Origin of the sequence: Vibrio sp. B172a (assembly GCF_030248355.1) — a bacterium.
In the GTDB taxonomy this organism is placed as follows: domain Bacteria; phylum Pseudomonadota; class Gammaproteobacteria; order Enterobacterales; family Vibrionaceae; genus Vibrio; species Vibrio owensii.
Genome location: NZ_JAHGAC010000017.1, coordinates 57672 through 115342, shown reverse-complemented (window position 1 = coordinate 115342; position 57671 = coordinate 57672). Strand labels below are relative to the sequence as shown.

Sequence of the window (57671 nt, the reverse complement as noted above, 5' to 3'; positions counted from 1 at the left end):
GGTCAGCCGTTAGCACCACCAGCTTTTCACCCGTCAACTTTGCTTCAGCAATAGCAGGCAATAAGTTCGCCACGGCAGTGCCAGAAGTCACAATCAATGCGACCGGCTGTTTACTTGCTTTAGCAAGTCCGAGCGCCATAAAGCCTAATCCACGCTCATCAAAGTGCGTGTGGATAGTAAAATTTGGGTTATCTGCCGCCTCTACCGTTAAAGGTGTAGAGCGGGAACCGGGTGCGATACAAACGTGGTTCACACCAAAGCGGTTCAATTCTGTCAGGATGGTTTCAGACCAGATGCGATTCAATACAGCTTGATCTGCCTTCATGATGCAACCCCAAGCGGTGGGTGGTCTGAAATAAGAGATAGTAACGTCGACATTTTTTTATCTAACTCGGCCCATTCATGTTCTGCAATAGAGCCTGGAACAATACCCGCGCCAGCAAACAGTTGGACTTGATCGCCCAAGATCAAAGCACTTCTGATTGCGACACAAAACTCTGCACGCTCATGGCTAATGTAACCCATAGAGCCTGCATACCAGCCGCGTGCAAACGGCTCATTATCCAAAATAAATTGCATCGACTCTTTACGCGGTAAACCGGCTACCGCGGCGGTTGGCTGTAAAGCTGAAAGCAATTGAACACCGTTGATGCCTGCTTTCAGATCCGCATGAATATTACGCTTAAGATGTTGGACTTTTCTCAGGCGAACAAGTCGAGGCTCTTTTTCTACTTCCACGCTCTCTGAATGTGGCGACAAGCGATCAACAATGTCATCCACCACATACTGGTTTTCGTTCAGGTTCTTTGAATCTTGAGATAACCAGTTCGCTAGTTCCATATCTTGCGTAGCATTGTCACCACGACCAATCGTGCCTGCTAATGCTTCAGTGTGGAGTTCATGCCCAACACGCGAATACAGACGCTCAGGGGTAGAGCCCATGAAGCTGTGCTTGCTGTCTAAGCTCAGTAGGAAATGGAAACTGTGGTGGTTATTTAGGTAACTCGCTTTCAGGAGTTGCGCAGCAGAAAGTGTCGAATCTAAGCGAACTGTTGATTTGCGAGCTAAAACGACTTTTTTAAAATCGTCGTTCTCAATACCTGTCAGTACTTTCTCTACCAAATCATTCCATTGAGGCTCTGTTGGCGCATGATCAATAGAACGAATATGAGAAGAAATTGGCGCAAGCATAGGCACATCACAAACCAGCTTTTTCAAGCCTGCTAATGTACGGGTTTTATCTTCTGAGATATTCACTGCAAGCGACCATTGCTGATCGAAGCGAATCAACTCGATTTGCGGTAGAAAGAAGAAAGACGGCATGCAGCGGCGATTTTTCTCGTGCTGACCATCAAATGAACGCCCACCCCATACGCGTTGGCCTTCGCCAAGGATCGTATAGGCAGGTCCTGGCTCAACAAATGAATGGAGCTGACCTAGGGCAACAACTTCTTCACGAGTATCACGGGACTGCCAGTAAAACTTGGGAAAAAGTGGTTGTGCTTCAAGCCAGTCAATAAACGCGAAATTGGGTTTCTCGCTGAGTGGCTCGACTAAACGTGTTTGATTGCCTTCCGTTTGCTGAACTCGCTCGATAATTCTCTTTACGGCTTGATGGAACTGTGACAAATCAACCTCGAAGTCTATGAGGATAAGGGATAACTGACGGCTACTCTAAGTTTAGACCCAAAGCAAATCAAGGTCGTATGCGATCTTTTGCAAAATCCTGTGATACCAACAGGACAAAAGTTAGCCACTAAACGGATAATTTACAGATTTTTATTCTAATAAAAAACAAATTATTGTACTTTAATAAAGAAATTAACGATTTTTTAGGAATTATACAATGCAAAATATCGGGATGTCGTCAAAACTCGACAATGTCTGCTACGACATTAGGGGTCCTGTACTCAAACATGCTAAGCGCATGGAGGAAGAAGGGCATAAAATCCTAAAGCTAAACATTGGTAACCCCGCCCCATTTGGTTTTGACGCCCCTGATGAGATTTTAGTAGATGTAATCCGCAATCTACCAACTTCTCAAGGCTACTGTGATTCCAAAGGCATCTACTCTGCGCGTAAAGCCGTTGTACAACATTACCAACGTAAAGGCATCCGCTCACTAGATGTTGAAGATGTATACGTAGGTAACGGCGTTTCAGAGCTAATCGTGATGGCAATGCAAGCGCTGCTAAACAACGGCGATGAAATGCTGATCCCGGCACCAGACTACCCACTGTGGACAGCATCTGTTGCTCTGTCTGGTGGTAAACCTGTGCATTACATCTGTGATGAAGGCGCAGACTGGTATCCTGATCTAGAAGACATAAAGAAGAAAATCACCCCGAAAACGCGTGGTATTGTTCTGATCAACCCGAACAACCCAACGGGTGCCGTATACAGTCGTGATTTTCTACTAGAAGTTATCGAGATTGCTCGTCAACACAACCTGATCATCTTCGCTGACGAAATCTACGACAAAGTACTTTACGACGGAGCAACACACACCTCAGTCGCGACACTAACAGAAGATGTGCTAGTGATGACCTTCAACGGTCTGTCAAAAGCATACCGTGTTTGTGGCTTCCGTGGCGGCTGGATGTTCCTAACCGGCCCTAAACATCTGGCGCAAGGTTACATAAACGGTCTTGAACTGCTTTCGTCAATGCGTTTATGTGCCAACGTACCGATGCAACACGCGATTCAAACCGCATTGGGTGGCTACCAAAGTATTAATGAGCTGATCTTGCCGGGTGGTCGTTTGCTTGAACAACGTAACCGAGCTTACGAGCTGATCAACCAGATCCCTGGGGTTTCTTGTGTGAAGCCGAAAGGCGCTATGTACTTGTTCCCGAAAATCGACACCAAGATGTACAACATTAAGAATGACCAGCAGATGGTGCTGGATTTCTTGAAACAAGAAAAAGTACTGCTGGTACAGGGCTCAGGCTTTAACTGGCCGAAACCGGATCACTTCCGTATCGTTACCCTGCCGCACGTAGAAGATCTTGAAACCGCGATTGGCCGCTTTGAGCGTTTCCTATCAACGTATAGCCAGTAGTAATTACTGCTGATCTCTCATATGCTTAGAGGAGCTCCTAGTGAGCTCCTTTTTTTGTATCAGAATCAAAATTGGAGACAGCAATGAAAGAAAGCCATTTTTTCGCCCACTTGGCACGAATGAAGCTAATCCAACGCTGGCCCTTAATGCGCTCAGTATCACCAGAAAACGTTTCTGAACACAGCTTGCAAGTCGCGTTTGTTGCTCATGCCCTTGCCCTAATCAAAAACAAAAAGTTTGGCGGTACACTGAATCCCGAACGCATTGCTATTCTTGCGATGTACCATGACTCCAGTGAAGTATTAACGGGTGACCTTCCAACCCCAGTTAAGTATTACAACCCAGAAATTTCTAAAGAATATAAAAAGATAGAAGCCGCAGCCGAGCAGAAACTACTATCCATGCTGCCAGATGAATTCCAAGATGATTTTGCACCGTATCTGCTTTCACACTCTGCACATGAAGAAGATGCCTTGATCGTCAAGCAAGCCGACTCCATCTGCGCGTACTTAAAATGTCTCGAAGAACTGAGCGCAGGTAACCACGAGTTTGCCTTGGCTAAAAAGCGCCTAGACATCACACTGCAAGAACGCAAAACACCAGAAATGGAATACTTCCTTCATACCTTTGCCCCAAGTTTTGAATTATCGCTGGATGAAATCAGTTAGTTGATGGAGAGAAAAGTGTCGTTTGAATTAGATGCCTTGTGGCAAGAACGCCATGATGATGAACATAAAATCCGCCGTGACGATCATCGTAGTCCTTACCAGCGAGATCGCGCTCGTATACTGCACTCTGCGGCATTTCGTCGCCTACAAGCGAAAACTCAAGTCCACGGCAACAGCTTAGAAGATTTCCACCGTACCCGTTTGACCCATTCCCTTGAAGCCGCACAACTGGGCACGGGCATTGTCGCTCAACTGAAAAAGAAGCAACCGGAATTCCGAGATTTGCTGCCTTCAGACAGTTTGATTGATTCGCTCTGTTTGGCACACGATATCGGTCATCCACCCTATGGTCATGGTGGCGAAGTCGCGCTGAACTACATGATGCGTGAACATGGCGGCTTTGAAGGCAATGCCCAAACATTTCGCATTGTCACCAAGCTTGAGCCTTACACTGAACACTTTGGCATGAACTTGTCACGCCGCGTCTTACTCGGTTTGATTAAATACCCTGCTCTGCTCAGTCAAACAAGAGCGCTGTGTATGCCCGATCCTGTGGAGCATCAACGCAAACTGAAAGCCAAAGACTGGAGCCCGGCAAAAGGCTTGTATGACTGTGATAAAGACTTGTTTGATTGGGTAATTGCACCACTGACGGACAATGACAAAGCCCTGTTGAGTCAAATGCGCTGTCGTCCGGAGTCAGACCTAGAACACTGTAAAACCCGCTTTAAATCACTCGACTGCTCTATCATGGAACTTGCGGACGATATTGCTTACGGCGTGCATGATTTGGAAGATGCGATAGTGCTTGGCATGGTCACTCGCCAGCAATGGCAAGAAGGCGCAGCCAGTCAATTAGCGGATTGTGGTGACCCGTGGTTCGAGGAGCATATTGGTTCTATCGGGCAAATGCTCTTTAGCGGCAAACATCACCAACGCAAAGATGCGATTGGTGGCATGGTGAATGCGCTGTTGACCAGTATTTCAATCAAAGTGGTGGATGAGCCGTTTAATAACCCGCTCTTAGCTTGGAATGCCTGTTTAGAGCCACACATGGCCAAAGCATTAGAAGTACTCAAACACTTCGTGAGCCAATATGTGATTCAAGTGCATCAAGTGCAGATCGTAGAGTACAAAGGCCAGCAGATCATCATGGATTTGTTTGAAGCCCTAAGTGCTGATCCTGAGCGTCTGCTGCCACCGCACACTCGCTCACTATGGCAAGAAGAAAGCTGCGAAAGCGCAAAGATGCGCGTGATTGCAGATTACATCTCAGCAATGACCGATGGCCACGCACAAAAGCTGCATCGACAGTTGTTCTCTTCAATTGTCCTATAGAGAAGTACTCTATCGATTCGTTACTCGTCTTTAAGATAGTTCTTTTCAAATACGCCCGGAGGCATCTGGGCGATTTGAAATTCAATCATCTTCTCAAACGCCGTTAGCAAAGGCGTGAAATCTTTCCCAGTCTCCATAAGGCTCAGTGCATGAAAGCCGGCTTCCACTGTTGATAGGCTGTTGTTCGAAGGAGCCTTACGAATGGTGTAATGCCCTTGCAGATCCTCTGGCAGTTTAACCGTTGGGATAGCATGCAAGTTGGTCGAAAGTTGCCACATCTTGTAGGCTTTCTTCCAAGTACCATCGAGTAAAATCAAACGTATTTTCTTATCTGCCGTCTCACCAACCGTCGCCAACTCTGAAAGGCACAACGATTGTTCTGATGGGTAAAGAATGAAATATTGGTAGGTGTCGTCCTCAAGCAACGTGTTCAACGCTGCGTTGTCAGAAAAGTCTTCTCCAATCAGGCAAGTACAATGATTTAGGCTCAAATTGAGAATCCGTGCCGTACCAAGAGGACGATGTTCTTCACTCGTATGCTGAAGGATGATAAGTTCAACCTCGTTTGCTAGCGGTACAATCCATTGGCAAATACAAGCTTTGCGCGACTTTCCACACTGAGAACAATAACGAGACATAGAGTGAACCTTTATACATTGCTGAGCATCATCAGCGTTATCTGTTTAATACTGCAATTCGAACCAATGGCAAGCCTAACCGAATGGCACGCTTACAATATACGCCATGGCGAATGGTGGCGAATCGTAACAGGAAATCTGACGCATACCAACTTTGCTCACCTAGGGATGAATTTAGCGGGCTTATGGGTAATTGGATTCATCTTTCGCCCTTCGGTGCGTAACTTCTCTATCGTCTTTCTTGTTCTATGTACCTTCGTTGGTGCAATGAACTTATTCACCAAAATGTCGGTTTACGTTGGATTGTCTGGAGTTCTACACGGATTGTTTGGTTTCTGGGCTCTGGCAGAGGTTTTCGACGGCAGAAGAAGCAGTTTAGTACTGGTAGGCGGTTTAATTGCAAAAGTCGCTTGGGAGCAGTTCTACGGCCCTTCAACAAGCACGGCCGCAATGATTGGTGCTCGTGTCGCTGTTGATGCTCACCTATTTGGTGCTATCGGGGGGATGGGCATGGCTTGGTTAGAAAAACTAACGCATCGTCGTATATTCGGTTAATACGCTTCAATCTGAGTGAGCACAAACCTCGATAAAACAAAAAATCCCGAACCAGAAAAACGCTTTGGTTCGGGAAAGCAGTAATAGGAAACAGAACTTCGCTTTTCAAATCAAAGCGTGAATCAAAGTAAGATACGATCTTGGTTCTTTTTCACCGTCGCTTCACCAATGCCTTTCACTTTGCTTAAGTCCGCTGCGGTTTTAAATGGGCCATGTTCATTTCGGTACTCAACAATGTCTTGCGCTTTTTTCGTTCCAATACCATTCAGTAGTGTCGCAATTTCTTCCGCGGTAGCCGTATTCACATTAACAGTAATTTCAATGCCGTCATACTTGGCCGCTTTTGTCGTTGCAGACTTGCCTTCTTCCGCCCAACTCGTTGGCGCCAATAGCAGCAAACACAGTGTTAACATCCATTTCATTTGAGTGTTCTCCCCTAAATCGAATTATCAAAAACGAGGATCACTCTAGGAAAAGTATTGCTGTCATAGAAGTTGGTTCAGACAAAAATAAAACGGGCCGCTAATGCGACCCGTTTTAGTTAACATGCAAATTACATCAGTAATGCTTAGTTGCTCACAACAAAGTACTCAATGTCAGTGTTTGCACGCAGTACAGCGATTACTGAAGAAAGGTCTAGCTGAGAAGACGCACGTTGCATTTGTGTCGCCACTTGCTCTTCTAGAGCGCTGTCTAGCTCTGCGTGAACCGCGTCTAGCTCAACAACCACGATGTTACCTTCTAGGTCTTTAGATTGACCGTAAACAGGCTTACCATCAACTGGTTTCGCCATCGCAAATACTGTTGATGCTAGCGGAGAACGACGGTCTACAGACTCTTGCTCACCAAACGCTAGGTTGTTTTCAGCAAGAATGTCTTTGTTGCCTTCTTTCAGAGCCGCAACGACTTTAGTACCTAGTTCGATTGCGCCTTGCTCACCTTTAACGCGAGATAGCTCAGCAACCACTTGGTCTTTCACTTCGTTTAGAGGAAGTACAGTCTCATCACGAGCATCTTCAACGCGAACAACGATGATGTGCTCTGGTGCAACTTCGATTGCTTCAGAGTTTAGGCCGTCTTCTTTCACTTCAGGGCTTAGAATTGCTTGCATTACCGCTTGGTTCTTCAGCACTTCTGGAGCATCAGCTTGAGAGATGAAGTCTGTTGTCTTCACTTTTTGACCAACAGCTTTAGATGCGTCATCTAGAGAATCAGGGAACTCAAACGCCACTTTTTCAAGTTCGTTTTGTAGTTCGTAGAATTGATCAACCGCTTTCTGGTCAATCATCTCTTGTTTGATTTCAGCCGCAACTTCTGAGTAAGGCTTAGCAACCGCACCTTTTAACTCTTCAAGCTTGATGATGTGGTAACCGAAGTCAGACTTCACTAGACCAGTCATATCGCCTGGATTCTTAAGAGCAAATGCCGCTTCTTCGAATGCTGGGTCCATTACATCGCGCTCAATCCAACCTAGGTCGCCGCCGTTTTCTGCGCTACCAAAGTCGTCTGATTTTTCTTTCGCTACTGTTGCGAAGTCAGCGCCTGCGTTTAGCTCGTCAAGAATCGCTTGTGCTTTCGCTTCGTCATCACCCTCAACAAGGATGTGCGCTACGCGACGTTGCTCTTCTGTAGAATACTTGTCTAGGTGCTCGTCGTAGTATTTCTTAACGTCTTCGTCAGAAACTTGAACTTGCTTCTTAAGCTCTTCAGCTGAAAGCTCAATGTATGCAACTTTAACTTGCTCAGGACGAGTGAACATGTCTGGGTTTGCTTTGTAGTAGTCTTGAATTTCTTCATCAGTCAAATCTACTTTCTTAGCAAACTCATTCAAATCGATAGTAATTGTGCGAACGTCACGAGTTTGAGTGAACAGTTTACCTTCTGCCTGAACTTCGCCAGGTAGTGTGAATTCACTTGTTTGAAGTGCGTTCAATAGTTGCTCACGAACCAATTCACGGCGCATGTACTCTGCAAATGAGTCTGGAGAGAAACCAGCACGACGCAGAGACGCTTGGTAAATGTCTTGATCAAATTGACCGTTAGATTGGAACTGAGGCATGTCTAGAATCATGCTACGTACTTGTGCATCGCTAATGCGTAGACCAAGCGCTTCTGCTTGTTGGTCAAGCAGCACGTCGTTGATCATGCGATCTAGAACAGATTTGCGGAAAGATTCAACGTATGCAGGGTCAGCCAGCATTTGAGAGAAGTAATCACCCAATTGAGCTTGCATGCGGTTGCGCTCATTTTGGTATGCCATCTCGAACTCACCACGAGCAATCTCGGTGTTACCTACTTTCGCTGCTGAGTTGTTGTTACCACCAACGATGTAGCTACCTACACCTGCAAATACGAAAGATAGGATGATAAGTCCAAGGATAATTTTGACCGCGATGCTGTTCACGCCTTCGCGTAGTCGATCCATCATAATTTAACTGCTCTCCACAATTGAAGCCGACTGCTTCTAATAGAAAATGTAATGTCGCGATAATATCAGAAAAAGAAATGCGCATCAGTAGGATGCGCATAATTTAAAAAAGTTCGGCTCTTAGTTTGTAAATTTTTGTTCAAATTTGACTATTTGAGCAAAAATTATGCAATGGCCGTCAGCAGAACTAGCTTTGTGTCAGTGACACAAAGAATTAGTTACAAGCGTCTTTTAGAGCTTTACCAGCTTTGAAAGAAGGTACTTTAGCTTCTGCGATTTGGATTTCTTCACCAGTTTTTGGGTTACGACCTGTGCGTGCTGCACGAGTACGTACGCTGAACGTACCGAAGCCAACAAGAGCAACTTGATCACCAGACTGAAGCGTACCACTTACTGCTTCGATGAATGCGTCTAGAGCGCGACCAGCTGATGCTTTAGAGATGTCTGCGTTTTCTGCGATTTGTTCTACTAGTTGAGTTTTATTCACTGTGATTTCCCCTTTGTGTCATCTGTGATTATTTTTGTGATGACGTTCGTTCCATAATTAAGAAAATATGCTCCACCCCTTATTCTTCAAGGGCTGGAAGCTATCGAACTTAACTTAGCGTCCAAAAAAAACGCTGACAAGCCTTTTTAGGCCTATCAGCGTAAAGTTTTACTTATTTTTGCTGCACATCACTATTTTTGAGACTCAAACTCAACGCCTGTCGGGTCTCGCTCTAGTGCAACTTTAAGAACTTCGTCGATCCACTGTACTGGGATAACCTGCAGATCCGCGATAACATTTTCTGGAATCTCTTCCAAATCGCGCTCATTGTCCTTCGGAATCAGTACAGTTTTGATGCCACCACGGTGTGCCGCAAGTAACTTCTCTTTTAGACCACCGATAGGTAGAACTTCACCACGTAGCGTAATCTCACCTGTCATACCCACTTCTGCTTTTACAGGGTTACCTGTCAAGCTAGAAACTAGTGCTGTACACATTGCGATACCCGCACTTGGGCCGTCTTTTGGTGTAGCACCTTCCGGTACGTGTACGTGGATATCACGTTTCTCGTAGAAGTCTGAGTTGATACCCAGTTTCTCGGCACGTGAACGAACAACCGTCATTGCTGCTTGGATCGACTCTTTCATAACATCGCCAAGAGAACCGGTTTGCGTTAGCTTACCTTTACCCGGCATAGCTTCCGTTTCGATCGTAAGAAGGTCACCGCCCACTTGTGTCCAAGCTAGACCAGTTACTTGACCGATACGGTTGCTGTCATCCGCTTTACCGAAATCATGACGTTGAACACCTAAGTATTCTTTTAGGTTTTCCATCGTAACTGTCACTGACTTCAAGCTCGTATCCAGTAGGATGTTTTTCACTGCTTTACGACAGATCTTAGAAATCTCACGCTCTAGGCTACGTACACCCGCTTCACGCGTGTAGTAACGAATGATACCGATGATTGCAGAATCTTCGATGGTAATTTCGTTTGGTTTCAGACCATTACGCTTAACTTGTTTATCAACAAGGTGACGTTTTGCGATGTTTAGTTTCTCATCTTCTGTGTAACCAGACAGACGAATCACTTCCATACGGTCTAGTAGAGGACCAGGAATATCCATCGAGTTAGACGTCGCAACGAACATAACGTCAGATAGATCGTAATCTACCTCTAGGTAATGGTCGTTAAACGCGTTGTTTTGTTCTGGGTCTAGAACCTCCAACAGCGCTGAAGATGGATCGCCACGCATGTCTGAAGACATCTTGTCGATTTCGTCCAGAAGGAACAGTGGGTTTTTAACGCCTACTTTCGACATCTTCTGAATAAGTTTGCCTGGTAGCGAACCAATGTATGTACGACGGTGACCGCGGATTTCAGCTTCATCACGTACACCACCCAGTGCCATACGCGTGTACTTACGACCCGTTGCCGCTGCAATAGAGCGACCTAGCGATGTTTTACCAACACCAGGAGGACCAACAAGACAAAGGATTGGACCTTTCAGTTTGTTGATACGGTTTTGTACCGCTAAGTACTCAAGAATACGTTCTTTTACGCGCTCTAGGCCGTAGTGGTCTTCGTTCAGAATTTCTTCTGCTTTCGCAAGGTTCTTCTTCACTTTAGAGCGCTTATTCCAAGGCACGCTTACCATCCAATCGATGTAGCTGCGTACCACTGTCGCTTCTGCAGACATTGGAGACATCATCTTAAGCTTTTGCAGCTCTTGTTCTGTCTTTTCACGCGCATCCTGAGGCATTTTAGATTCTTCAATCTTTTGCTTCAGTGTCTCGAATTCGTCAGGAGCATCTTCCATCTCGCCAAGTTCTTTCTGAATCGCTTTCATTTGCTCATTCAGGTAGTACTCGCGCTGAGATTTTTCCATCTGCTTCTTAACACGACCGCGGATGCGTTTCTCAACTTGAAGAAGGTCGATCTCTGATTCCATCTGGCCCATTAGGAACTCTAGACGCTCAGTTACATCGATGATTTCAAGTACTTGTTGTTTGTCTACAAGCTTAAGAGGCATGTGCGCTGCAATGGTATCTGCTAGGCGCGCCGCTTCGTCAATACCGCTTAGCGAAGTGAGCACTTCTGGCGGGATCTTTTTGTTTAGCTTGATGAAGCCTTCAAATTGGTTGATAGCGCTGCGAACAATCACTTCTTGCTCACGCTCTTCAAGTTCAGGCGTTACCACAAACTCTGCCTCAGCAAGGAAGAATTCGCTTTCTTTAAAGTGGTTGATCTTCGCGCGTTGCTGACCTTCAACCAGCACTTTAACCGTGCCGTCAGGTAGCTTAAGAAGTTGGAGGATGGTTGCAACCGTACCTACTTCAAATAGGTCGTCAACCGTCGGCTCATCAGTGTCCGCTTGCTTTTGTGCCACAAGCAGAACTTGTTTGTTTGTTTCCATCGCTGTTTCTAGACAGCTAATCGATTTTTCACGACCAACAAACAATGGAATAACCATGTGTGGGTAGACCACTACGTCACGTAGAGGTAATACCGGGATCTCGATACGCTCGGAACGTTCCAAGTTCATATAATTCTCTCTTCCGCTTTCACGTTTAACGTATTACTTAAGGCAGTATATGGGGTCTAATTATTTGGATTCAATAAGAGAAATAAAAAAAGGAGGTAATTACTTACCTCCTTTCTATTCATGGCTGAATTTATTCTGCTCCAGCGGCCTGATTGTCGGCGTTGCTGTAAATGAGCAATGGTTCTGATTCACCGTTAATCACTGATTCATCAATCACGACTTTACTTACGTCCGTCGCTGATGGCAGTTCATACATGGTTTCTAGCAGAACGCTTTCTAAGATTGAACGTAGACCACGAGCACCCGTTTTACGCTCCATTGCTTTCTTAGCGATAGCACGTAGCGCGTCTTCACGGAACTCAAGTTCAGCGTCTTCTAGTTCGAACAATGCTGCGTATTGCTTGGTCAGTGCGTTCTTCGGTTCACATAGGATCTGAATTAGCGCTTCTTCATCAAGCTCTGTCAGTGTTGTTGTTACTGGTAGACGACCGATAAACTCAGGGATCAGGCCGTATTTCACTAGGTCTTCAGGCTCTACCTGAGTAAATAGTTCACCGACTGTTTTGGTTTCGTTCTTAGAGCGCACTTCTGCGCCAAAACCAATACCTGTGCCTGTCGCTACACGCTGTTCAATCACTTTATCTAGGCCAGCAAATGCACCACCACAGATGAACAGGATCTTAGACGTGTCCACTTGTAGGAATTCTTGCTGTGGATGCTTACGACCACCTTGTGGTGGAACCGATGCAACCGTACCTTCGATAAGTTTTAGTAGCGCCTGCTGAACACCTTCACCAGATACGTCACGCGTAATAGATGGGTTTTCAGCTTTACGAGAAATCTTGTCAATTTCGTCAATGTATACAATGCCGCGTTCAGCCTTCGCTACATCGTAATCACATTTTTGCAGAAGCTTCTGGATGATGTTTTCAACGTCTTCACCTACGTAACCAGCTTCGGTTAGTGTGGTAGCGTCGGCCATTGTAAATGGCACATCCAAGAATCGAGCTAGCGTCTCAGCAAGCAGAGTTTTACCACTACCCGTTGGACCAATTAGAAGGATGTTACTCTTACCAAGCTCCACACCTTCGCTCGTTGTATCACCATTGCGTAAACGCTTGTAGTGGTTATATACCGCAACTGCGAGCACTTTTTTCGCGTAATCTTGTCCGATCACATAGTCATCAAGGTGTTCACGGATCTGTTTTGGCGTTGGTAACGCTTCAGATTCTTTCTTAGGGAGAACATCCTTGATTTCTTCGCGAATGATATCGTTACATAAGTCGACACACTCGTCGCAAATGTAAACTGACGGACCTGCGATTAGCTTGCGAACTTCGTGCTGACTTTTGCCACAGAAAGAGCAGTACAGCAATTTGCCGCTGCCGCTTTCTTTGCTTTTATCTGTCATTCGCTAACCTCTTAGCCTTTACTCTTTATGAATGAGTGTATATCAAATTTAGCCAAAATGCGCTGGCTAAATTACTCGCCGCGGTGGCTCAACACTGCATCCACAATACCGTATTCTACAGCCTGATCTGCCGACATGAAGTTATCACGATCAGTATCGCGTTCAATCACTTCAAGAGGCTGGCCTGTATGCTCTGCCAATAGGTTGTTTAGCTTCTGCTTGATAGTCAGGATTTCCTGAGCATGGATTTGGATATCAGAAGCCTGACCTTGGAAGCCACCTAGTGGTTGGTGGATCATCACACGTGAGTTAGGCAGAACGTAACGCTTACCCGGCGCACCACCTGCAAGCAGGAACGCACCCATTGAGCAAGCTTGACCCATACATACTGTGCTCACATTTGGCTTGATGAACTGCATGGTGTCGTAAATAGACATACCTGCTGTTACGCTGCCGCCTGGCGAGTTGATGTATAGGAAAATATCTTTATCTGGATTTTCAGATTCTAGGAAAAGTAGCTGAGCCACGACAAGGTTTGCCATGTGGTCTTCCACTTGACCGGTTAAAAAGATCACGCGCTCTTTAAGCAAGCGTGAGTAAATGTCGTAAGAGCGTTCGCCGCGGGAAGTTTGTTCAACCACCATTGGCACTAGCGCGTCAATAATTGGCGACATTGCATTTTTTTCTTGGTAGCTCATATTCTTATGTCCCTAAAATAAATGGCCCGGATGATGTGTATCATACGGACCATTGTTAGCAGAATAGTCGACGTTAAGTCAACCTTCTACGCAAGATATTGCTTATTAAGCAGCAGGTTGTTGGTTAAGTAGCTCGTTGAAGCTTACTTCTTTCTCAGTAACCTGTGCTTTAGCGATGATCGCGTCGATTGCTTGCTCTTCTAGAGCAACGTTACGCATGTTGTTCATCATTTGCTCGTTTTGCTCGTAGTAAGCAATAACTTCTGATGGATCTTCGTAAGCTGTTGCCATCTCTTCGATTAGCGCTTTCACTTTCTCGTCGTCAGCTTTTAGCTCTTCAGACTTGATTACTTCACCTAGAAGAAGACCAACTACAACGCGACGTTTAGCTTGCTCTTCGAACAGTTCACGTGGAAGCTGTGCAGCTGCTTCTGGGTTGCCACCGAAGCGTTGAGAAGCTTGTTGACGAAGAACTTGGATTTCTTGGTCAATAAGTGCAGCTGGTACGTCGATTTCGTTTTGCTCAACTAGACCGTCGATAGCTTGCTCTTTGATGCGGTTCTTAACAGCTTGCTTAAGTTCGCGCTCCATGTTCTTACGAACTTCAGCTTTAAGTGCTTCAACGCCACCTTCAGCAACACCGAACTTAGAAACGAACTCGTCGTTTAGTTCTGGTAGTTCACGAGCTTCAACTTTGTTCACTTTGATTGCGAACTTAGCTGCTTTACCTTTTAGGTTTTCAGCGTGGTAATCTTCTGGGAAGTTTACGTCGATTTCGAATTCCATACCTTTAGTTTTACCTTCGATACCGTCTTCGAAACCTGGGATCATGCGACCAGCGCCCATTTCTAGTGGGAAGTTCTCAGCTTTACCGCCTTCGAACTCTTCACCGTCGATAGAACCAACGAAGTCGATGCTTACGCGCTTACCAGCTTCTGCAGCTTCTTCAACTTCTGCCCAAGTAGCTTGTTGCTTACGTAGAGTTTCGATCATCTCTTCTACGTCTGCATCGTTAACTTCTGTTGTTGGTTTTTCAACAGTGATGCTTTCTAGGCCTTTTAGTTCAACTTCTGGGTAAACTTCGAAAGTTGCAGTGAATACTAGATCTGCGCCTTCGTTGTTTTCAACTGGAGCGAAAGTTGGTGCGCCAGCTGGGTTGATTTTCTCTTTTACGATCGCTTCGATGAAGTGACGTTGCATAACTTCACCAAGAACGTCTTGACGTACTGCTTTGCCGTACATCTTAGCAACCATTTTTAGAGGCACTTTACCCTTACGGAAACCATCGAAACGACGGTTTTTAGCGATGTTGCGTAGTTCAGCTGTTACAGCGTCTTCGATGTTTGCAGCTGGAACAGTAATGTTTAGACGGCGCTCTAGGCCTTCTAGCGTTTCAACAGTAACTTGCATTATATATAAACCTCTAAAGTGGCCCGGTCTTCCCGAGCGTATGAGCGAGACTCTTTGAGTTCACGCTTCATCCTTGTGTAGTGTCCTGTCCGAACACCTAATTTAAAATCGAGTATCGATGCTGAATCTCAACACCGGACTAATCAGTGATATCTTCGGCGTCATCACCAAAGGTATCTCCTATTAGCCTCAGGACAGAATTTTTAGACGCGACATTCTAGCGATCTGTCGCAACCCTGTCGAGCCAATAGCCACTATGTGGACATTGTCTGCGCTAAATTCTCGAATACCGACTCAAAAAATAGCGAAAAATGCGATTTGAATACCGCTTCAACGCTGCCAGCATATCTAGAATGGGGACAATAGCGACTTTTTCAAGAGAATCGACAGCTTTTTTTATTGAAAAGCCTAAAAAGAGATCTTGCTCTTGTTTTACTCCACAGAGTTGGAAACTAAATCCCTATTCATTCCTACAAACCATTAACATTTTCTTATGTGGTAAAAGGGAAGGTAGCAAGGAGCGTAAGGATGTCGCAAAGAAACCGTATTCTACTGATTTTTTTCGCCTTCTATTTCCTTTGCGCGTTCGCCGGCGGACATTGGGTTTGGAATGCCAGTTACCAGTCCTTGCTCGATAAACACCAATCCCAATTGGAACGTTTTTCTAGCCACATTCAAAACAAGTTAGACAAGTACGCCCACATCCCTCACCTACTTTCAAAAGACGAACCTTTGGTTGAAGCGCTGCTCAATCCGAACAACAGCGCGCAGCTAGAAATCACTAATCGGTACTTAGAGTCAGTCAATGATGTTATTGCTGCAGCGGACACTTATTTGATCGACAAATGGGGCACAACGATCGCAGCCAGTAACTGGCGTAAAGAGCGCTCGTTTATTGGCCGCAACTTCGCTTTTCGTCCTTACTTCAAACATGCGATTATTGGTCAGCGAGCGGAATACTATGCTCTGGGTTCTACCTCAGGAAAGCGAGGCTATTACTATTCCTATCCTCTCGTGTATGCAGGAGGCGTTTTAGGCGTCGTTGTGGTCAAAATGGATTTAAGCAAGATAGAAGACAATTGGCAGCAGCCGAAAAGCATCTTTGTTGCGAGTGACCCAAACGGCATTATTTTTATGAGCAGCCGTAGTGATTGGCTATTCAAGAGCTTACAACCACTCGACGAGCCAAAAGCTGCTGAAGTTTGGGCCAGTCGCCAGTATTTAGATACCACGATTGAATCTCTGGGTTTTGTCGGCGACATGGAATTAACCCACACAGAGGCGAAGCAAGGCTACCCATACAACAAAGGTACCTTGGTGATCTCTTCTCTTCCTTTGAAAGATCTCAAACTCACGATTCGAGTATTGTCTCCAAAGCAGTCCGTGGTTTGGATAACGATGGGCTATTTGCTCGTCTTGACGCTTGTCTTCACTGTGTTGTTTTTGGTTGGTCAGCTTATCTATCACCGCCAGCAGCGTCACCTTCAACTGGAACGGATTCAACAAGAAGCCAATCAAAAGCTGGAATATCAAGTGATGGCACGAACGGCCGAGTTACAAGCAGAGATTGCTCAACGGATTGAAACCGAACAAACCCTTCGTCTAACCCAAGATGAATTGGTGCAAGCAGCGAAGCTGGCGGTGTTGGGGCAAATGTCAGCCAGCATCAGCCATGAGCTCAACAACCCATTAGCAGCCATTCGCAGTTTTGCAGAGAACGGTAAATTGTTCCTAGAGAAGGAAAAGTTCAAACGTGTCGAGGACAACCTCACTCGCATCTCTGCCCTTACAGACCGGATGGCGAACATCAGTCAGCAGTTGCGCTCATTCGCGAAAAAAACCAGTGGCAATGAATTGGTACACACTCATCTTTTACCGGTTATCGCATCAGTAAAAGAGTTGATGAAGCCAGCACTGAAATCAGCTCGCGTAACCTTGGATACGAATTTGCTAGAGCAGGATGTAGAGGTGCAGATCAATACCATCCAGTTAGAACAAGTGTTAGTAAACTTGCTCACCAATGCGATAGAGGCGCTTAAGGAGCATGACGACAAACAAGTTGTGCTATCCGTAGAGCAAGACAGCGAGGCCAAACTCGTCTGGATTCATGTGGATGACAACGGCACAGGACTTGGCGATTTTACCCTTTCAGAACTGTGTGAACCTTTCCTCACCAACAAACAAAACGGCTTGGGGTTGGGGCTATCTATCTCACAACAAATCTTGGCCGGAATGAACGGCAAATTAAGCGCTCAGAATCGAGAACAAGGCGGTGCTCGATTCTCACTCTGCTTACCTATTGTTTCACCAATCGCCGCACAACCAGAAGGATGAGACCATGTGTCAGGTGTTTTTTATTGACGACGAAGCCGATCTCAGACTCGCCATCGAACAAACCTTTGAACTGGCGGATATTGATGCCAAGTTTTTCCCGGATGCTGAATCGGCTTTAATTGCCATGCAGCAAGGCGAAGAAGCGGGCGTCGTGATCACCGACATCTGCTTACCGGGAATTTCTGGCATGGACTTGCTGACCACACTCACTCAGCGCGATTCAAACCTCCCTGTCATCATGATCACCGGACACGGCGATATCTCCATGGCCGTACAAGCTCTCCATCAGGGCGCTTACGATTTTATCGAGAAACCTTTTGCGCCAGAGCACCTAGTGGAAACCGTTAAGCGGGCCATTGAGAAGCGAAAGCTCACCAATGAAAACGAAAAACTGCGCCAGTCACTCAAAGCCAGTAAAACCCTTGGTCCGCGTATCATTGGCGAAACCGCGAGTATCCAAATGCTGCGTGAAACTATCACTCACATTGCCGATACCGATGCGGATATCTTGCTGTTTGGAGAAACAGGCACAGGTAAAGAGCTGATTGCCCGTTCATTGCATGAGCAAAGCGCTCGTCGCAACCATAACTTTGTCGCCGTAAACTGCGGCGCAGTACCGGAAAACCTGATTGAGAGCGAGTTGTACGGGCACGAGAAAGGTGCGTTTACTGGAGCAGAAAGTCGCCGAATTGGTAAGTTTGAATTTGCTCAGGGCGGCACACTGTTTTTGGATGAAATTGAATCAATGCCGATTCAGGCACAAATCCGTTTGCTACGAGTGCTTCAAGAAAGAGTGATTGAGCGTGTCGGCTCCAACAAATTGCTGCCGTTGGATATTCGCGTCATTGCCGCAACTAAGGTCGACTTAAAACAAGCCGCAGAGGAAGGCGCATTTCGTCAGGATCTCTATTATCGCCTTAATGTGGTCACGCTCGATCTACCACCAATGCGCCAGCGCAAAGAGGACATTCCTGCGCTGTTTCATCACTTTTTATTGGTTGCCGCATCTCGTTACGGCAAAACCTCTCCTAGCCTCTCCTCACAAGATTTGGCTCAATTAATGGCGCATGATTGGCCGGGTAATGTGCGCGAACTACGAAATGCGGCTGAACGGTTTGTCCTACTTGGTAAACTAATCCAATTGGGAGATACCGCCTCGACCTCACCATCTTCATCTAGCCTTGCTGAACAAGTGGCAGAATTTGAAAAAGCCGCGATAGAAAGCGCATTACTTGAGAACAGCGGCAGTATCAAACAAACCATGGAACAATTGAACGTGCCTCGAAAAACCCTGTACGACAAAATGCAACGCTATCAGATAGATAAGGATCTATATAAATAAAACGCCGTTTACGGTTTGTCGTTATATCCAACTTGAATCATACTTTTTGTAACAACGGATTGATGGTTCATACGGATATGACAGAGAAAATTAGAATCCCCGTTATCACCGATACCGTGATGATCGATGGGCATTATCAAGAAGAGAGGCGTTCGGGAGAAGACCGGCGTAAGAACAAAAAGAAGTGGCATGGTTACGAGCGTCGGGTAAAGCCTGACCCGCGCAGACCTACCTACAAATCAATAGACGAAGAGGTGTGAATAGTCACACCTCTTTTGGTTTTCATCAACAGCGAATTAGGTTTACTTTCTATGTCGCTACTTGGTGATGATTTCCGGTCCCATCAACGTCGTTGGTAGCCAAGTGGATACCCAAGGCACGTACGTTACGATAATGAGGAAGAGGAACATCACCGCCACCCATGGCAGTGCCGCTTTCACCACATTCATCATCGACATCTTCGCTACCCCAGCAGTCACAAATAAGTTGAGCCCTACCGGTGGCGTTATCATGCCTATCTCCATGTTCACCACCATCATGATGCCAAGGTGGATCGGGTCAATACCCAGTGCAATCGCGATTGGGAACACCAATGGCGCGACGATGATGAGCAAGCCAGACGGTTCCATGAACTGGCCGCCAATCAGCAGCAACACGTTAACCACAATTAAGAAGGTAATCGGCCCAAGCCCCGCTGATAGCATAGATTCGGTGATCATTTGCGGGATGCGTTCTTCGGTAAGCACGTGCTTAAGAATCAGGGCATTAGCAATGATGAACAACAACATGATGGTCAATTTGCCGGCTTCATAAAGCGTATGCTTGGTATCTTTATGAACAAACGTTTGGAAGATCTTAACCAATGCAGGTTTGGTATTCTGCTTGTCGGCAAATGGCCCCATGTCTTTGTAGACAAAGTTGGCGATGAAGAAAGAGTACACCGCCGCCACCGCAGCAGCTTCTGTTGGCGTAAAGATACCGCCGTAGATACCACCAAGGATGATAACCACCAGCAATAAACCCCAGCTTGCGTCTTTAGCGGCATCGAAGGTTTCTTTCCAACCGACAAAAGGTTGTTTTGGCAGGTTCTTGATTCTCGCGGCAATATAAATCGCGATCATCAACATCACACCCGCGAGCAAGCCTGGAATAACACCACCGAGGAACATACGCCCAACCGACACATCCGTTGCGGCAGCATACACCACCATCACGATCGAAGGTGGGATCAAAATGCCTAGCGTACCCGCATTACAGATAACACCCGCCGCAAACTCTTTCGAGTAACCATTCTTGATCATACCAGCGATAACGATGCTACCAATCGCCACTACCGTTGCAGGAGACGAGCCCGATAGCGCAGCAAACATCATACATGCCACGACCGATGCCATGGCTAAGCCGCCGCGAAACCAGCCGACAATAGCAATTGCAAAGCGGATAATGCGCTTAGCAACGCCGCCGGTAGACATAAAGCTTGAGGCCAAAATAAAGAAAGGAATCGCTAACAAAGTGTAGTGGCCAGCAAACGCGTTAAACAGTGTTTGGGCAACGGAAGCCAAAGACGCATCCGAGTGCATTAGTAAGAAAAGAATACTGGAAAGACCCAGCGAGACAGCAATTGGCACACCGATCAGCATGAAGCCAATCACCATCAAGAATAAAAACAAAATATCCATGATTTATTGCTCCTTGCGATCTGATGATGAAGAACCATTCGGAATCGCATCTGCGACTTCACTGAGTTCTTCTTTTAGCGCTTCTAACTCTTCCTCTGCTTCATGGCCTGCAATCAAGCGATCCAGTTTGCCTGTTGCGATCTGCCAAGTGATTTGCACAAAACGGAAAGTGAGTAGCGCCATACCAAGGGGCAAAGCAAAATAAGGAATAAAGCGAGGCAGCTTCTCGTACCGCTCACCTTCATTGAGCCAATCGGCGAGAAACTGAAACATCTCAGGCATCGGAATATCATCGGTCTCATACCACGCTCGCTCGGTGACAAACGGATACCAATAGTTCCAAGAACCAACTAAAAGCAGAATAGAAAACGCTAGGCAACCAGCGGCTGCGAGCAGTGCGAGGATTTTTCGTTTCGGCTCAGACACCATATTGATAATGACATCGACACCGATGTGAAAATGCTTCTTCACACCGTAAGATGCGCCGACCAACACCATCCATGCGAACATGAACACCGTCAGTTCCAGCGCCCAAAGAATATTGTCGTTGAAGACATAGCGAAAAATCACATTGGCAAACGTCAGCAATGTCATTGCGCCAAGAAAGAACGCAATTAACGTCTCTTCAATGGCGTCGGTGATTCGCCCTGCCTTGGCAAAAAAAGTCTGTTCCATAATTACATCACGTCATTATTGGGAGAAAAGGGCCCTCTTCCCCATGAATGAGTACACGAGGGCCAATCGTAGTGCTTTGTGTTTTTACTTGTTCACCCAAAGAGCTTGGGCGAGCGGATTATTGATTGGATGCGAGTGCTGCATCGATAAGGTCTGAACCAATGTCTTTCTCGAACTTCTTCCACACAGGTTGCAGTGCAGTTACCCACTCTTGGCGCTGTTCTGGCGTTAGGGTACGTACCACACCACCTGCTTCGATGATGTTGTTCTTGTTTGCTAGGTTAACTTTGGTTGATTCAGCGTTACGTTGAGCCGTCACTTCTTGAATGATGGTATTTAGCTGTTCACGCTGATCGTCTGGCAGGTTTTTCCAGAAATCGTTCGATGTCACCACTAGGTAGTCCAGAATGCCGTGGTTGGTTTCGGTAATGCCATCTTGTACCTCGAAGAATTTCTTACCGTAAATGTTCGACCACGTATTTTCTTGGCCATCGATAACCTTAGTTTGAAGGCCACCGTATACTTCTTTGAAAGACATCTTTTGTGGGTTTGCACCAAGCTGTTCGAACTGAGCCACCAGTACGTCTGAAGCTTGTACACGGAACTTCAAGCCTTCTGCATCGCTTGGCACCATCAGTGGCTTGTTGGCAGACATTTGCTTCATACCGTTATGCCAGAAAGCCAAACCTTGTAGACCACGTCGTTTCATTGCGTTTTTCAGCTTTTCACCCGATTCCGAGTTTTGGAAACGGTCAACAGCCGCCACATCCTCGAATAGGAAAGGAAGGTCAAAGATGCGGTACTTCTTGGTGAATTTCTCAAACTTTGAAAGAGAAGGGGCAGCGAGTTGAACATCACCATTAAGTAGCGCTTCAAGCACCTTGTTATCATCGTACAGTGTCGAGTTAGGGAAAACCTGCATACAGACTTTGCCATTCATCTCTTCGTTCACGCGCTTTTCCAGTAACGAAGCTGCAATGCCTTTTGGATGCTTATCTGTGTTGGTTACGTGACTGAACTTGATCACGGTTTCACCAGGGTCACAGTTTGCGGCAGCGTTAAAGCTAGTGATAGCCAGAGCAGAAACAGACAATAGGGTTAGAGGCTTAAACATTATTATTCTCCTTGTTGAATCACATCCCATCCTTTCCATGAGCACCTAAATCGGTAGAGGGTAATGGGTACGGATGTTCAACAAAGAGCAAGTTGCAGACCAAGTCAATTATTCTTTATTAGTCAGACACTTAAATAACAATGAGAAATCATGGGGGAAGATAAGGGGTCAATTCCACCCACACGAACCAACGAGATGGGTGGAAAATGACACATTAAGAAGAGCAGCTGATTTCCATCTTCTTGCCCCACTCAGGAGGCAACTTGGCATAATCATCAAATTCAGGCTGTTCATCATATGGGCGCTTTAATAACTCAGCCAGTCGGTTTACTTCACTGAAGTCCCCTTCTTCTGCCTTATCAATGGCAAGTTGAGCTAGGTAGTTACGTAGAATGTATTTCGGATTCGTTCGACGCATCTTTTCACAACGAGTTTGTGCAGATACGCGCTCACCGTGAGCGTCCACTTCTAATTCACAGCGAGCGAGATATAAGTCTACCCATGCACTTGCCGCTTCTCGATCAATAAACAAATCAATCACAGCTTGAGGCGACTTCACGTCGAGGTTAGACAACTCACGGAAGAAGCGAGTGTAGTCAGCTTTATTTTGGTTCAACAATTCAAACATGGCTTCGAACAAGCGGCCGTCTTCGTCCACTTTGGTATGAAGACCAAGTTTGGCACGCATTAGTTCACTGAATTTTTGACTCAGACGCACTTCAAATTTCCCGAGTGCAGCCTCAAGATCTTCTCTCTGTACAAGAGGCGACAAGGAGTGCGCCAAAGCAGAGAGATTCCACAGTGCAATACGCGGTTGCTGTTCAAAGGCGTAACGACCTTGGTAATCCGAATGGTTGCAGATGTAATTAGGATCGTAGTCATCGAGGAAGCCAAACGGCCCGTAATCAAAGGTTTGTCCTAGAATCGACATGTTATCGGTATTCATTACGCCATGGGCAAAACCATATGCTTGCCAGTACGCAATCATCTCTGCGGTTTTCTCCACAACAGACTCGAACATGGCTGCGTATGGCTTTTCCGCTTGGGAGCACTCAGGGAAATGCCATTCAATCACTTTGTCTGCCAGCAGCTTTTGCTCAGCAAGTTGATTGGTATAGAAAAAGTGCTCGAAGTGACCAAAACGGATGTGGGTTTCTGCAACACGAATCAGTAGTGCGCCGTATTCCATCTTCTCGCGGTAAACGGGTGTATCACTATCCATCATACCCAAAGCTCTGGTAGTGGGAATGCCAAGCGCCGCCATGGCTTCACTGCACAGATATTCGCGTATCGTAGAACGCAATACCGCTCGACCATCACCCATTCGAGAATAAGGTGTAAGACCGGCCCCTTTGAGGTGAATGTCGAACCAAGTGCCATCTTGGTGCTGCATTTCAGCGAGCAGCAAGCCACGGCCGTCACCCAAATCCGGGTTGTACACACCAAATTGATGGCCCGCGTACTTCATTGCCAGAGGAGCAAATGGCGCAAATTCTTTTTGTCCTGCAAACACATTCAGCAACTCTTCGTTTTCGGTTGCTGGTAAACCAAATTGCTGCGCAAACTCACCATTCCACACCACCCAGCGAGTGTTATCTAAAAGCTGCGGCGTAACATAGGTAAAAAATGCCGACGGTAGTTCACTGAATCGATGGGTAAAATTCACACCTTCCCAAACGGACATAGCGGTTCCTTAATAAACGACTTCCTAACCAACAGTATAAGCTGTGTGTACGGTCACCTTCAGCCACGAATTATTCATGGGTATTTACGATTCACGAAGAGGTTTGGGTTATTAGGAGAGAAAAAGAAGTTGGAAGCATGCCCCAAGAACCATCGGTAATCATGGGGCAAGTATGAGATTCAATTAACCACGAAACTCATAAGCGTCGCTTTGAGAGTCAGGCACACCTTTAAATTTAGCACGCTCAATGTTCAGAATTGTTCGGTAGCTTAAAGACAAAAGTGCTATTTGGTAAGCACCAAAAATACCGAAGATCACACCAGACACAACAAATGCCAATGTGTGATTAAACTCGGCAAAAATGAACTGGTTAACAGCGCCAACTATCAGAGGAATAAGCCCCATCAAGACAAATATCTGCTTGTTATAAGGCTTACTCTGTCTCCATGCGTCGCCAAGGCTTCTAGGTTCACGATCTAGCGCCGTCGCTGGCAAAACTAACGACCAACGCGAAAGGATCCAATGACCTGGGATACTGGCAAGTAAGGTAATGATAGTGAAAGTTAACTCACTCGCTTCTCCACCTTCTGCCGCATACAAAAAGGTGACGATGAATATAGGAAGCGCCAATGTAAACATCATCGACAAACCAAACAAAATCCACCAACCAATAAAGCGCAGCTCGCGCATCGATAATCGCATCACATCTAGAGCAGAATGCATGTACTCATGTGCAAGGTAGATACGATGGATACGTACGACCGCCATTGCCGCGACCAGTGGATACAGCAGAAAAGTCGTCACAAAGAAGCCGGCACCAACGTTCGAAAAGTCAGGTTCTTGCGATCCTTGAACCAAGGCTCCTTGGTATTGAGTAATAAATATCGTGTGAACCACGATCAAAGGAATACACGCTATTACAATCGCGAGTAAGTTTGCCCTGACCATGCCCACTGCCTCTTGGCAAATAGCAGCAACAGAAAACGAATTATCAGACATAAAAATATCCTTACTTTTTATAAATGATTTAGCCATAGACTACGCCTCAAAGCACAAAGCGTACAAAAATAAAAGTGAAACTCATCTCATAACAAAAAGATTAATGGGTGAATTATTGAGGTTTGAATAAGCCAAAGAAAAAGCCACTCAAATGAGTGGCTTAACAGTATTGGAAATTAAAGCTTAAGCGCGACGACGCCAACCTAACAATGCCAATAACATGAGCGCCCAGTAAGAGACACTACCGCCGCTATCAGAGCTTTCGAAGCTCACACTGTTAACTGAAGCAACCACCGAGACATTCACTGACCCTGTCGTGGTGCCACCATTGCCGTCAGACACTGTGTACTGCAGTTGTACATTTGCCACACCCTCGTCAGGTGCTTGGTAAAGAACCTTGCCGTTAACCACACTGGCAGTACCCACACCAGACGGATTGTTTACCGACTGAAGTGTTAGAGAGTCGTTGTTGAAGTCATAATCATTCGATAACACATCAATGGTGATGCTCTTACCTTCCTCCACACTTGTCACATCTTGAGTGGTGATTGGAGCAGTGTTGACCACTTCGACGTCCACATTGGCGGTTGAAGACAAGCCGCTTGGGTCTTTGACCGTGACTTGGAATGTCAGAACCTCACCGGCTTTGGTGCCCTGTGCAACCGTAAAGCTCGCCTCTGCGGTGTTTGCGTTAGAAAGCGTCGCATCCGTACCTGCGATTTGTTGCCAAGCGTATTCAAGCGCATCACCATCAGGGTCAGTGCTTGATGCCGCAGACAGGCTTCCTTGGCCATTGGTACTCATGCTGCTCGTGTCAGCTTCCACACTTGCAGTTGGTGCGTCGTTTTGTCCATTAACCGTAACTTGAACCGTAACAGGTTGAGACGAGAGAGAACCATCCGAAGACACCAAACGATACTGGAAGCTATCACTGCCTACGAAGTTAGTTTTAGGCACATATTGATCATCATTGATGGTGCCATGTGTCGGTTTTTGCGTGTACTCAACGCTAAACTGATAGCCTGGTGCGATAAAGTCGTTGGACATCAGGTTAAGCTCGGCAGCCACGTTCTTGTCGGTTTCAATCGCATCCGATTTTGCTTCAACAATGCTGCTGGCATCGACATCAAACAGTGCCGCGAAAGGAACAAAAGAGAACCCTTGTCGTGATAAGCCTGAAGAGTAAATATCACTGCTGCTGCCAGCCCACATGGTTGGTAGAGGCGAAATCTCTGTCGCTAACTCACTGTCAAAGTTGAAGTTGGTCTCGAAGATACCACCCTCAATTTCAACGAGAAGAAGGTGTTTACCCGCACTTAACTGACTCGGTTGTTCAAAGATAATGCGTGAAGACGAATCGAACGTCCCCTCTTGCAGCAGCTGAGCGTCGCTTTCTTGTAACGACAAGCTGTAATTTTCAAATGCAGGCGCAGGGAAACGCCATACTTTGTAGCTCATCGTGTTGCTCCAAATATTAGTTGAAGCAAACAGTTGTAAACCATCCAGTTCTGAGTCAGCGCCGAGGTCGACAGTAATCGCTAATGCATCATCAGAGCCCGGGTAGATAAAACCACGGTAAAATGAGTTCTTCCATGCCGATTTATTTGGCTCGCTTGGCATCTCTAATGAGAAAGCCGCATCGGTGGCATTACTGACAAAGTTCAAAATGGCTACATCAGTATTGAAACCAGCAATGTCATAAAAACCCGGATTAGTACTGTCTGTAATGAACATGCCTCCGTTCGGATACAAGTCACCACTCTCACTGGTTCCCCAACGGCTTTCTAGCTCACCATAGCCATCTGCCTGCATGATCTGAACCTGCATCTCGCCCGTGTCATTGAAGCGGTTCATGATGTTGACAGATGTAACCAACACACCTTCGCCAGCAAGCGCTCGGTCGTAACCAGAATAAGTTCGGTTCTCAAGATAAACTCGAGGGCCATGCTCTTTTAAATATGGGTCGAGATAAACCAGCTTCACTTCGCCATTTTTAATCGATGAAAAAGGTTCATTACCGTGAGCCACCTGAGGGACAACAAAGCCAGCCGCATGTTTGCTCCAAGCACTCATGTTTACAGGCGTATCACCCGCGTAGCTATCACCAGGCTTCATTGCCCATGAACCGCCGCCCATGACACCCCATTCGCCAATAGAGCCTGAGCCACTGTATGAATACAAGTCAGGTAGTCCCAGCATTAAGTGGCCAAGCTCGTGCACTATCACACCCAGTGTCGATTGGTGCGTTAGCTGAAAATCGGCAAATACGCAGTAGTCTCTGATGACAGTGCCATCAATCGTCACGTCATCATGGGAAAACTTATGCGGCCAAATAGAAGGACGATCGACTTGGTTAGCGGCTAAATCACCGCCTGCAAAAATAAACATCACTGACAGCTCTGTTGGATCAACACTGCCGCTGTTGTTCGTGTCGTATTGCGCCAAGTTGATGTATTGATCGAGCTTTTGATATGCCTCGGCAAAAACTGCGTTGGTTTTTACGTCACACTCGTCACCACGACTATTACTGTTACAGTCCGGGTGGTTTTGATTCACAGTAACGCTAATCACACCATCATTTGTCGTACCATAGTTCTCGTTTGCTGGTACAACTCGGTACTGACCTTTTGAGTTTTTATCGTAGAAATCCACGACACTTTGGCGGTTCTCGCCAAATACAAGCTGTTGAAAATCATGCACCATTCTCTGGTCATTGAAAGAGACTTCAACCACCAACAGAGGTTGCTCTGTCACGCCTGACGAGCTCATTGCTCGGTAACCTTGGGCTTGTTGACGCATCAGGTTTGCACGCGCTCTTGGCTCAATCGTTCTCAACGAAGACAAAGCAGGCTTAACCAACACACTCGGACGAAGCTGTGAAGCTTCTGGTGCTGACGTTGATTGTGTTTTCTCTACACCCGTTGAAACCAAAATTGGAGAATCGGATTCACGTTTAATCTCAGCAAAGAACCAATGTCCATCTTTTTTGATCAGGGCATTGCCTTGCTTGTCTTCATGCCAGTGAAACGCAGCGGTTCCGCGTAAAATAATATCACTGGATGTTCCATCGCTGAGGGTAACGGGTTGCCAAACAGGAGAAGGGGGTGTGGTTGCCATGCTTTGACCAGAGATGACAGTGGCCAGCATGGTGAGTGCTAGAGTCTTGAACTTCAAACTACGGCTCCATGAGTTCGATGCGCGATTACGCATTCCATACGCAAATAAAAACAACAAGTTGTATATGAAAGAACTATGGGATAGTACAGAAATCGTTAAAGATTGAAATACTGCGATCGCAAATAAATCGAAATTATTCTCATTTTGCTGATGTATTTATAAAAAACGCGAGCAGCGGTTTAACCGTCATACTCGCGTAATCGTTTGCTGATAATAGATCTATTATTAGCCAGTTAAGACATTGTCTTCTGGGTACTTGATCAACGTTGGTTCAGGACGCGCTAGCATATACGCCAACGTCAAAGGTCCGATACGTCCGATGATCATCACCACAATCATGATGTATTTACCCGGCTCAGACAGTTCTGCCGTCAGACCCGCAGTCAAGCCTACAGTTGCAAAAGCAGAGATGGTTTCAAACATCACCTTATCAAAGGCCGCTTTCTCAGTGATCATCAGTAAGAACATCGCGGTCGTTAAGATAGCGCCACTGACCACAATGATCGCCAACGATTTAGTTACCGTCTGCCAGTTCACAGTGCGTTTGAAGATCACCACGTGTTTCTTCTGACGCAAGAACGCCCATGTTGCCATAAATGCCACAGCAAAGGTCGATACCTTAATACCACCACCGGTTGAGGTAGAACCCGCACCGATAAGCATCAATACAATCATCACAAGTAACGCAGGTTGAGTGAACTGCGCCAAATCGACACTGTTGAAACCCGCTGTACGCGCACTCGCTGATTGGAAGAAAGCGGCGAGCCACTGCCCCGCAACTGGTAGAGACTCCATCGTATTCGGATTGTGTCTTTCCAATAACCAGAACATGATTGTGCCCACAGCGAGCAATGCCGGTGTGGCAATCAGCATGATTTTGGTGTGCAGATGCAAGAAGTGGAAACCTCTGCGCCAATGCAGCCATAAATCACCGATGACCGTAAAACCCAAACCGCCGAAGATGAACAAGCCCGCTAGTGTAAAGATAACCACTGGATCATTCACAAAGCTCATCATGCTATCGGAGAAGAGCGCAAAACCTGCGTTGTTGAAGGCCGAGATAGAGTGGAACAGCGCATAGAACATGCCTGTTTGCCAACCCATTTCAGGAACCCAACGGAACGATAGGAAGATAAAGCCAATTGCCTCTGCAATCAGGGCGAAGATGACAATTTTCTTCACCAGTTTACGCAAGTTCACTTGGCGATCTTGGCCTAATGCATCCTTCGCGAGTGCTTGTTGGCGCAGACTTAACCGCACACCAAACATGTACAGCAAAACGGCTGAAAGGGTCATTTGCCCTAACCCACCGACTTGCATCAAAAACATCAACAGGATTTTACCCGCCAATGTGAAGTGTTGGCCCGTATCGACCACGCCAAGCCCCGTCACACTGATGGCAGACGTTGCAGTAAACAACGCATCCGTCAGTGATAAGCCAGTAACAGAAAATACAGGCAAAGTAAGCAGTACAGCAGAAGGCAATAACACACCGAGAAAGCTCAGCAATATAATGCGCGGCTCACCGCCTTTCGCTTTATCTCGTTTGCCATCTGGGACGTAAAAAACGCCTCTCTGATGAAATTGCTTCATAGTGATTTCAACTTGCTCGCAAGTTTGTCTTGAGGACCAACGACAATGATGAGGTCGCCGATTTCTAGCGTTGAATTGAGATCAGGTGCTTTAGTGATTTCCGGGCCGCGCTTAAAGCCAAGCACCTGTACGCCTTCGACTTTACACAAAGCCAAATCGCCCAAGGTTTTTCCCATCCAACGAGAGCCGATAACAAACTCTGTCATCGCTAAGCCGCTGCCTAGTGGGTGAAACTCAAGAACACGTTTATCGAGCATCTTACGTGCAACACGAATACCCATATCACGCTCAGGCATGATGATGTGGTCTGCACCGATTTTTTGCAGCACTCGGGCTTGGAAGCGATCGTTCGCTTTTACCCAAACCGATTTCACACCCGCCTCTTTTGCGATCAGCGTTGCGAGGATGCTCGCATTCACATCGGCACCAATGGCGATCATGACCATGTCATAATCGTCGAGTTTTAATTCAGCTACCGTATCTTCTTGAGTACAGTTCGCCACGATGGCTTGGCTAACAAATCCTGCCGCTTCTTTCACACGGTCTTCATTAACATCTACCGCCAAAACTTGTGAACCGGAATCCTGCAGTTCTTTACAAACGGCTAAGCCAAAACGACCCAAGCCAATTACAGCAAATTGCTTATCACCAGTTTTCATTCGTGCCTCATTTATGCGTTGAATAGCAGGCGCGAAAGTCTGCGCCTATTCCTCATCATCTGCAAACAAGACGACAAAAAATTGACAAAACCCTAACTCAAACCTTCGCGTACGATCTGTGTAAAGCGTAAGACACATCTCTCAAGTTTTCCTGATTATTGGCAATTAAATCAAAAGAATAGCCACGGACTTCACACTTCACCTATCGACAGATTTATCGATGCATTTTTTTGACAAATGATTTGTGCAGCTTGCTTATCCACACCAAAAATTATTTCGTGTTCTTTGCTTTTTATATGCATAAAAACTGACATTACTGATCTATTAATCAGCAAATTAGCCATTTAATCTGAGTTTTGTTATAGTGCGCGCCGACAAATTAGTTTGTACTCTAAGTAGTTTGAGAGGGATGATGTCTACAACTAAGGATAAGTACAGTATCGAGAATACTGACTATACGGTCGGCCAAGACAACGTTCAAAAATGGGGATTTGATGTTCACAACCCTGTTTTTGGTACTAGCGCGGGTCTGATCATCGTTTTTTTAATCGCACTTCTTTTAGTCGATCCTGCCACAGCAAAAGCCGCTCTTGATGGCGTCAAATGGCAGATCATCGGTTCTTTTGATGATCTCTTCATGTGGGCTGGCAATATCTTTCTGATCTTCTGTATCGGTCTTGTTTTTTCTCCTTTTGGTAAGATCCGTATTGGCGGTGAAGATGCCAAACCTGAGCACTCGAACATCTCGTGGATTGCGATGTTGTTTGCCGCGGGCATGGGTATCGGTTTGATGTTTTGGGGCGTTGCAGAGCCAGTAGCCTACTTCACTGGTTGGTATGAAACGCCACTTGGTGTAACGCCATTTACCGAAGAAGCCAAACAAGTCGCGTTAGGCGCAACCATGTTCCACTGGGGTCTACACCCTTGGGCAATTTACGCAGTAGTTGCACTTTCTATGGCCTTCTTCGCCTTTAACAAAGGTTTGCCGCTGTCTATTCGCTCTGTGTTCTACCCTATTTTAGGCGATCGCACTTGGGGTTGGTTTGGTCACGTGATCGATGTGTTGGCTGTACTGGCAACCTTGTTTGGTCTCGCGACTTCTCTTGGTTTGGGCGCACAACAAGCGGCAAGTGGTTTGGGCCATGTATTTGGTATCGAAAGTGGCTTGGGTATGCAGTTGGCGGTCATTGCCTTCGTAACTACTCTGGCAATTTTCTCTGTTGTGCGCGGTATTGATGGCGGCGTGAAAGTGTTGAGTAACATCAACCTAACGGTCGCATTTGCTCTGCTAGTGTTCGTAATTCTGGCTGGCCTTGCCGCTGCGTTAAGCACGATCCCAACCACACTGATGGGATACGTAGAAAACATTCTTCCGCTGAGCAATCCTTACGGTCGTGAAGACGAAGCTTGGATGCACGGCTGGACGGTATTCTACTGGGCGTGGTGGATTTCATGGTCACCATGTGTCGGTATGTTTATTGCGCGCGTATCTAAAGGTCGTACCGTTCGCGAGTTCATTACTGCAGTTATCTTGATTCCAACCACTATTACTCTGATTTGGATGTCAGCATTTGGCGGCATCGCGATTGAACAAGTCATGAATAAAGTCGGTGAGCTAGGCACAAACGGCCTAACGGACATTACGCTGTCTCTGTTCTACGCATACGAAGCGATGCCAATGAGCACCGTGTTATCGGTTATCTCTATCGTTTTGATCATGGTGTTCTTTATCACGTCTTCAGACTCTGCATCACTGGTTGTTGATAGCATTACCGCTGGCGGTAAAGTCGATGCGCCCGTTCCACAACGTATTTTCTGGGCAAGCGTAGAAGGTGCAATTGCAGCGGTTCTACTTTGGATTGGCGGGACAGAAGCGATTCAAGCCCTGCAAGCAGGTACGATTTCAACCGGTTTACCTTTCACCATCATTCTATTGGTGATGTGTGTGAGTTTGGTGATGGGCATGCGCACTGAGCCTCAGTATGTTCAACAACGTTTAGCCAAAGCTAAGGCGAGCTAAACTGAACTGCACTAAATACTGAAGCGAAAAACAAAGAAGCCGCGTTCAAATGCGGCTTCTTTTTTATTCAAGTTTATAGCGTAATTACTTCGCGTTGCGCTTATCACCGTTGTCACGACGAGGACACTGATCTTGTGGTTTACGCTTGTTCTTCGGCACGTAGTTCAAGATAGAAATTGGCACTGGTTTTCTTGGTGCGAAACCTTCAATCTCTACACGCTCTAGCAAGTGACCAAGACGGCTTTCAATCATGCAAAGGTTTTTGAAGTCATCTTTCGATACCAAAGAGATCGCTTCACCCTGCGCGCCAGCACGACCAGTACGACCAATGCGGTGTACGTATTCATCTGCTGGGAACGGCAAATCGTAGTTGATCACCACTGGCAAATTGTCGATATCGATACCGCGTGCCGCTACACCCGTTGCAACCAAGTATTGGATTTCACCCGCTTTAAACTGTTCAATCAGCTCTTGGCGAACGCGTTGGTTACGACCACTGTGGAACGCTTCTGCCACAATGCCGCGCTTCTCTAACTGAGTAACCAGCTTCGCTGCACCGTGCTTAGTTTCGATGAATACCAATACTTGTGACCAGTCGTTCTCGTTCAGCATATGGCTTAATAGTGAAGACTTCATGTCTTTATCGACTGTGGTGATCCACTGCTTGATGTTTGATTTTGATGCGCTGTGTTTCGCAATCGAAATTTCTTCAGGATCGACAATCGCGTTCTTTGCCAAATCTCGCACTGGGTTAGATAGCGTCGCAGAGAACAACAAGCTTTGAATGTCTTCTGGCATGCAATCGACGATCTTATCGATTGAATCGATGAAGCCCATATCCAACATTTTGTCGGCTTCGTCCAGAACCAGCATTTCTACTTCATCAAAATGGATCGCGCGTTGGCCGTATAGGTCAATCAAACGTCCTGGCGTGCTCACCACAATGTCGACACCTTCGATCAGCGCTTGTTTTTGGGGTGCGTAATCCACACCACCAAACATCGCCATTGAACGCAAAGGTAAGTTCTTACCGTAAGCTTCAATGCTTTGGTGTACTTGAAGTGCAAGCTCGCGTGTTGGCGTTAGGATGATCGCACGTGCACGCTTTTTACGTTGCGTTTCACCTTGGCTCAGTTTTTCTAAGATTGGCAATACAAAGCTGGCAGTTTTACCCGTACCGGTTTGTGCTGCGGCAATCAGGTTGCTACCACGCAGAACAATTGGAATGGCTTTTTGTTGGATAGAAGTCGGTTTTTCATAACCCAGCGCCTTCACAGCATCTGTGATAGGAGCGCTTAAACCAAGCTTAGAAAATGGCATAGAAACGTCTCAACGAAGAAATGGGCGCGTAGTGTATCAGAATCCGCCCTAAGTAACAGAATCAATCATCGCGCGAGCAACTGTAGGTTCGATAATCAAATTCTATCCTTTTCATTACGCATTTCATTGTTACAGCGTGATGAATTATTCGCCACTTCACGTTTCTCTCCTGCAAAGCTCGTTATGCTGCTAGCGTGTGCATCACTGGAAAACTTCATGGACATTTTATTACTGGTTGGATTAATCGCTCTCAATGGCGTGTTTGCCATGTCTGAGATTGCGTTAGTCACCGCCAAAAGCGGCCGACTGAAAAAGTTTGCCGAACACAGCGCTTCTGCCCGCCTCGCTCTACAACTGAAAAACAATCCCACTCAATTCCTCTCTACTATCCAAATCGGCATCACAGTGATCGGTATTCTTAGCGGTATCTTTGGTGAGGCTACGCTTTCGGTTCCGTTTGAACACTGGCTCGTGACTCAAGGTATTGAGCGCGAAGTTGCCACTGTACTCGCCACCGCGATTGTCGTTGTCGTCATCACCTACTTCGCTATTGTGATAGGCGAATTGGTCCCAAAACGCTTTGCTCAAAATAATGCCGAGCGCATTGCCGTTATCGTTGCCTACCCTATTCATTGGTTAGCCAAACTGACTACGCCGTTTGTTCTATTGCTAACCTTATCGACCGATGCTTTACTCAAGCTGTTGCGTCAGAACAACACTGGGGAAGTCGTCACAGAGGAAGACATTTTTGCCGTGATGAGCGAAGGGTCTGAATGCGGCGCAATCGAACCGCAAGAACAACTGATGATTCGCAATTTACTGCACCTTAATGATCGCCTTGCACTTTCGCTGATGACGCCTCGCTGCGATATTCATTACCTCGACCTCGATTTACCCCTTGAAGAAACACTCAGAAACTTGCGCCAAACGCAGCATTCCGTTTGGCCAGTGTGTAAAGGCGGGCTGGATAACATCATAGGTACGATTTCTTCCAAGGTCTTGTTGGATGAATATGACGAGCTGTCGATTTCTCGCTTAGCCAAGTTGCTCAAACGTTCACGCTTTGTACCAGAGTCGATGAAAGGCTTACCGCTGCTCAATTACATGCAGCAAACCAGCACTGAGATGGTATTCATTGTTGATGAGTATGGAGACGTACAAGGCTTAGTGACTCACCACGACTTACTCAAATCCATCGCTGGTGAATTAGGCATGGCACCTCAGCATGTCTGGGCGAAAAAGCAAAAAGATGACAGTTGGTTGATGGATGCGCTTATCCCGCTTAACGAGCTGAAATACAAACTTGAACTCAATACCATTGAAGGTGAAGAGAGCGAAGGTTTTCAAACCTTAAACGGCTTTTTGACGTGGTTAATCGGACGGGTGCCAACTCAAGGCGAAACTGTTGCCTATCAGCATTGGCGATTTGAAATATTGCATGTGAAGAGCAATCGTATCGTTCAGGTCAAAGTAACCGAAATGGCCACAGCACTCGAAGCTGAATACTAAGGATCATCTGCTAGAAATGAAAAAATAGCCTCTATACGGAGGCTATTTTTAGCTCATTACATTTAAGAGTTCAGTTAGAACAGGTACGTTGCACTAACGTAAGCACTGCGACCTTTCTCTGAGTATCCGTAGTAATCGTCTTCGTCATCCAATTCAACATCAAAGATATTGTTCAAACCCGCTTTCAGGTTTAGCTGTTGGAAGTCATAAGCCACACCCAGACCGACCAGCGTGTAGCCATCGACTGTTACGTTTTCACGGCTCTGGTTCGTGATCACCTGTTCGCCAATGTAGTTGACGCGAGCGAAGGTGGTAAATGAATCAAACACTTCCCAGTTAACATCAAGGTTTGCCAAGTGCTCAGGAGTTTGCGTTAGCGTATCACCCGTGCTCTTGTCTTTTGCATCCGTGTAGGTGTAGTTACCTTTTAGATTGATGCTGTCGGTAATGTCGTACCAACCTTCTAGCTCGATACCTTTAATTTCTGCTTTACCGATGTTTTGGTAAGTGAAGATAGGCATCGGGCCATCCATACCAACAACCTTAGTTAGGTCACGTTCGATCTTGTTCTTCAAGTCTGTGTAGTAGTACATCAAACCCAAGCCCATAGACGTCGATTCGTACGCTAGGCCAGCTTCGTAGCTTTCTGACTCTTCCGGTTTCAAATCTTCGTTACCAGTGAGCCAACAACGGTTACCACAGCTGATCACGCGAACTTGATCACTGCTTTCCATCATGCCCGGAGCACGGAAACCGCCACCAGCGCCGCCTTTCAATACAAACTCATCAGTGAAGCTGTAAACCGCATAAGCACGTGGACTGAAGTGGCTACCATACACTTCATGGAAGTCTTGACGACCACCCAGTGTCAACGCCAACTTATCTAGGTCAAACTCACCTTGTACGAACACCGCACCTTGGTAGTTATCGATGTCGCCAGAAGGCACATCGCGACTGTTTTTCAACTCGGAAGTACGGTATTCACCACCGAATACCCACTCGTGCGAGTCACGCCACAAACCAGAGAGTTTAAAATCAAGTGTGTTGTTTTGTAGCTCAACGTCTGCTGCGCCATTGGTATAGGCCGTACTTGCGTCATCCAGCTGCATGTTTTCGCCGTATAAACGCACTTGTGAATCAACCGTGTCCCAAGCACCTTCATGGGTCAGGCCGTAATTCCAACGAGTTGAGTCTTGAGTGTTCGTTTGTGGACCTGAACGAGGGTGAACCCAATCCGCCTCACGCTCATCGTTGGTGTAAATCACATCCGCGATCAGGCGTTGTTCTTCTGTCAGTTGCCAAGCAAGCTCGCCAAAAACATTAGTGGTGTCTTTCTGCTCTAATGCATCGAAATCTGGGTTAGTGTCGGTACGCCATGGGTCACGCGCAGAGCTTTCAACAATGATGCTGCCTTCGACATTTTCCGTCAGCGTGCCACTTGCGTAAGCGTGACCTTTCAAACCATCACCGCCATCACCTTCAAGAATGCTTTCGTATTCAAGACCAACCGAGCCAGATAGCTCTTCGGTTGGTGACTTCAGGATCACGTTCACCACGCCACCCATCGCTTCTGAACCATACAGAGACGATACCGGGCCACGCACGACTTCAATACGTTGAATCGCGGTAAGAGGAATACTCGATAGATCGAAATCGTTACCTCGGATCAGCGCATCTTGAGAGTTGATACGGCGACCATTAATGAGAACCAAGGTGTGCTTAGAATCCAGACCACGAATGCGAATAGTGTTACGACCATAAGCGGTGCTGCTCAGTACACTGACACCCGTCGCACTACGTACCGCTTCTGAGATGTCTTTCACCGGCATCTTCGCAATATCTTCTGCGGTAATGACCGACACCGATGCGGGTGCAGTCAACTCCGAGTGTTGAGTAAGAGACGCGGTTACCACCATGCGCTCCATTGCTACGACTTCTTCTTTGTCGTCTGCAATTACCTGACCGCTAAGCGCTGTCAAAAGTGCACCTGTCAGCACAGAGGGCATAAACGTGGGCTTGTTAACTAAACTTTTCACTGCATTTCCTTATATCTATTTTATAAATAATTTGAGCTCGCAAACTGTAAAGAACGAATGTATAAATAACAATTATTATTATTCGCATTAGCATTCAATTTTGAGCTAAGTTATATTTTTGAACTGCAACTCATTGCAAAGTGACACCATTGAAAAACAAAGAGCTAGGTAACTCCCTTCCCCCTGTCTGTCTTCACTTAGAAGGTCTAAGTCCAAAGGTTTACATCGTGAAAGCCACTGCGGGCATGTATTGCCAAAACGGCTTTCCCGAGGAAGAAAAACTCATCCAAAAGGCGGTAACGAAACGCCAACAAGAATTCAGAGCAGGTCGCCATGCTGCCCGCTCCGCGATCAAGAAACTCATACCATCAACCAGCAATGATGCGAATGTGCCGATTTTGTCTGGCAATACCAGAGAGCCTCTATTTCCCGCGACCATCAGTGGTAGCATCAGTCACACGGATAACATTTGCCTTGCGGCTTGCGCGCTTAAAAGCAACATCGCGAGCTTGGGAATCGATATTGAAACCAACAAGCCGCTTGCCTCTCACCTCTTTGCAACGGTCTATACCCGTGATGAGCAGCAATTGCTTGCACGCACGAACAACATTCCCGATACGCTTATCTTCAGCATCAAAGAAAGCCTTTTTAAGTGCTGCTTTCCTTTTGTTCAGGTGTACTTCGACTTTCTTGATGCACAAATTACGTTAGAGCCAGCGACCGAATATTCGGGGCAATTTCGTTTTGAGCTGATTGGCCGCAACCAAGCCGCATTACACAAAAAATTACCGAATCTCGGGTTTCATGGTTACTACTGCTTTGACCAGAAATACGTTTTCTCGCTGTGCTACTTTTCCTGATGAATCTATTTATGTTTTTTGTTCGATGACCTTTTTGATCACCATCTGCTGCCGCTCGTTGACCAGCGGCAGTCGTTGTTCCAAACGTGATTTCCACATTTGCGGCACACTCACACCTTGTGCATCGAGCTGACGGCTTTGTGGTCCTAAATACCAATAAGCATCCACTAATTTATCTAGTGAGATAAACGCGTAAGGGTTAACTGGTGGCTTCTTCGGGATCAAATCAAGGAACGATTTTTTACTCAGTTGCGGTTGAGTGGTGGCATAGATTCCATGCTGCGTCTCATTGAGGTCAGTCGGTAAAATGTGGGGCCACACGGACACGTAGCGATCAGCGAACTTCTGTTTCGCCAGATCACCAAATGTCTTGTGTTTAGACATAAAACCTAACGTAGGAGAACGCTTTAGGATGTGTCTCGCACCGACTAAAACCACGACTCCTTGCTCGTTCTTAGCAAACTGCTTTTCGACCCCTTCGACTAACGCTTGATCACGCAGTGCATTGAGCTTGACCAACTCTCCGGCATGGGTAATGTCTTGCCAGTGGAAAGAAGGCTCCGTCAGCACGACTTTGATCGGGACTTTACGCTGTGCGTTCGCCGCTCTTAACCGTTTGAAGAAATCACCGTAACAAGGATGCATCCACGCAGGGAACGCAACAGAATCCAGCCAGACAACGGCCAGCTCAGCGTCGGTCACCGCCTCCCCCATCAAATAATTGTCGAGTAATGCCTGATGCTTCGCATTGCCAAACTCAATGAATAAGTGGGAGAAGACTCCGTCTAACCCTGGATTGAGCAGAGTGCTGGTCATTTGTTCGAACAGCTCGGCGTACCAATGCGCCTCACCAATCGCTACCACGCAGCCAGAGGCCAGTTTGGTTTTAAGGAAAGTCAGAGGGGAAATCATCCCCTCCAACTGAGCGTTCGATTTAGCTTGAGTGGATGAATCAAACATCGAATCTCTCTCTCAGCTCTTCAACCATGTGAGTACCAATCAGTCGGAGCATATCCGGGCGCATCATGTCGCGGTGAATACAGGCCACATCCACTACTTTGAGATCGCCATCCATGTATTTGAACCAACCATTGCGGTCAAGGAAGGCCTCTTCCGGCGGCTTCTCAGCATTGAAGAACAGCACGTCACCTTGGTATTGGTAATCCACCGCATCGCGTACACGCTGGTTGTTGTTGATCACCACCTCAATCATGGCCGTGATGGTTTCGGTACTCAGGTGCGCCATGGACGAACCTGCATCTTGCAAGATATCGATCACCTCTGGCTTGGTGATGCTTGAATGTGCCGCTTCATCAAACTCAACACCGGCCATACGGATCAGTGCGCCGAGCGCTTGCTCTTCTCCCGGTGGATGGATGGTTTGCCACTGCTCAGCTGGGTAAGAATCCAGCAGCGTTACTAGACCTACTTCTTGGCCTTGCTCTTGTAAGATGCCCGCCATCAAGTGAACAATCATGCCGCCAATCGACCAACCTAGAAGATGGTAAGGACCGAAGGGTTGCTCTTCACGAATGGCAGCCACGTAGTCTTCTGCCATTTCTTTCATGCTCTTCGGCAGCGGTGCAGAAGGGTCGCCAAGATTACGAGCCTGCACGCCATAGAGCGGAACATTGGATGGGATGATTGGCGTCAACGCCGCATAACACCAACTTAGACCACCAGCAGGGTGAACACAGAAGATCGCCGCTTTACCTTCACGCTTGCGCAGCGGTAACAGAATGCTCAGCGCATCATCACTCTCACTGCCGTTTAACTTGGCAGCAATGCCAGAAACGGTTGGCGACTCAAACACTGCGGCCAGTGACAGTTCAACACCCATGATCTCTTTCACATGCGCAATCAACTGAGCAGCTAACAATGAGTGGCCACCGAGTTCAAAGAAGTTGTCTTCTACACCAACGGCAGGCAGTTCCAGCAACTGACAGAACAGCTTACATAAGCGCTCTTCCACCAAGTTGCTTGGCCCTTTCGTACCGACTTGACCAGATAAATCAGGCTTAGGCAGCGCATTACGATCCAGCTTGCCATTTGGCGTTAGCGGAAAGGTTTCAAGCTCAACAAAGTAACTCGGCACCATGTACTCTGGCAGCGGCTCCGCAAGGTATTTTTGTAGAGCGTTACTATCAATGCCCTGCTCTGTATCCTCTGCGGTAACGTAAGCGACCAGACGCTTGTCGCCGTCATTGTATTCCTGAGCCAGTACGGCAACTTGGGCAACACTTGGATGATTAGCTAACGCGTTCTCGATCTCTTCCAATTCAATACGGAAGCCTCGGATCTTGACCTGAAAATCGCTTCGACCGCAGTATTCAATCGCCCCATCTTCGCGCCAACGAGCCAAATCACCCGATAGATACATTCGACTGCCTTGCGGACCAAATGGATTGTCGATGAAACGCTCTGCCGTTAGCTGTTCTTGTCCGTGGTAGCCTTGCGCTAACTGTCGACCCGCAATGTATAGGTGCCCTACCACACCCGGTGGTACTGGGTTAAGCGCATCATCAAGAATATAGATTTGTGTGTTCCACACCGGACGACCGATAGGGATCGAGTTACCTTCTGTGTTGGCTTCACTCGGCCAGTAAGTCACATCCACGGCAGCCTCTGTTGGGCCATATAGGTTATGTAGAGGGGCGTTGAATTCTTGGTAATAGTGGTTCACTAACTCGATAGGCAATGCCTCACCACTACAGAATACTTGGCGCAAACTTTGGCACAAGTTCGCGTCTGCTTGCTGAACAAAGATCTGCAGCATAGACGGAACAAAGTGCAGCGTGGTGATCTTCTCGCGTTGGATAAGATCTTGTAGATAAATCGGATCTTTATGCCCATCAGGTTTGGCGACCACCAAGCAAGAACCAACAATCATCGGCCAGAAGAACTCCCACACAGACACATCAAAGCCTGCTGGCGTTTTCTGCAAGACGCGGTCTTTTCCATCAATTGGGTATTGGTCATGCATCCACAGCAGTCGGTTTACGATAGCGTCATGGGTAACCACAACCCCTTTTGGTTTACCAGTGGAGCCAGAGGTGTAAATCATATAAGCCGGAGAGTGAGGCTCTGGCTGAACTTGGGGCGGTAATGGCTCCACTACTTTGTAGATGGTAGGCAGCGTTTCGTCATCAACGATCTTCACCTCAACGTCTTCTGGCAACTTGTCTTGCAGCGCCGTGGTAGAAAAGACGAACTTAGGTGAAGAAGACGCCAACATGTAATGGATACGGCCTTCTGGATAATCTGGATCGACTGGCACATAAACCGCGCCTGCCGCCAAAATGGCCTGTTGCACGACTATCAGCTCTTCGCTTCTTGGTACACACACCGCAATGCGATCACCCAATTCAACGCCTTGAGCTGTCAGCCAGTTGGTCAACGAGTAGACTTTCTTTGCTAATTGCTCATAGCTCAACGTTTGATCTTCAAAAATCAACGCAGGTGAATGAGGGGTAAGAATTCGCTGTCTCGCCATCAGTGCCGCTAGCGTCGTTTCAGGGACGTCGTGCGCTGTATCATTCCAAGTCTCGATGACCTTTTTTTCCTCCCCAGAGAGAAGAATACTCACGTCACTGATTTGACATAACGATGGATCTTGAGCTTGCGCGCTTGCAAAGAAATCGCTCATAAAGTGGAACAAGCGCTGTTGGTGCTCGTGAATATCTTTCTCGGAATACAGCTCCGGGTTAGCATCCATATCGATATGAAGCTGGCCGCCGAGTTCATAACAGTAGAACGAAATGTCATCTACCGGACCTGCTGACAAGTTGTGCGCCTTTGACGTTAGCTCACCAAATTTATGCTCATACTCAAACGGCATAATGTTGACCAGCGGACCGAAGAGGTTACGGTTGTCTTTTACCAAGTTGAGCTCTCGGTGCAGCTCTTCATAACGGTAGCTCTGATGACGACGTACTGAGGAAAACTCTTGGTTAACCTGTTTCACCAACGTCTTGATATCCAACCCTTGTTCAAAACTCACGCGTACAGGCAAAATGTTTACGCGCATTGCTGGGGTTTGAATCGCTACAGAACCTAAACGCCCCATCAACGGCACACCAAGTACCACTTCATTAGAACGAGTCATACGGTGAACATAAGCGGCAATGGATGCGATAAGCACGCTGTACCAGTGGGTGCGACACTGTTTTGCCAGTGATTCCATGCGTTGGAAATCACTCACTTCCATCGCACCTTTTAAGCGCAAGAAATGATCAGACGTGACGGTTGGTTTGCCTGCCAAATTCACCGTATCTGAGTGATCGGCGTAACGTTGTAGATAGAACGCGCGGTCTTTTTGGTATTTTTCCGACGCTTTGTAGTCGTCGTCTTCTTTCAGTAAGGCTTGTTGGTCGACAAATTCGATCTTGTCGAAGTGCTCGCCCTTAGCCAATTCGCCGTAGATATGTGCCACACGTCCTGCGACTAGCGACATGCTGTAGCCATCAATAGCGATGTGATGGAGCGATAAGAACCACGCAAACTGGTCTTCTGAAAGTTTGAGTAAGGCCATGATGAACAACGGGCCTTGCTCTAAATCAACCGGTTGTTTTAGCTCTGCTTTCATCCACTCGACTGCTGCATCTAACGGTGCATCGTGGTCAGAGAAATCGACTCGTTCTACTTGCCAGTTTTGTCTATCAATCACCATGCGAGGGCCTTCGGTGGTGGTAACAAACTTAGCGTGTAATGAGTCAACTTCATCAATGGCGGTTTTTACGGCTTCAACAAAGCAAGGTTCGTCTACCTTGCCATCAATCACTAGGTATTCGCCTGTCTTGTAAATTGGGTTTTCTGGGTCACGCAGTTGGGCAAACCAAATCCCTGCTTGGGCATCCGTCAACGGCAGCAATTGCTCCGCTGTATAAGGTAAATCGTACATGTTCATTCCTTTGTCACTCTTCCTCTTGGGCTGTTAAGTCAGCTTCTTCTCGATCAGTTGCCACCAATCTTGCAAACTGGGTTTGGCGGCAAGTTCCATAAAACTCACATCCAGCCCCGCTTGTTGCCAATCGCCCACCAGCGACATCATGCGCACCGAATCCAAACCAAAATCGAGCAAGCTGTCATCAGGCGTCATTTCATCAACCGGAACTTCCAGTAGCGCGGCCAATTGCTGGGTAAGGTGCTGTTGAGATTGAGGAATGCTGTAATCACCAGCGGCGAATTCGTTGGCGCTCTCGACTTGAGAAAGCAATTGCTGCTTATCCAGAACATAACCACATCGACCTGCAACGTAGTTGAGTGCCATTTCGTGGTCACTTTCAGAGAAATCCGCCACGGCATCAGACACCATGAAGGCTTGGATATCAGTCATGAAAGCTTCTGCTGCGGTTTGCAAGCAGCCAATGTGCGCGTAAATACCAACGATGATCAGCTGATCACGGCCTGTTTCATCCATCATGGCTTTGAGTGGTGTGCGCTGGAATGCACTGTAGCGCCACTTGGTGTAAACAATGTCTTGCTCGGTTGGTGCAAGTGCAGGAAAGATGCGTGTAATGCTGTCATCCGCTTTTAAACCAGGGCCCCAGAAATCGGTCAACAACGCGCGATCTTCTTGTTTTTGGTCACCTGGCTGCGCGGTATAAACCACAGGAATGCCAGCATCAATACACGTCTGTTTGATGGTTTGAATGTTGCGAGTCAGCGTTTGGATCAGCTCGCTTTCCACATCGTAGAAGTTAAGGAAGTATTGCTGCATGTCATGAATCAACAACACAGCGCGTTGTGGTTCTACAGACCAGTTAACGCGGTTTTCTGGAATCGCTTTGGATAACGGATAACCAGAGATAGATGGAATGGCCATTGGGCTTCTCTCCAAAATATTCAAAAATAGCTCGGCACGCCAAAACGTTGTTGGCGACGCAGAGTCAGTTAAACAAGTTCTAGAAGCTTGTTTTTATTGATTTTGCCAACCGGCGTTTTAGGCAACACATCAACAAAAATCACCCGATCGGGAATCTTAAAATCAGCAAGTCCGCGGCCTCTTAGAAAGCGTTTGATTTCAATCGGCTTGGGGTTTTGTTCTGGGCAAACCAAGGCTGCACAGCTTCGCTCACCAAGGTAATCATCGGGAATCGCAATCACTGCGGCATCGTGCACCGAATCGTGTGCAAGTAAGTGGTTCTCTACCTCTTCAGCAGCAATCTTTTCTCCGCCACGATTGATCTGGTCTTTGTCGCGCCCAACCACCTGTAAGTTGCCCAGTTCTGTCAGCACAACAATATCGCCAGTGCGGTAGTAACCTTGCTCGTTGAATGAACGTTGATTGTGCTCTGGTGCTTGGTAATAACCTTGAATGGTGTAAGGTCCTCGAACAAACAAGATGCCTTCTGTTCCTTGTGGAACTGGATTTCCCATTTCATCGAGGATTAACAACTTGTCTGCGGAAGACATCGGACGGCCTTGAGTAGAAATGATCTCAGACTCCGGATCATCCAAACGGGTATAGTTCACTAGCCCTTCTGCCATGCCAAACACTTGCTGCAACGTACAACCAAGTTCCGGTTTGACGCGTTTTGCTGCCTCTTCACTAAAGCGCGCCCCGCCCACTTGCAGAACTTCCAGTGAACGAATGTCATGCTGAGTGCGACCCGCTTCATCAAGCCACAATAAAGCTAACGGTGGGACTAAAGCTGCTACAGTGATTTGATGTTTCTCAATCAATGCAAACGCGGTTTGAGGCGTAGCATCCGGCGCGAGAACCACTGTGCCACCAGACATTAAGCAACCTAACGCACCTGGCGAACTAAGCGGGAAGTTATGCGCAGCGGGCAAGACACAAAGATACCGAGTTTGATCAGAGAACTGACAAACCTCGTTACTGGCGCGAACGCTGTAGAGGTAATCGGTGTGAGTGCGAGGGATCAGTTTTGGCGTTCCCGTCGTTCCACCCGATAGTTGGAAGAACGCGAAATCTTCACCCTGTTTCTCGCTCAGATCTGCATCCGTTAAAAACAAGCTTTTTAGCTCTTGACCACCGATAGGCATTAAGCTCGTTTCACCCGCCCAAACGATATGCTTTAAGCTCGGTAGCTCAGCCGCAACTTGCTGGGCTATTTCTGCGGTATTGACTCCCATTTGAGGAGCGGTAATCAGCGCTTTTGCCTCAGTAAAATGACAAAAGTATCGAATCTCCGAGTAACGGTGTGCGGGCAGAGCCAGGATAGGCTGAACACCACTTTTGAGTAACGCGAAGAAACTCAGATAGAATTCGCCGATATTAGGTAAATGCAATACCGCTTTATCACCCGGCTTGAGATTTAGGTTGGATTGGAATCCTGCAGCAAGCTGATCGACTTGTTCCACTAGGGATTGATATGTCCACTGACGCTCGCCTTCGACTAACGCAGTCTGATTTGGAAATTGGTTTGCACTCGCTTGCAACATTTGCGGGATAGTTTGATCTGTCCAAAAGCCGGCTTGACGATATTGCTCTGCTCGCGCTTCCGGCCAAGGCGTAAATCCTGACGCTTTCATGGCTTGGCGGCTCATTGCACCACCTCCATATTTTCGCGGATCTCAATACCCAACGCATTAAGCACAGTGCGCATCTTGTTACCCGTTTCTTCAAGCTCACTTTGCGGCTCAGATCCGGCAACAATGCCTGCTCCGGCATAAACTCGGAGACGTTTTTTCTCTACCTCGGCACAACGGATAACCACCACCCATTCGCCATTGCCACGAGCATCAACCCAACCGACAAGTCCGGTAAAGTAACCGCGGTCAAAGGGCTCAACATTGCTGATGAAATCGTAAGCTTGAGCAGTAGGATAGCCGCACACGGCGGGTGTTGGGTGGAGTGCACTTGCCAACTTGAGCACACTCGTGTTGGCATCAGACACAGTGCCTTCGATTCGGGTTGATAAGTGCAACATGGCTTTGGTTTCAATCACTGACGGCACCATTGGCACGTACAAGTTATGACACCAAGGTTGTAGCGCTTTTTCGACCGCATCCACCACCACAGCGTGCTCATGAAGATCTTTGGCACTCTCCATCATCAGCTCGCCTTGCTGTTGATTCATTGAAGCATTTTCGCTGCGTCGACGAGAACCTGCCAAAGGATTAGAGCAAACATGTGGCCCCTTACGAGAGACAAGAAGCTCAGGGCTCGATCCCATCAAGTAAGCGTCAGACTGACTTCCACCAATGCGGGTTGAAAACGTGTAACCACCGGGATTCTGCTTCAGTAAGGTTTTCAAGAAGCGCGCGCGGTCAATCTCTTCTTCCGTATCCACTTGCATGGTGCGTGATAACACCACTTTGTCGAGTTCAGCGTCTTCTCGTTGACATTGCTTTGCTGCCAGTTCGACGCTGCGTTTGTACTCGCTTGGGTCTGGAATCGGTTGGATGAATGATGGAGGACAATCGGCAAAGCCATCGACATCAGAGATCTTATCCGGCCTGATCGGTGACGTCGTAATGAGACGTTCTGGGACAATAAAGTGCACCGGATTGTGTTCAGAAAATGGGATCACACCAACGGCAATCGGGTTCTCATTCCCCTCTTCCTTCGCCGATTCAAGTAATTGGCTGATGTGAGTATCTAACTCTGAGAATCTGACTTGTTGGGTAAATTCTGCAGCAATGCCTTGAGTAAGCAACGTCACAGTGGGTGAGCTAAAGAAGAACGAAGCATCATCCGTATGAGCGTTAAGAAACTCTGTGAGCATAGCGCCGCTTCCCATTGAGTTACGAAGCATAATCATCTCTCAAACTGTATTAAACATAGCGTTACAAATGAGATTCCTTCTCATTTGAGAAGTGAGACTACACATACAGATTTAATTTATCAAATACTTTTGATAATAATTATCATTCGTATTATTTATAATTTTATAAATTAACTCCTTAGTATTAATACGGTAAAAAGCAAATAATTACTTATAGTTAGCGTTGATTTCACCGTAAAAACTGGTGGACAAAAAATGGCCAACCCCTTGTAGGGTCAGCCATCATCCATTCTTTTCATCAATCTAACAGCACAACAAAGAAGAGTTTAGCTGTTGTCGCTGAAGCCGTACTTTTCGTCACTCTGAGATCGGATTTCGTTAAAACGATCTTGCATCTTGCCACCAATCAAATCGACGCGTCTTTGCATCTCATTCACCCAATCTCGGTCTGCCATCACGTCACGAGGAAATACCGTTGTGCGTTGGTTATCTCCAAGGTAAAGAAATGCATCAAATAACTCCCCCACCTGAGCGTCCATCTTGTCCATCGCCGCAAGCTTGTATCGTGCTTTTGGTAGAAGATCGATAAACCTTAACTCCGCGATCGGGCTCTGCGCGACTTCAAGCAAAGCTGGAGCCTGCACACTGTGAAAAGTTTCCACGACTTCCGGTTCAGTCATTGGCCAAATTAAATACGTGCTATCTGGATACGCTTGCTCCAAACGCGTCGCCAGTGGCCAAGCACTGTCCTGTGTTTTAGCAACATAGTCCTTCGGTGCATTAACTAGATGAAAAGCGCCAAAAATCAACAACGCTTTTTCTTTTTTCGCTATCCGCTCTGCCGCAATTTGATAGAAATGATCCGTCTTATTTTTTGCTGCCTGCTTCCACACTTTCTCGTCTTGGACACCTTGCCAATCAAACGACGCTTCCGCTAAATGAACCTGAATCTTCTTCTCTTCTGGTAACGCTTCGTTACGCACTCTGATCGTTTTGAAGAAGTTAATGTACGCGTCTGGCATCCAAGCCATAAAATAGATCGAACCACGCAACACTTGGTTCAATTGCGCCTCACTGACATCGCCTCCCGCGAGATATTCATCTAATACAGACTGATATTTTGCGTTGCCAAATTCCACTACGATATGAGTCACTTGATCAGAGAACGCCTCGCTAGAAACCAATTCCGTGGCGTAACGCAGAAAAGCATCATTCCAGTGATAATCACCTATCCCAACAAAATTGTGTTGCTTAAATGCGTCAAGAATGGCCGCATCAGCAGGCTTAGCATGCGCAACCACTTGTTCGATTTTTTGCTCCGGCAAATCCACCTCAGCAAAGTGTGGTAAATATTCACACCCTGCCATTCCAACGAGCCCTACAGCCATAAGCAATGGCTTGATTTTCCAGCCTAATTTATTCATCAATTTCATGACCTCCTTGTTAACACCATGACAACGATAACAAAAATCATTATCATCTAGCCAACTTTGATTTGATATTTGTATCGCGAAAGGAAATGGAGATGAGTGAAAACTACTCAGAATTCGACAGCAAATTGTGTCTCGTCACGGGTGCAGGGCAAGGGATTGGCCTAGCATGTGCCAAAAGCTTATTAGCTCAAAACGCACGTGTCATCGCTTGCGATGTGACCCAAAAGGCACTCGATGCGTTGCAACAATCTTTGCCAAGCGATCAACAACAGCGAACCACATTGCTCCCTTTCGATTTGGCCGATTCCAGTGCTATTCAAAATGCCTGCCGAAAGCTAGAACAAGACCAACTGATCCCCGATTACATCGTCACTTGTGCCGGTACTTTGCGCCTTGAATCCATTTTAGATCTGCCTTTAGAGGCACTAAACAAAACCTTGGACGTCAATTTAAAAGGCACCATGCTGCTCACCCAACAACTGGCAAAAATGCTGGTGAAACACAGTAAGCAAGGCGCAATAGTGGCCGTAGGTTCCAATGCGGCCGATACTCCACGCGTTAAGATGTCCGCCTACTGCACTTCCAAAGCTGGCCTGCACATGTGGATGCAATGTTTGGGGTTAGAACTGGCAGAGCATGGTATTCGCTGCAACATCGTTAGTCCCGGCTCTACCAGAACGCCAATGCAAGAGCAGATGTGGAATGAATCTTATGGCGAGCGAGAAACGATTCAAGGCAACTTAGCATCCCATCGCATCGGTATTCCGTTAAACAAGATTGCTGAAACCAAAGACATCACTAATGCGATTGAATTTTTACTCAGTGACAAATCAGGCCATGTCACCATGCATGATTTGAGAGTGGATGGCGGAGCTACGTTCTGATCCTCCGCCAAAGGATGAAAGGATTAACCATGAAAGTTAGGGTGCATGCCTTTCTCTAGTTTGCGTCGCACCTTGTAAGAAACATCACCCAAGGTAATCCTGCCCGTCTTTTTACGGTCGATCCCCGCGTTCTGGCGATAGGCGATCGACCCTTGTTTGAACAATACATGCGAAGATGGCTTTCCAATTGCCGCCGGATAGAGAATCGCCATGTAAACGTCTTCTAGACAAGCCATGCGATTTCGGTAAGGCATAAAGTACGCTTTGACATAATCGAGCTGTTCAATAGCACTCATTTTGGCCAGTTTCTTAGTGCTGGTTCCCAGAGCTTCTGCCGTCGATGGCATAAACTGAATAAGCCCTGTCGCCCCACTCCCAGAGCCATTTTTGATGCTCGGACTAAATGTCTCTGCCGTTTCAAACGCCATGCAAGCCATCAAGTGGTTTGGATCAATGTTGAGCTCTTGAGAAATGTCATTCACTTTACTTTTGAACTCAGACGAAACGCGATTTCCCCAAGCGAGAGCATCGACAGAAGAGAGCGAAAAAGATGCATGAGAAACATCACTTTTCTTAAGGGATAAAGACGAAGGTGAGAAAATTTTCAGGAATTTCTGATTCTTACGTATCAGGCTGTTAGGAAAGGAAAAAACCTTATCTTTTTTGTGCTTAAGCTTTGTTATTTTTAGTAGCTTATACAAGCGCTTAGAAACCGTTTTCACGATACAACCACATTTGGAAAACATTTCCCAAACTGTAATCCATTTCTTACTTTTTTAATATCAGTATCAATTGTGAAGCACAAAAGTGTGAGATAGATCTATGAGCTTTATAGAAAATATCACATCAATAAATGGAGTTGTTGGAAAAGTATTCGCCCGCTTGGCTAAAAGTATGCTATTTCCCAGCTCTAACCCCTACGAAAATTCCGGCAATAATACTCAACACTGCGACCAACCCTGCAGGAGAAAGTGCAGGTAATGCAACCAACAGTTGTGAATCATTACCGCCACCAGCCATCACAGCACCCAATCCCATCAAGATCCCAGCAGCTAAATGACGCATGTAGTGTTTGATTGCAGAGAGTCGAAATTCAAAAGATTTTTTAGCGACTGCCGCTATCACCATGCCCCCGATTAATGCCGCCATTAACGCAAAACGTTCAAACTGAGGCCACTTCATATCATTTTGATGCCAAATAGAAAGACTCATGTCTTTGAGCAACCCACTCGGTGTCCAGTGCGGTTCATAAACAAACACTAATCCTGCCATTACTCCGATTCCAAGCATCGATGCCCACAACACTTTGTCTTCTCGACTTAGTCTCCAAACGAACACAACCAACAAAATAGATAAACCAATTAAAGCGGTATATCGATACAAATGAGGAAAAGCGATCTCTCGGCCAATCACATTCGACGGAAGCAGACTAGAAAAGAACACCCAAGCGATAAACCATCCAAGTATCGTTGAGACCATGACCAACTCACCGCGAGCAAGGCGACTTACTGTTGAAACGCCACATCCACTGTTGAATGCCGCCCCAAAACCAAATAAGAAACCGCCAAGGGCAGAGTAAAGCGTGGGTTGAAATGCCGTAAAGTGGCGACCTTCATCGAAAAAATAAGCAAAGCCTACTGCCATCCAACATAAAGTACCGCTCAGTATGATAGCCAATAGAAACATTGGCTTACCTGATGAAGCTTCTTTAACTCCTCTCACCATGCATAGCCCAGTGGTTTGAGCTAAATAGCCTAAGATCGCAATACAAATTAAAGAGAGAAAAAACAACATACCGCCCTCCATAACGAGTCATTTTTTAGAGGCGTGTTGGAGAATCATTGATGATTACATTATTAAAACTATAGACACAGTTTTGGAAATCAATGCTTTTAAAGAGGGAAATTGGCGTCAGAGCTCACGAATTGATGGCTTGAGCATTTGAACGCCAAGATAAGAGAATGATTTGAGGATGCTGAACTGTTACTTCTTTTCAAAACACGATGTGGACTTCGGTGCGGGTTCTCCAGGCCAATACGACAGCCAATGCGTTAAGAGCGCTTTTTGCTCCCTCTCCAACGACAATAATGTCTCGTTAACTCTATAAACTTGAACACCATACAGGTTACTTAGATCCCCATTAGAATAGGATTTAAACTGCACATCTAAACGATCGCCTTGAGCGCTCGTCGAACACACTATCGACTCATCCAACTGGAAGCCTTTTGCTTCGAGAGAACAAGAATCTTTCGAAATGCTCAGTTCGTATTCTGCCCATGTACTCTGTCCTGCTGCATTCTCCCCTAAATCTAACTCACATCGGTAATTGCCATCCCAAGAAGGAGTTAGCGAAGCCGATGCAGCAAAACTCAATAAAAGCGTGCTTAATAATTCGTTCATATCCTAGCCTATATACCCTGCTTTTAATCCCTTGTGGTACTTACTTGTCACTTTGCTCGAAATTTCACTTAATGTGATATTGCCATCTTTGTCTTTATCAAAGCCTGAGTTCTGCTTGTAAGCAATGGTGCCTCTTTTGAACAACGCATGAGAAGTCGATTTACCAATTGCTGCGGGGTAAAGAATGGCCATATACACATCTTCCAACTTATTAATACGCTTTCGATACGGCCAAAAGTACTTCTTAACATAATCAAGCTGTTTAACAGCAGTCATTTGGGCCAATTTTTCGGTCGTTGTCCCAAGCCCTTTGGCGGTTGCTGGCATAAACTGAATAAGACCCGTTGCTCCACTTCCTGCAGCATTCTTTATTTTCGGGCTAAACGTCTCGCCAGTTTCAAACGCCATACAAGCCATTAAAAAGTCAGGGTGAATATCCAACTCCTTACACACCAACAGAACCTTCTGCTTAAACTCTGGTGAAACTTTTGCGCCCCAAGCAATAGTTTGAATGGACTGAATGCTTGGTTCCGCTTTCTCAACGACTTGGTTGTGTGAAGTAGAGAATAAAGAAGCAAAACTCTTCGCCTGCTCTTTTGGTTTAACAAGAAACAGCGACAACGCTTTCCATGTTTTACCTTTCACATCAATTAAAGAATCTGGCCTTCGAAACTTCAAAACCTCTTTTTGAAACCAGTAAATACGTTGCCGTGTGTTCGCACCACATAATCCATCTACCGACAGCAACCTCAATGGGCCTATGGTTGCTCGATTGAGCGCCTCTTGCACTAACTTAACATCGGCCTTTTTGTTGATGCCCTTTAAGCCGACAGAATGAGAAAGTTTCATCGTCCCTCTCCACTAATGACTGATGACGTGAAACTACTAAAAATGCGCTAAACCTTTGGCGCAGAAAACGGAAAATAGAGTCGACTTCAACCTAATCTGCAACTATTTTGTCAGTCAGTAACCTTTCCCTAACAGGCCCTAAGATAAAAGCTGATATGCAAGACGCACTGATCAATTGGTATCGACAAAAACATCACGCATTTGTTGGCGAGAATGCACCATCGAACGCCTCTCAAGAACAGCTGATGTTGCTGCAAGCTCACATATTAGAACCGCTTAGCCAACTTGGGGAGCTCACTATCACCTACGGATTTACCAACCATAAGCTTCTTCGCTTTTTGTTGAGAAACAGCCCAAGAGACATGGGCCCAGATATAGATCAACATGCTTCCATGGAGCTCAACAGCCAAGGAAATCGAATTTGTAAGCGAGATGGCGCTGCCTGTGACTTCTATGTACAAGGTTATGAGCAGCGAATGGATGAAGTCGCAAAATACATTTGCACGAACCTCGAATTCGATCGTCTCTACTTCTACGGAAAAGACCGCCCTATTCACATCAGTGTCGGCTCTGAAAACACACGCTATGCACTGATTCGAGAAAAACGCAGTGATGGACTTCGCGTAAACAAGAAAAGTGCAAAAGGCAGCGCCACACGGACCTTATTCGATAACTTATAATCGAGGAAACATCATCGAGGACATGGAATGAATGAAGAACAGTTTGCTGAGCTTATTGCGCAGATCAAAGTAGGGAAACAATTGCCGGATGCTATCTACCTTCATAAAGATGCCTTTAGCGCCCTACCGACAGTACTCACTCAATTCATACCTGCGGTAGCAAAAGCCGTTAGCCTAGATGATGAACACTGGAATCTAGTGAAACTGTTTAAAAAAGAATTCCGTCTATCTTTGCTTCACTACCCTGACTTTTACACTGACTCTTATCCTGCGCTAAGACAGAGCTTAAACGTCGACCTATCTAAATTAAGCCATAAAATCACAAGCTACTCGGATTCTGACAACCCACCGATCCTTCATCGCAAAGAGACCATGATCTTGCCGGAATGTGAGCACTTTGATCATTTCACTTCACTCACTCAAGAAGGTGAAAACGCGGGGCTGTATGAGAATAGCCGACTGATTGGGTTTAAGCGCTCTTGGGAAAACCTCATTGCGCGTCATGGCTATGAACTTGTCGACGGGCGTTTGTTTCGCAGCTCTGCTGTCACTCAAGTCGAAGAAACAGGAATTGATAGACACAAAACGGCACTCGTTCGCCATGAACTGTCTGCACCTATGAAAACACTAGTAAAGCATGGTTACCTAGAAGGCTCACATTCCATTTTTGATTATGGCTGCGGACGTGGCGATGACTTGCGAGAACTGGAGGCGCATGGGCTAGATGCGCTTGGCTGGGATCCTAACTTTCAGCCTGATAACGACAAAGTGAGTTCAGACATCGTCAACCTTGGCTTTGTTCTAAACGTGATTGAAGACCAAGATGAACGTCTAGATGCTTTGTTAAGCGCTTGGGAGCTGGCGGATAAGCTTCTCGTTGTTTCTGTCATGCTTGCCAACGAGAGCTATATCGCCCAGTTTAAACCCTACAAAGATGGTGTAATTACCTCACGTAACACCTTTCAAAAGTATTACGCTCAGTCAGAGATAAAAGCTTATATTGAACGAAGTTTGCAGGAAGATGCCATTACCGTTGCACCCGGCATTTTTTACATCTTCAAAGATAAACTCGAAGAGCAGCAGTACTTACAAAGCAAATACAAACGCCACCATAAATGGCAGCAACTCACCTCTCCAGAACCTGTCGAAGCAAAAGACAAAGCCAAACTCCTCATCACCCAAAACCAAGAACTGTTCGACGCATTTTGGAACACATGCTTAACGCTTGGCCGTATACCTGCTAACGAAGAATTTGAGCAATCAGACAAAGTAAGAGAACTTATCGGCTCACATAAAAAAGTGTTTGGTCTGTTGCAAGAAATGTTCGACACCGAAGAGTTCGAAAAAGCAGAAAAGCGCCGCAAAGAAGACCTGTTGCTTTACTTTGCGGTGGGGCTATTTGAGAAGAGAAAACCTTATACGCAGCAACCAGAAACGCTCAAGCGCGATATTAAAGCTCTGTTTGATGATTATAAAACCGCACTTAACCTAGCTGCGGAGTTACTGTTTGCGATAGCCGATACAGACTTAATCAATACACAATGTGAAAAGGCCCACCAGCAATTACCTGCAAGTTTATTGAATGAAGGGCATTCTCTTATCCTACATCGTGACTACATCGATGATTTGCCACTCTTACTGCGCACATACGTAGGTGCGGGTTTACAAATGTATGGTGAACTGGATGAAGAAATCGATTTAATCAAAATCCATATCACGTCCGGCAAGCTATCCTTAACCGCCTATGACGACTTTGAAAAATCGGTTCCTTTCTTAGTAGAGCGTATAAAAATCAAGATGGCCGAGCAAGACATCGACTTCTTCGATTACGTCAATGAAGATCGCAGGCCGCCACTGCTTAATAAGCATCTCTACATGGCAGCCGAACATGAGAACTACAAGAAGCAACAGAGCTTTGATAAGCGATTAGGAAAGTTAATGGAGTTTGAACCAACTGAAGAGACTCAGATGGTTCGAGCAGAATTTGAGGTACTTTTAGGCAAACACAATAAGGAAGTCAGAGGGTTTACGCTGGACTCAAGGCACCGAAATTAAGCCATTATAAAAACCTCTCCTTCCCATAGAATTATTGAGTACATCACTGTAAAATACTGTGCCTGTTTTAGCATCCCTGTGCAGCAACTCTCGTAGAAACGGCTAAGACATAGCAAAGCTTGGTTTGGCAAAATGTGAACATACCAACTTTGACCGACTCTACAGATAGATGACATGACTTAGAGCTACCTATGAAAAATCAGGATTAAAATTATTGCTATTTACTCCATTACCAGAAATGCTCGGCTGAAGTCTTCATTTCGCATTGCAATATTCTCTCAGGTATCACCACAGATTGGTCAATGACCAATTTAAACTACCTGACATAGCCTCCTGAATAACAGCTCTTGAGAACAAGTATTATGATTAATGACCTCCAATTGGCAGAAGACCTTCCAGAAGAATACGTTGAGTTCATCGAAAATGAAGACTTCGCCAATCAAAAACTCACTCACTACATAGCAGATGTCCAGCGCGTTTATTGTGCTGATAATCGACCATGGGTAATTGGCTACAGCGGTGGTAAAGACTCCTCAGCAGTTATGAGCCTTGTTTATATGGCACTACTTGGTTTACCTGAAGAACAAAGAAATAAGCCTGTTTTTGTGGTTTCTTCAGATACACTAGTAGAAACACCTGTCGTTGTTAATCATATCAAAGACTCCCTAAATGCAATCGAAAAAGGGGCAGAGCGTGATGGCTTACCTATCACTTGCCACAAAGTAGTACCTGAAGTTGAGCAAACCTTTTGGACAAGCTTACTAGGTAAAGGCTACCCCGCACCTACTCGCTCCTTCCGTTGGTGTACGGAGCGAATGAAAATTGATCCTGTTAGTGATTTCATCAAAAACAAGGTATCCCAGTTTGATGAAGTAATTGTTGTTTTAGGCTCTCGTAGCCAAGAAAGCGCTTCTCGTGCACAAGTTATAGCTAAGCATAAAATTGATGGCTCTCGATTAGCACGTCATACTACGCTATCGAATGCATTTATCTATACACCAATCGATACATGGGCGGTTGATGACGTATGGAAGATTTTGCGTCTATGTCACTTAGAGTCGAAGCAGACCCCTTATGGTCCAAAGAATATTTGGAAAGATATTTACGACCTTGAATGGGAAAACCCTTGGGGCGGTAAAAACTTAGTCCTTTGGAATCTATATAAAGATTCATCTGGACAAGGCGAATGTCCGATGGTGATTGATGAAACGACTCCTTCCTGTGGTAACTCTCGTTTTGGTTGTTGGACCTGTACGGTGGTAACAAAAGATAGAGCAATGGAAAGCCTTATCCAAAATGGTGAAGAGTGGATGGCTCCGTTACTTAAGTTTCGTAATAAACTTGCCTTTACAACTGAGCCTGCAAACAAAGATAAATACCGCAACTACAAACGTCGCAGTGGTCGTGTAAGTTACCAAAGAGCTAAAGGGGATGAAGAGATTACTGTAGAGCGTAAACACATACCAGGTCCATATTGGCTGAGTTATCGAAAGCGTTGGGTTCGTGAATTACTTGAACTAGATAAGAAATTTAAGGCTGAAGGGCGAGAGATTGAAATCATCACAGTGCCAGAACTTCATGCGATTCGCCAAGAATGGATTCACGATCCAAATGAGCCAGACTGGAGTGACTCTCTGCCAACTATTTTCAAAGACGTTTATGGCTACGACCTAGACTGGGCATATGATGATAATGCTAGCTTTGGCAAAGAAGATGCACAAATGATCTTTGAGCTAAGTGAAAGCTTTGACGTTGAACCAGAAATGATAAAAAAACTCATTGAACTTGAAGTTTCGATGGAAGGCTTAAGCCGTCGCAATGGTATATCCAATAAACTAGCTTCACTTCTAAAGCAGGACTGGGGCAGCTTAGAGTCAATTAAAGAAAAACACTCGAACATCCAAAGCAAGATTGAACACGATATCCATTTAGCTGAAATTGAAGAATACAACAAACAGTTAGCTGAAATAGACAAGCAGCTACAAAAAGAGTTTTAGTCACAATGCTAATCACCAAACTAACACTAAACAATTTCCGAGTTTTTCGTGGCGAGCATGAAATCCTACTATCACCTTTACCAGCAGAAATAAATGCAAAGGGTACAGAAACCAGATCACCTAAACCTATTATTCTATTTGGTGGTCTCAATGGTGCAGGTAAAACCTCAATACTAACCGCGGTAAGGTTAGCTCTTTTTGGTCGCCAATCATTCAGTAAAGCTCTGAACAACAACGAGTATATCAATGCACTTGATGAACTGATCCACAAAGGTGTAAGTCAGAATGATTTACAAGATAAAGCATCAGTCTCGATGGAGTTTAAATACACCCAAAATGGTGAAGAAAGCTTATACACTGTTCTTCGTGAATGGAAACGTGGAAAGAAAGATGTCTTAACGCTTAAAAAAAATGGAGTTCAAATTTCTGAACTCAATTACGA

The 57671-nt window shown here is 46.2% G+C and carries 45 protein-coding genes (2 of these 45 cut by a window edge); 15 read left to right on the top strand and 30 right to left on the bottom strand.

Annotation, left to right across the window (positions count from 1 at the left end; translation table 11 throughout):
- Positions 1-325: the beginning of a 2-succinyl-5-enolpyruvyl-6-hydroxy-3-cyclohexene-1-carboxylic-acid synthase gene (gene menD, locus KIT90_RS17160; RefSeq protein WP_285377739.1), read on the bottom strand. It extends 1394 nt beyond the left edge of the window; 325 of the gene's 1719 nt are visible here — the first part of the coding sequence; it begins with the start codon at positions 323-325; the stop codon falls past the left edge of the window.
- The gene (locus KIT90_RS17155; protein ID WP_005437582.1) at positions 322-1629 is read right to left on the bottom strand and encodes an isochorismate synthase MenF; all 1308 of its coding nucleotides are present in this window, start codon (positions 1627-1629) and stop codon (positions 322-324) included. Before KIT90_RS17155 ends, menD begins: the two co-directional genes overlap by 4 nt.
- A gap of 217 nt (positions 1630-1846) precedes the next feature.
- On the opposite strand from KIT90_RS17155, the gene KIT90_RS17150 reads away from it, so the two are divergent.
- The 3 genes from KIT90_RS17150 (at position 1847) to KIT90_RS17140 (ending at position 5067) form a co-directional block, all read left to right on the top strand.
- A complete protein-coding gene (locus tag KIT90_RS17150) occupies positions 1847-3061 on the top strand; it encodes a pyridoxal phosphate-dependent aminotransferase (protein ID WP_005437583.1) in 1215 nt (404 codons plus the stop codon).
- 83 nt (positions 3062-3144) lie between these two features.
- The gene (gene yfbR / locus KIT90_RS17145; protein WP_285377737.1) at positions 3145-3729 is read left to right on the top strand and encodes a 5'-deoxynucleotidase; all 585 of its coding nucleotides are present in this window, start codon (positions 3145-3147) and stop codon (positions 3727-3729) included.
- Between the two features lie 3 nt (positions 3730-3732).
- Positions 3733-5067 (top strand): anti-phage deoxyguanosine triphosphatase, encoded by a 1335-nt coding sequence (locus KIT90_RS17140; RefSeq protein WP_285377735.1) that lies wholly within the window; start codon positions 3733-3735, stop codon positions 5065-5067.
- Between the two features lie 20 nt (positions 5068-5087).
- Here KIT90_RS17140 and KIT90_RS17135 read toward each other — a convergent pair whose 3' ends face one another.
- On the bottom strand, positions 5088-5705 hold the full coding sequence (locus tag KIT90_RS17135) for a tRNA-uridine aminocarboxypropyltransferase (protein WP_285377732.1): 618 nt from the start codon (positions 5703-5705) through the stop codon (positions 5088-5090).
- Positions 5706-5708: 3 nt separating this feature from the next.
- On the opposite strand from KIT90_RS17135, the gene rrtA reads away from it, so the two are divergent.
- On the top strand, positions 5709-6260 hold the full coding sequence (gene rrtA / locus KIT90_RS17130) for a rhombosortase (RefSeq protein ID WP_285377730.1): 552 nt from the start codon (positions 5709-5711) through the stop codon (positions 6258-6260).
- Positions 6261-6382: 122 nt separating this feature from the next.
- Here rrtA and KIT90_RS17125 read toward each other — a convergent pair whose 3' ends face one another.
- From KIT90_RS17125 to tig, 7 genes are all read right to left on the bottom strand, one after another.
- The gene (locus KIT90_RS17125) at positions 6383-6682 is read right to left on the bottom strand and encodes a helix-hairpin-helix domain-containing protein (RefSeq protein WP_285377729.1); all 300 of its coding nucleotides are present in this window, start codon (positions 6680-6682) and stop codon (positions 6383-6385) included.
- Positions 6683-6828: 146 nt separating this feature from the next.
- Positions 6829-8688: a peptidylprolyl isomerase gene (gene ppiD, locus KIT90_RS17120; RefSeq protein WP_041054820.1), complete on the bottom strand. Its 1860-nt coding sequence runs from the start codon at positions 8686-8688 to the stop codon at positions 6829-6831.
- Between the two features lie 214 nt (positions 8689-8902).
- Positions 8903-9175: an HU family DNA-binding protein gene (locus KIT90_RS17115; RefSeq protein WP_005430934.1), complete on the bottom strand. Its 273-nt coding sequence runs from the start codon at positions 9173-9175 to the stop codon at positions 8903-8905.
- A 191-nt stretch (positions 9176-9366) separates the two neighbouring features.
- Positions 9367-11718 carry an endopeptidase La gene (gene lon, locus KIT90_RS17110; protein WP_005437599.1) on the bottom strand — a complete coding sequence of 784 codons (2352 nt, stop codon included), beginning with the start codon at positions 11716-11718 and terminating at the stop codon, positions 9367-9369.
- A gap of 130 nt (positions 11719-11848) precedes the next feature.
- Entirely contained in the window at positions 11849-13129 is a 1281-nt protein-coding gene (gene clpX / locus KIT90_RS17105) for an ATP-dependent protease ATP-binding subunit ClpX (RefSeq protein WP_005430932.1), read from the bottom strand.
- A gap of 71 nt (positions 13130-13200) precedes the next feature.
- On the bottom strand, positions 13201-13827 hold the full coding sequence (clpP, locus tag KIT90_RS17100; protein ID WP_005430931.1) for an ATP-dependent Clp endopeptidase proteolytic subunit ClpP: 627 nt from the start codon (positions 13825-13827) through the stop codon (positions 13201-13203).
- A 105-nt stretch (positions 13828-13932) separates the two neighbouring features.
- Positions 13933-15237 carry a trigger factor gene (tig, locus tag KIT90_RS17095; RefSeq protein ID WP_005437602.1) on the bottom strand — a complete coding sequence of 435 codons (1305 nt, stop codon included), beginning with the start codon at positions 15235-15237 and terminating at the stop codon, positions 13933-13935.
- 528 nt (positions 15238-15765) lie between these two features.
- Between tig and KIT90_RS17090 the strand changes: the two genes are divergently transcribed.
- The 3 genes from KIT90_RS17090 to KIT90_RS17080 all read left to right on the top strand — a co-directional run bounded on the left by KIT90_RS17090 (position 15766) and on the right by KIT90_RS17080 (position 19173).
- Positions 15766-17571 carry an ATP-binding protein gene (locus KIT90_RS17090; RefSeq protein WP_285377724.1) on the top strand — a complete coding sequence of 602 codons (1806 nt, stop codon included), beginning with the start codon at positions 15766-15768 and terminating at the stop codon, positions 17569-17571.
- Positions 17572-17575: 4 nt separating this feature from the next.
- Positions 17576-18913, top strand: a complete 1338-nt coding sequence (locus KIT90_RS17085) for a sigma-54 dependent transcriptional regulator (protein ID WP_285377722.1) — start codon at positions 17576-17578, stop codon at positions 18911-18913.
- A gap of 77 nt (positions 18914-18990) precedes the next feature.
- Complete coding sequence (locus tag KIT90_RS17080; RefSeq protein ID WP_020196008.1) at positions 18991-19173, top strand: hypothetical protein; 183 nt, start codon at positions 18991-18993, stop codon at positions 19171-19173.
- Between the two features lie 57 nt (positions 19174-19230).
- Here KIT90_RS17080 and KIT90_RS17075 read toward each other — a convergent pair whose 3' ends face one another.
- The 8 genes from KIT90_RS17075 to KIT90_RS17040 all read right to left on the bottom strand — a co-directional run bounded on the left by KIT90_RS17075 (position 19231) and on the right by KIT90_RS17040 (position 30493).
- Positions 19231-20592 carry a TRAP transporter large permease gene (locus KIT90_RS17075; protein WP_005437607.1) on the bottom strand — a complete coding sequence of 454 codons (1362 nt, stop codon included), beginning with the start codon at positions 20590-20592 and terminating at the stop codon, positions 19231-19233.
- Positions 20593-20595: 3 nt separating this feature from the next.
- A complete protein-coding gene (locus KIT90_RS17070) occupies positions 20596-21267 on the bottom strand; it encodes a TRAP transporter small permease (RefSeq protein ID WP_285377720.1) in 672 nt (223 codons plus the stop codon).
- Positions 21268-21385: 118 nt separating this feature from the next.
- Positions 21386-22381: a TRAP transporter substrate-binding protein gene (locus tag KIT90_RS17065; protein ID WP_020196010.1), complete on the bottom strand. Its 996-nt coding sequence runs from the start codon at positions 22379-22381 to the stop codon at positions 21386-21388.
- Between the two features lie 214 nt (positions 22382-22595).
- Positions 22596-24065, bottom strand: coding sequence for a protein adenylyltransferase SelO (locus KIT90_RS17060; RefSeq protein ID WP_285377718.1), 1470 nt, complete (start codon positions 24063-24065; stop codon positions 22596-22598).
- A gap of 183 nt (positions 24066-24248) precedes the next feature.
- Positions 24249-25064 carry a sugar transporter gene (locus KIT90_RS17055; protein ID WP_285377716.1) on the bottom strand — a complete coding sequence of 272 codons (816 nt, stop codon included), beginning with the start codon at positions 25062-25064 and terminating at the stop codon, positions 24249-24251.
- 183 nt (positions 25065-25247) lie between these two features.
- On the bottom strand, positions 25248-28238 hold the full coding sequence (locus KIT90_RS17050) for a M6 family metalloprotease domain-containing protein (RefSeq protein ID WP_285377714.1): 2991 nt from the start codon (positions 28236-28238) through the stop codon (positions 25248-25250).
- 228 nt (positions 28239-28466) lie between these two features.
- A complete protein-coding gene (locus KIT90_RS17045; RefSeq protein WP_005437625.1) occupies positions 28467-29834 on the bottom strand; it encodes a TrkH family potassium uptake protein in 1368 nt (455 codons plus the stop codon).
- Positions 29831-30493 (bottom strand): TrkA family potassium uptake protein, encoded by a 663-nt coding sequence (locus tag KIT90_RS17040; protein WP_005437626.1) that lies wholly within the window; start codon positions 30491-30493, stop codon positions 29831-29833. The genes KIT90_RS17045 and KIT90_RS17040 overlap by 4 nt, the downstream gene beginning before the upstream one ends.
- A gap of 412 nt (positions 30494-30905) precedes the next feature.
- On the opposite strand from KIT90_RS17040, the gene KIT90_RS17035 reads away from it, so the two are divergent.
- A complete protein-coding gene (locus tag KIT90_RS17035) occupies positions 30906-32513 on the top strand; it encodes a BCCT family transporter (RefSeq protein ID WP_009707179.1) in 1608 nt (535 codons plus the stop codon).
- 84 nt (positions 32514-32597) lie between these two features.
- Here the strand turns inward: KIT90_RS17035 and KIT90_RS17030 are convergent, their stop codons facing one another.
- Complete coding sequence (locus tag KIT90_RS17030; RefSeq protein ID WP_285377711.1) at positions 32598-33833, bottom strand: DEAD/DEAH box helicase; 1236 nt, start codon at positions 33831-33833, stop codon at positions 32598-32600.
- A gap of 183 nt (positions 33834-34016) precedes the next feature.
- Between KIT90_RS17030 and KIT90_RS17025 the strand changes: the two genes are divergently transcribed.
- Positions 34017-35342: a hemolysin family protein gene (locus KIT90_RS17025; protein WP_285377752.1), complete on the top strand. Its 1326-nt coding sequence runs from the start codon at positions 34017-34019 to the stop codon at positions 35340-35342.
- A gap of 74 nt (positions 35343-35416) precedes the next feature.
- On the opposite strand, the gene KIT90_RS17020 is transcribed toward KIT90_RS17025, so the two are convergent.
- Positions 35417-37378: a TonB-dependent receptor domain-containing protein gene (locus KIT90_RS17020; RefSeq protein ID WP_285377709.1), complete on the bottom strand. Its 1962-nt coding sequence runs from the start codon at positions 37376-37378 to the stop codon at positions 35417-35419.
- Between the two features lie 227 nt (positions 37379-37605).
- On the opposite strand from KIT90_RS17020, the gene KIT90_RS17015 reads away from it, so the two are divergent.
- Entirely contained in the window at positions 37606-38238 is a 633-nt protein-coding gene (locus KIT90_RS17015) for a 4'-phosphopantetheinyl transferase (RefSeq protein WP_373417699.1), read from the top strand.
- 9 nt (positions 38239-38247) lie between these two features.
- Here the strand turns inward: KIT90_RS17015 and KIT90_RS17010 are convergent, their stop codons facing one another.
- The 6 genes from KIT90_RS17010 to KIT90_RS16985 form a co-directional block, all read right to left on the bottom strand.
- Complete coding sequence (locus KIT90_RS17010; RefSeq protein WP_285377707.1) at positions 38248-39198, bottom strand: hypothetical protein; 951 nt, start codon at positions 39196-39198, stop codon at positions 38248-38250.
- A complete protein-coding gene (locus KIT90_RS17005; protein WP_285377706.1) occupies positions 39191-43138 on the bottom strand; it encodes an enterobactin synthase subunit F in 3948 nt (1315 codons plus the stop codon). The genes KIT90_RS17010 and KIT90_RS17005 overlap by 8 nt, the downstream gene beginning before the upstream one ends.
- 33 nt (positions 43139-43171) lie before the next feature.
- Entirely contained in the window at positions 43172-44062 is an 891-nt protein-coding gene (locus KIT90_RS17000) for an isochorismatase family protein (protein WP_005437636.1), read from the bottom strand.
- 68 nt (positions 44063-44130) lie between these two features.
- Positions 44131-45750 carry a (2,3-dihydroxybenzoyl)adenylate synthase gene (locus tag KIT90_RS16995; protein ID WP_285377705.1) on the bottom strand — a complete coding sequence of 540 codons (1620 nt, stop codon included), beginning with the start codon at positions 45748-45750 and terminating at the stop codon, positions 44131-44133.
- Positions 45747-46967 carry an isochorismate synthase gene (locus KIT90_RS16990; protein ID WP_285377704.1) on the bottom strand — a complete coding sequence of 407 codons (1221 nt, stop codon included), beginning with the start codon at positions 46965-46967 and terminating at the stop codon, positions 45747-45749. Before KIT90_RS16990 ends, KIT90_RS16995 begins: the two co-directional genes overlap by 4 nt.
- Before the next feature lie 290 nt (positions 46968-47257).
- Entirely contained in the window at positions 47258-48364 is a 1107-nt protein-coding gene (locus tag KIT90_RS16985; protein ID WP_285377703.1) for a hypothetical protein, read from the bottom strand.
- 92 nt (positions 48365-48456) lie between these two features.
- On the opposite strand from KIT90_RS16985, the gene KIT90_RS16980 reads away from it, so the two are divergent.
- Positions 48457-49248 carry a 2,3-dihydro-2,3-dihydroxybenzoate dehydrogenase gene (locus KIT90_RS16980; protein WP_285377702.1) on the top strand — a complete coding sequence of 264 codons (792 nt, stop codon included), beginning with the start codon at positions 48457-48459 and terminating at the stop codon, positions 49246-49248.
- A 23-nt stretch (positions 49249-49271) separates the two neighbouring features.
- Here KIT90_RS16980 and KIT90_RS16975 read toward each other — a convergent pair whose 3' ends face one another.
- The 4 genes from KIT90_RS16975 to KIT90_RS16960 form a co-directional block, all read right to left on the bottom strand.
- Positions 49272-49994 (bottom strand): transglycosylase SLT domain-containing protein, encoded by a 723-nt coding sequence (locus tag KIT90_RS16975; protein WP_285377701.1) that lies wholly within the window; start codon positions 49992-49994, stop codon positions 49272-49274.
- A gap of 151 nt (positions 49995-50145) precedes the next feature.
- On the bottom strand, positions 50146-50934 hold the full coding sequence (locus KIT90_RS16970; RefSeq protein ID WP_285377751.1) for a YeeE/YedE thiosulfate transporter family protein: 789 nt from the start codon (positions 50932-50934) through the stop codon (positions 50146-50148).
- 297 nt (positions 50935-51231) lie between these two features.
- The gene (locus KIT90_RS16965) at positions 51232-51648 is read right to left on the bottom strand and encodes a DUF5991 domain-containing protein (protein ID WP_285377700.1); all 417 of its coding nucleotides are present in this window, start codon (positions 51646-51648) and stop codon (positions 51232-51234) included.
- Positions 51649-51651: 3 nt separating this feature from the next.
- The gene (locus tag KIT90_RS16960) at positions 51652-52497 is read right to left on the bottom strand and encodes a transglycosylase SLT domain-containing protein (RefSeq protein WP_285377699.1); all 846 of its coding nucleotides are present in this window, start codon (positions 52495-52497) and stop codon (positions 51652-51654) included.
- 155 nt (positions 52498-52652) lie between these two features.
- Between KIT90_RS16960 and KIT90_RS16955 the strand changes: the two genes are divergently transcribed.
- The 4 genes from KIT90_RS16955 to dndD all read left to right on the top strand — a co-directional run.
- On the top strand, positions 52653-53177 hold the full coding sequence (locus KIT90_RS16955; RefSeq protein ID WP_240304615.1) for a hypothetical protein: 525 nt from the start codon (positions 52653-52655) through the stop codon (positions 53175-53177).
- 27 nt (positions 53178-53204) lie between these two features.
- Complete coding sequence (locus KIT90_RS16950) at positions 53205-55232, top strand: DNA phosphorothioation-associated putative methyltransferase (protein ID WP_285377697.1); 2028 nt, start codon at positions 53205-53207, stop codon at positions 55230-55232.
- Between the two features lie 362 nt (positions 55233-55594).
- Positions 55595-57229, top strand: coding sequence for a DNA phosphorothioation system sulfurtransferase DndC (dndC, locus tag KIT90_RS16945; protein WP_285377696.1), 1635 nt, complete (start codon positions 55595-55597; stop codon positions 57227-57229).
- A 5-nt stretch (positions 57230-57234) separates the two neighbouring features.
- On the top strand, positions 57235-57671 hold the start of the coding sequence (gene dndD / locus KIT90_RS16940; protein ID WP_285377695.1) for a DNA sulfur modification protein DndD. 1573 nt of this gene lie beyond the right edge of the window; 437 of the gene's 2010 nt are visible here — the first part of the coding sequence; the start codon lies at positions 57235-57237; its stop codon lies beyond the right edge, outside the window.

What these genes read in the sequence shown, in the direction of transcription:
- KIT90_RS17090 (WP_285377724.1), top strand. Translation starts at nt 15,766, where the DNA reads ATGTCGCAAAGAAACCGTATTCTACTGATTTTTTTCGCCTTCTATTTC.
- KIT90_RS16970 (WP_285377751.1), bottom strand. Translation starts at nt 50,934, where the DNA reads ATGTTTCTATTGGCTATCATACTGAGCGGTACTTTATGTTGGATGGCA.
- KIT90_RS17035 (WP_009707179.1), top strand. Translation starts at nt 30,906, where the DNA reads ATGTCTACAACTAAGGATAAGTACAGTATCGAGAATACTGACTATACG.
- ppiD (WP_041054820.1), bottom strand. Translation starts at nt 8,688, where the DNA reads ATGATGGATCGACTACGCGAAGGCGTGAACAGCATCGCGGTCAAAATT.
- KIT90_RS17060 (WP_285377718.1), bottom strand. Translation starts at nt 24,065, where the DNA reads ATGTCCGTTTGGGAAGGTGTGAATTTTACCCATCGATTCAGTGAACTA.
- KIT90_RS16955 (WP_240304615.1), top strand. Translation starts at nt 52,653, where the DNA reads ATGCAAGACGCACTGATCAATTGGTATCGACAAAAACATCACGCATTT.
- KIT90_RS17070 (WP_285377720.1), bottom strand. Translation starts at nt 21,267, where the DNA reads ATGGAACAGACTTTTTTTGCCAAGGCAGGGCGAATCACCGACGCCATT.
- KIT90_RS16965 (WP_285377700.1), bottom strand. Translation starts at nt 51,648, where the DNA reads ATGAACGAATTATTAAGCACGCTTTTATTGAGTTTTGCTGCATCGGCT.
- KIT90_RS17045 (WP_005437625.1), bottom strand. Translation starts at nt 29,834, where the DNA reads ATGAAGCAATTTCATCAGAGAGGCGTTTTTTACGTCCCAGATGGCAAA.
- KIT90_RS17025 (WP_285377752.1), top strand. Translation starts at nt 34,017, where the DNA reads ATGCTGCTAGCGTGTGCATCACTGGAAAACTTCATGGACATTTTATTA.
- KIT90_RS16980 (WP_285377702.1), top strand. Translation starts at nt 48,457, where the DNA reads ATGAGTGAAAACTACTCAGAATTCGACAGCAAATTGTGTCTCGTCACG.
- KIT90_RS16960 (WP_285377699.1), bottom strand. Translation starts at nt 52,497, where the DNA reads ATGAAACTTTCTCATTCTGTCGGCTTAAAGGGCATCAACAAAAAGGCC.
- KIT90_RS16995 (WP_285377705.1), bottom strand. Translation starts at nt 45,750, where the DNA reads ATGAGCCGCCAAGCCATGAAAGCGTCAGGATTTACGCCTTGGCCGGAA.
- clpX (WP_005430932.1), bottom strand. Translation starts at nt 13,129, where the DNA reads ATGACAGATAAAAGCAAAGAAAGCGGCAGCGGCAAATTGCTGTACTGC.
- KIT90_RS16985 (WP_285377703.1), bottom strand. Translation starts at nt 48,364, where the DNA reads ATGAAATTGATGAATAAATTAGGCTGGAAAATCAAGCCATTGCTTATG.
- KIT90_RS17010 (WP_285377707.1), bottom strand. Translation starts at nt 39,198, where the DNA reads ATGTTTGATTCATCCACTCAAGCTAAATCGAACGCTCAGTTGGAGGGG.
- KIT90_RS17080 (WP_020196008.1), top strand. Translation starts at nt 18,991, where the DNA reads ATGACAGAGAAAATTAGAATCCCCGTTATCACCGATACCGTGATGATC.
- KIT90_RS17055 (WP_285377716.1), bottom strand. Translation starts at nt 25,064, where the DNA reads ATGTCTGATAATTCGTTTTCTGTTGCTGCTATTTGCCAAGAGGCAGTG.
- KIT90_RS17140 (WP_285377735.1), top strand. Translation starts at nt 3,733, where the DNA reads ATGGAGAGAAAAGTGTCGTTTGAATTAGATGCCTTGTGGCAAGAACGC.
- KIT90_RS17030 (WP_285377711.1), bottom strand. Translation starts at nt 33,833, where the DNA reads ATGCCATTTTCTAAGCTTGGTTTAAGCGCTCCTATCACAGATGCTGTG.
- KIT90_RS17125 (WP_285377729.1), bottom strand. Translation starts at nt 6,682, where the DNA reads ATGAAATGGATGTTAACACTGTGTTTGCTGCTATTGGCGCCAACGAGT.
- KIT90_RS16950 (WP_285377697.1), top strand. Translation starts at nt 53,205, where the DNA reads ATGAATGAAGAACAGTTTGCTGAGCTTATTGCGCAGATCAAAGTAGGG.
- KIT90_RS16990 (WP_285377704.1), bottom strand. Translation starts at nt 46,967, where the DNA reads ATGATTATGCTTCGTAACTCAATGGGAAGCGGCGCTATGCTCACAGAG.
- KIT90_RS17150 (WP_005437583.1), top strand. Translation starts at nt 1,847, where the DNA reads ATGCAAAATATCGGGATGTCGTCAAAACTCGACAATGTCTGCTACGAC.
- KIT90_RS17075 (WP_005437607.1), bottom strand. Translation starts at nt 20,592, where the DNA reads ATGGATATTTTGTTTTTATTCTTGATGGTGATTGGCTTCATGCTGATC.
- lon (WP_005437599.1), bottom strand. Translation starts at nt 11,718, where the DNA reads ATGAACTTGGAACGTTCCGAGCGTATCGAGATCCCGGTATTACCTCTA.
- KIT90_RS16975 (WP_285377701.1), bottom strand. Translation starts at nt 49,994, where the DNA reads ATGTTTTCCAAATGTGGTTGTATCGTGAAAACGGTTTCTAAGCGCTTG.
- dndC (WP_285377696.1), top strand. Translation starts at nt 55,595, where the DNA reads ATGATTAATGACCTCCAATTGGCAGAAGACCTTCCAGAAGAATACGTT.
- KIT90_RS17135 (WP_285377732.1), bottom strand. Translation starts at nt 5,705, where the DNA reads ATGTCTCGTTATTGTTCTCAGTGTGGAAAGTCGCGCAAAGCTTGTATT.
- tig (WP_005437602.1), bottom strand. Translation starts at nt 15,237, where the DNA reads ATGCAAGTTACTGTTGAAACGCTAGAAGGCCTAGAGCGCCGTCTAAAC.
- KIT90_RS17005 (WP_285377706.1), bottom strand. Translation starts at nt 43,138, where the DNA reads ATGTACGATTTACCTTATACAGCGGAGCAATTGCTGCCGTTGACGGAT.
- clpP (WP_005430931.1), bottom strand. Translation starts at nt 13,827, where the DNA reads ATGAGCTACCAAGAAAAAAATGCAATGTCGCCAATTATTGACGCGCTA.
- KIT90_RS17085 (WP_285377722.1), top strand. Translation starts at nt 17,576, where the DNA reads ATGTGTCAGGTGTTTTTTATTGACGACGAAGCCGATCTCAGACTCGCC.
- KIT90_RS17040 (WP_005437626.1), bottom strand. Translation starts at nt 30,493, where the DNA reads ATGAAAACTGGTGATAAGCAATTTGCTGTAATTGGCTTGGGTCGTTTT.
- KIT90_RS17000 (WP_005437636.1), bottom strand. Translation starts at nt 44,062, where the DNA reads ATGGCCATTCCATCTATCTCTGGTTATCCGTTATCCAAAGCGATTCCA.
- KIT90_RS17065 (WP_020196010.1), bottom strand. Translation starts at nt 22,381, where the DNA reads ATGTTTAAGCCTCTAACCCTATTGTCTGTTTCTGCTCTGGCTATCACT.
- yfbR (WP_285377737.1), top strand. Translation starts at nt 3,145, where the DNA reads ATGAAAGAAAGCCATTTTTTCGCCCACTTGGCACGAATGAAGCTAATC.